This window comes from Novosphingobium mathurense (assembly GCF_900168325.1).
GTDB classification, from domain to species: domain Bacteria; phylum Pseudomonadota; class Alphaproteobacteria; order Sphingomonadales; family Sphingomonadaceae; genus Novosphingobium; species Novosphingobium mathurense.
In genome coordinates this window covers 619,819-674,477 of record NZ_FVZE01000002.1, presented here as the reverse complement: position 1 = coordinate 674,477, position 54,659 = coordinate 619,819, and the positions used below count along the sequence as shown (strand labels likewise).

Annotated in this window: 58 protein-coding genes and 1 tRNA gene (1 of these 59 running past the window's edge); 26 read left to right on the top strand and 33 right to left on the bottom strand. The window is 64.4% G+C overall.

Translation table 11 applies throughout. The annotated features are described in order from the left end of the window. Nucleotides 1-133 precede the first annotated feature (133 nt). Entirely contained in the window at nucleotides 134-946 is an 813-nt protein-coding gene (locus B5483_RS10050) for a ThuA domain-containing protein (protein ID WP_079730376.1), read from the top strand. A 7-nt stretch (nucleotides 947-953) separates the two neighbouring features. Here the strand turns inward: B5483_RS10050 and B5483_RS10045 are convergent, their stop codons facing one another. The 3 genes from B5483_RS10045 to B5483_RS10035 form a co-directional block, all read right to left on the bottom strand. Then, the gene (locus tag B5483_RS10045; RefSeq protein WP_079730210.1) at nucleotides 954-1,721 is read right to left on the bottom strand and encodes an SDR family oxidoreductase; all 768 of its coding nucleotides are present in this window, start codon (nucleotides 1,719-1,721) and stop codon (nucleotides 954-956) included. Beyond that, nucleotides 1,721-2,077, bottom strand: coding sequence for a putative quinol monooxygenase (locus B5483_RS10040; protein ID WP_079730209.1), 357 nt, complete (start codon nucleotides 2,075-2,077; stop codon nucleotides 1,721-1,723). Before B5483_RS10040 ends, B5483_RS10045 begins: the two co-directional genes overlap by 1 nt. Nucleotides 2,078-2,205: 128 nt before the next feature. Further along, a complete protein-coding gene (locus tag B5483_RS10035) occupies nucleotides 2,206-2,931 on the bottom strand; it encodes a Crp/Fnr family transcriptional regulator (protein WP_054946031.1) in 726 nt (241 codons plus the stop codon). 64 nt (nucleotides 2,932-2,995) lie between these two features. On the opposite strand from B5483_RS10035, the gene B5483_RS10030 reads away from it, so the two are divergent. The 4 genes from B5483_RS10030 to B5483_RS10015 all read left to right on the top strand — a co-directional run bounded on the left by B5483_RS10030 (nucleotide 2,996) and on the right by B5483_RS10015 (nucleotide 7,628). Beyond that, nucleotides 2,996-3,769, top strand: a complete 774-nt coding sequence (locus B5483_RS10030) for a biliverdin-producing heme oxygenase (RefSeq protein ID WP_079730375.1) — start codon at nucleotides 2,996-2,998, stop codon at nucleotides 3,767-3,769. Further along, nucleotides 3,762-6,356: an HWE histidine kinase domain-containing protein gene (locus tag B5483_RS10025; protein WP_079730208.1), complete on the top strand. Its 2,595-nt coding sequence runs from the start codon at nucleotides 3,762-3,764 to the stop codon at nucleotides 6,354-6,356. Before B5483_RS10030 ends, B5483_RS10025 begins: the two co-directional genes overlap by 8 nt. Nucleotides 6,357-6,510: 154 nt before the next feature. Further along, entirely contained in the window at nucleotides 6,511-6,993 is a 483-nt protein-coding gene (locus tag B5483_RS10020; RefSeq protein WP_079730207.1) for a hemerythrin domain-containing protein, read from the top strand. Nucleotides 6,994-7,151: 158 nt separating this feature from the next. Further along, nucleotides 7,152-7,628 (top strand): pyridoxamine 5'-phosphate oxidase family protein, encoded by a 477-nt coding sequence (locus tag B5483_RS10015; RefSeq protein WP_231634621.1) that lies wholly within the window; start codon nucleotides 7,152-7,154, stop codon nucleotides 7,626-7,628. Between the two features lie 127 nt (nucleotides 7,629-7,755). On the opposite strand, the gene B5483_RS10010 is transcribed toward B5483_RS10015, so the two are convergent. The 3 genes from B5483_RS10010 to B5483_RS10000 are packed head-to-tail and all read right to left on the bottom strand — an operon-like array spanning nucleotide 7,756 to nucleotide 9,143. Then, nucleotides 7,756-8,034, bottom strand: a complete 279-nt coding sequence (locus B5483_RS10010; RefSeq protein WP_079730206.1) for a hypothetical protein — start codon at nucleotides 8,032-8,034, stop codon at nucleotides 7,756-7,758. 25 nt (nucleotides 8,035-8,059) lie between these two features. Then, nucleotides 8,060-8,518, bottom strand: a complete 459-nt coding sequence (locus B5483_RS10005; protein WP_079730205.1) for a response regulator — start codon at nucleotides 8,516-8,518, stop codon at nucleotides 8,060-8,062. Beyond that, the gene (locus B5483_RS10000) at nucleotides 8,493-9,143 is read right to left on the bottom strand and encodes a sigma-70 family RNA polymerase sigma factor (protein WP_054945974.1); all 651 of its coding nucleotides are present in this window, start codon (nucleotides 9,141-9,143) and stop codon (nucleotides 8,493-8,495) included. The genes B5483_RS10005 and B5483_RS10000 overlap by 26 nt, the downstream gene beginning before the upstream one ends. 474 nt (nucleotides 9,144-9,617) lie before the next feature. Here B5483_RS10000 and B5483_RS09995 point away from each other — a divergent pair, with 474 nt between their 5' ends. Continuing rightward, a complete protein-coding gene (locus B5483_RS09995) occupies nucleotides 9,618-10,412 on the top strand; it encodes a response regulator (RefSeq protein WP_079730204.1) in 795 nt (264 codons plus the stop codon). Between the two features lie 102 nt (nucleotides 10,413-10,514). Here the strand turns inward: B5483_RS09995 and B5483_RS09990 are convergent, their stop codons facing one another. Beyond that, complete coding sequence (locus B5483_RS09990) at nucleotides 10,515-12,179, bottom strand: CHASE domain-containing protein (RefSeq protein WP_079730203.1); 1,665 nt, start codon at nucleotides 12,177-12,179, stop codon at nucleotides 10,515-10,517. A 247-nt stretch (nucleotides 12,180-12,426) separates the two neighbouring features. Between B5483_RS09990 and B5483_RS22825 the strand changes: the two genes are divergently transcribed. Continuing rightward, nucleotides 12,427-12,612, top strand: coding sequence for a NepR family anti-sigma factor (locus B5483_RS22825; protein WP_139383950.1), 186 nt, complete (start codon nucleotides 12,427-12,429; stop codon nucleotides 12,610-12,612). Beyond that, the gene (locus B5483_RS09985; protein ID WP_054945971.1) at nucleotides 12,605-13,153 is read left to right on the top strand and encodes a sigma-70 family RNA polymerase sigma factor; all 549 of its coding nucleotides are present in this window, start codon (nucleotides 12,605-12,607) and stop codon (nucleotides 13,151-13,153) included. The genes B5483_RS22825 and B5483_RS09985 overlap by 8 nt, the downstream gene beginning before the upstream one ends. Before the next feature lie 127 nt (nucleotides 13,154-13,280). Here B5483_RS09985 and B5483_RS09980 read toward each other — a convergent pair whose 3' ends face one another. After that, entirely contained in the window at nucleotides 13,281-13,883 is a 603-nt protein-coding gene (locus B5483_RS09980; protein WP_054945970.1) for a superoxide dismutase, read from the bottom strand. Nucleotides 13,884-14,126: 243 nt separating this feature from the next. Next, nucleotides 14,127-14,396, bottom strand: coding sequence for a GlsB/YeaQ/YmgE family stress response membrane protein (locus tag B5483_RS09975; protein WP_007013501.1), 270 nt, complete (start codon nucleotides 14,394-14,396; stop codon nucleotides 14,127-14,129). A 193-nt stretch (nucleotides 14,397-14,589) separates the two neighbouring features. Here B5483_RS09975 and B5483_RS09970 point away from each other — a divergent pair, with 193 nt between their 5' ends. Beyond that, the gene (locus tag B5483_RS09970; RefSeq protein ID WP_079730374.1) at nucleotides 14,590-15,366 is read left to right on the top strand and encodes an energy transducer TonB; all 777 of its coding nucleotides are present in this window, start codon (nucleotides 14,590-14,592) and stop codon (nucleotides 15,364-15,366) included. Between the two features lie 159 nt (nucleotides 15,367-15,525). Then, the gene (locus tag B5483_RS09965) at nucleotides 15,526-15,948 is read left to right on the top strand and encodes a DoxX family protein (protein ID WP_079730202.1); all 423 of its coding nucleotides are present in this window, start codon (nucleotides 15,526-15,528) and stop codon (nucleotides 15,946-15,948) included. A gap of 124 nt (nucleotides 15,949-16,072) precedes the next feature. Here the strand turns inward: B5483_RS09965 and B5483_RS09960 are convergent. Continuing rightward, nucleotides 16,073-16,159 (bottom strand) — tRNA-Leu (locus tag B5483_RS09960). Nucleotides 16,160-16,408: 249 nt separating this feature from the next. Between B5483_RS09960 and B5483_RS09955 the strand changes: the two genes are divergently transcribed. Further along, the gene (locus tag B5483_RS09955) at nucleotides 16,409-17,371 is read left to right on the top strand and encodes a complex I NDUFA9 subunit family protein (RefSeq protein WP_176167995.1); all 963 of its coding nucleotides are present in this window, start codon (nucleotides 16,409-16,411) and stop codon (nucleotides 17,369-17,371) included. Nucleotides 17,372-17,453: 82 nt separating this feature from the next. Here B5483_RS09955 and B5483_RS09950 read toward each other — a convergent pair whose 3' ends face one another. The 4 genes from B5483_RS09950 to B5483_RS09935 all read right to left on the bottom strand — a co-directional run bounded on the left by B5483_RS09950 (nucleotide 17,454) and on the right by B5483_RS09935 (nucleotide 20,660). Beyond that, on the bottom strand, nucleotides 17,454-18,125 hold the full coding sequence (locus tag B5483_RS09950) for a glutathione S-transferase family protein (RefSeq protein WP_054946022.1): 672 nt from the start codon (nucleotides 18,123-18,125) through the stop codon (nucleotides 17,454-17,456). A gap of 98 nt (nucleotides 18,126-18,223) precedes the next feature. Beyond that, entirely contained in the window at nucleotides 18,224-19,000 is a 777-nt protein-coding gene (locus tag B5483_RS09945; protein WP_245828916.1) for a hypothetical protein, read from the bottom strand. A gap of 189 nt (nucleotides 19,001-19,189) precedes the next feature. Continuing rightward, complete coding sequence (locus B5483_RS09940) at nucleotides 19,190-19,738, bottom strand: pseudouridine synthase (protein WP_079730373.1); 549 nt, start codon at nucleotides 19,736-19,738, stop codon at nucleotides 19,190-19,192. Between the two features lie 4 nt (nucleotides 19,739-19,742). Then, nucleotides 19,743-20,660 carry a DMT family transporter gene (locus tag B5483_RS09935; protein ID WP_054945950.1) on the bottom strand — a complete coding sequence of 306 codons (918 nt, stop codon included), beginning with the start codon at nucleotides 20,658-20,660 and terminating at the stop codon, nucleotides 19,743-19,745. A 120-nt stretch (nucleotides 20,661-20,780) separates the two neighbouring features. On the opposite strand from B5483_RS09935, the gene B5483_RS09930 reads away from it, so the two are divergent. Continuing rightward, nucleotides 20,781-22,112: a DUF2254 domain-containing protein gene (locus B5483_RS09930; RefSeq protein WP_079730201.1), complete on the top strand. Its 1,332-nt coding sequence runs from the start codon at nucleotides 20,781-20,783 to the stop codon at nucleotides 22,110-22,112. On the opposite strand, the gene B5483_RS09925 is transcribed toward B5483_RS09930, so the two are convergent. Then, a complete protein-coding gene (locus B5483_RS09925; protein ID WP_079730200.1) occupies nucleotides 22,109-23,086 on the bottom strand; it encodes a TerC family protein in 978 nt (325 codons plus the stop codon). The genes B5483_RS09930 and B5483_RS09925 overlap by 4 nt on opposite strands. Nucleotides 23,087-23,159: 73 nt before the next feature. Then, on the bottom strand, nucleotides 23,160-23,342 hold the full coding sequence (locus B5483_RS09920) for a hypothetical protein (protein ID WP_054945948.1): 183 nt from the start codon (nucleotides 23,340-23,342) through the stop codon (nucleotides 23,160-23,162). A 356-nt stretch (nucleotides 23,343-23,698) separates the two neighbouring features. On the opposite strand from B5483_RS09920, the gene B5483_RS09915 reads away from it, so the two are divergent. The 3 genes from B5483_RS09915 (at nucleotide 23,699) to B5483_RS09905 (ending at nucleotide 25,418) form a co-directional block, all read left to right on the top strand. After that, complete coding sequence (locus B5483_RS09915) at nucleotides 23,699-24,649, top strand: hypothetical protein (RefSeq protein WP_079730199.1); 951 nt, start codon at nucleotides 23,699-23,701, stop codon at nucleotides 24,647-24,649. A 51-nt stretch (nucleotides 24,650-24,700) separates the two neighbouring features. After that, nucleotides 24,701-25,054, top strand: a complete 354-nt coding sequence (locus B5483_RS09910; RefSeq protein ID WP_054945946.1) for a hypothetical protein — start codon at nucleotides 24,701-24,703, stop codon at nucleotides 25,052-25,054. A gap of 61 nt (nucleotides 25,055-25,115) precedes the next feature. Beyond that, nucleotides 25,116-25,418, top strand: a complete 303-nt coding sequence (locus B5483_RS09905; protein ID WP_054945945.1) for a hypothetical protein — start codon at nucleotides 25,116-25,118, stop codon at nucleotides 25,416-25,418. 145 nt (nucleotides 25,419-25,563) lie between these two features. Here the strand turns inward: B5483_RS09905 and ribA are convergent, their stop codons facing one another. The 8 genes from ribA to B5483_RS09865 all read right to left on the bottom strand — a co-directional run bounded on the left by ribA (nucleotide 25,564) and on the right by B5483_RS09865 (nucleotide 34,595). Then, on the bottom strand, nucleotides 25,564-26,643 hold the full coding sequence (gene ribA / locus B5483_RS09900; protein ID WP_054946019.1) for a GTP cyclohydrolase II: 1,080 nt from the start codon (nucleotides 26,641-26,643) through the stop codon (nucleotides 25,564-25,566). Further along, on the bottom strand, nucleotides 26,640-27,431 hold the full coding sequence (gene xth / locus B5483_RS09895; protein WP_054945944.1) for an exodeoxyribonuclease III: 792 nt from the start codon (nucleotides 27,429-27,431) through the stop codon (nucleotides 26,640-26,642). Before xth ends, ribA begins: the two co-directional genes overlap by 4 nt. A 294-nt stretch (nucleotides 27,432-27,725) precedes the next feature. Beyond that, complete coding sequence (locus tag B5483_RS09890; protein ID WP_079730198.1) at nucleotides 27,726-28,367, bottom strand: LolA family protein; 642 nt, start codon at nucleotides 28,365-28,367, stop codon at nucleotides 27,726-27,728. A 57-nt stretch (nucleotides 28,368-28,424) separates the two neighbouring features. Further along, the gene (gene rpmG / locus B5483_RS09885; RefSeq protein ID WP_054945942.1) at nucleotides 28,425-28,592 is read right to left on the bottom strand and encodes a 50S ribosomal protein L33; all 168 of its coding nucleotides are present in this window, start codon (nucleotides 28,590-28,592) and stop codon (nucleotides 28,425-28,427) included. Nucleotides 28,593-28,738: 146 nt separating this feature from the next. After that, on the bottom strand, nucleotides 28,739-29,533 hold the full coding sequence (gene ppk2 / locus B5483_RS09880) for a polyphosphate kinase 2 (RefSeq protein ID WP_079730197.1): 795 nt from the start codon (nucleotides 29,531-29,533) through the stop codon (nucleotides 28,739-28,741). Nucleotides 29,534-29,575: 42 nt separating this feature from the next. Beyond that, nucleotides 29,576-30,382: an undecaprenyl-diphosphate phosphatase gene (locus tag B5483_RS09875; RefSeq protein WP_079730196.1), complete on the bottom strand. Its 807-nt coding sequence runs from the start codon at nucleotides 30,380-30,382 to the stop codon at nucleotides 29,576-29,578. A 141-nt stretch (nucleotides 30,383-30,523) separates the two neighbouring features. Then, a complete protein-coding gene (locus B5483_RS09870; protein WP_079730195.1) occupies nucleotides 30,524-32,650 on the bottom strand; it encodes a M13 family metallopeptidase in 2,127 nt (708 codons plus the stop codon). Nucleotides 32,651-32,750: 100 nt separating this feature from the next. After that, on the bottom strand, nucleotides 32,751-34,595 hold the full coding sequence (locus B5483_RS09865) for an ABC transporter transmembrane domain-containing protein (RefSeq protein ID WP_054945939.1): 1,845 nt from the start codon (nucleotides 34,593-34,595) through the stop codon (nucleotides 32,751-32,753). A 193-nt stretch (nucleotides 34,596-34,788) separates the two neighbouring features. Here B5483_RS09865 and B5483_RS09860 point away from each other — a divergent pair, with 193 nt between their 5' ends. From B5483_RS09860 to B5483_RS09845, 4 genes are all read left to right on the top strand, one after another. After that, nucleotides 34,789-36,033 carry a polyhydroxyalkanoate depolymerase gene (locus B5483_RS09860; RefSeq protein ID WP_079730194.1) on the top strand — a complete coding sequence of 415 codons (1,245 nt, stop codon included), beginning with the start codon at nucleotides 34,789-34,791 and terminating at the stop codon, nucleotides 36,031-36,033. Nucleotides 36,034-36,148: 115 nt separating this feature from the next. Continuing rightward, complete coding sequence (locus B5483_RS09855) at nucleotides 36,149-36,823, top strand: murein L,D-transpeptidase catalytic domain-containing protein (RefSeq protein WP_079730193.1); 675 nt, start codon at nucleotides 36,149-36,151, stop codon at nucleotides 36,821-36,823. Nucleotides 36,824-36,936: 113 nt separating this feature from the next. Further along, entirely contained in the window at nucleotides 36,937-37,911 is a 975-nt protein-coding gene (locus B5483_RS09850; protein WP_079730192.1) for an XdhC family protein, read from the top strand. Further along, nucleotides 37,908-38,480: a nucleotidyltransferase family protein gene (locus B5483_RS09845; protein ID WP_079730191.1), complete on the top strand. Its 573-nt coding sequence runs from the start codon at nucleotides 37,908-37,910 to the stop codon at nucleotides 38,478-38,480. The genes B5483_RS09850 and B5483_RS09845 overlap by 4 nt, the downstream gene beginning before the upstream one ends. 6 nt (nucleotides 38,481-38,486) lie before the next feature. On the opposite strand, the gene B5483_RS09840 is transcribed toward B5483_RS09845, so the two are convergent. After that, nucleotides 38,487-38,996, bottom strand: coding sequence for a YqgE/AlgH family protein (locus B5483_RS09840; RefSeq protein WP_231634627.1), 510 nt, complete (start codon nucleotides 38,994-38,996; stop codon nucleotides 38,487-38,489). A 310-nt stretch (nucleotides 38,997-39,306) separates the two neighbouring features. Here B5483_RS09840 and B5483_RS09835 point away from each other — a divergent pair, with 310 nt between their 5' ends. The 4 genes from B5483_RS09835 (at nucleotide 39,307) to B5483_RS09820 (ending at nucleotide 43,094) form a co-directional block, all read left to right on the top strand. Then, nucleotides 39,307-41,352, top strand: a complete 2,046-nt coding sequence (locus B5483_RS09835) for a TonB-dependent receptor plug domain-containing protein (RefSeq protein ID WP_079730190.1) — start codon at nucleotides 39,307-39,309, stop codon at nucleotides 41,350-41,352. A gap of 63 nt (nucleotides 41,353-41,415) precedes the next feature. Beyond that, nucleotides 41,416-42,003: a (2Fe-2S)-binding protein gene (locus tag B5483_RS09830; RefSeq protein ID WP_079730189.1), complete on the top strand. Its 588-nt coding sequence runs from the start codon at nucleotides 41,416-41,418 to the stop codon at nucleotides 42,001-42,003. Between the two features lie 13 nt (nucleotides 42,004-42,016). Continuing rightward, nucleotides 42,017-42,361, top strand: a complete 345-nt coding sequence (gene arsC, locus B5483_RS09825; protein WP_054945931.1) for an arsenate reductase (glutaredoxin) — start codon at nucleotides 42,017-42,019, stop codon at nucleotides 42,359-42,361. Nucleotides 42,362-42,455: 94 nt separating this feature from the next. Then, the gene (locus B5483_RS09820; protein WP_079730372.1) at nucleotides 42,456-43,094 is read left to right on the top strand and encodes a class I SAM-dependent methyltransferase; all 639 of its coding nucleotides are present in this window, start codon (nucleotides 42,456-42,458) and stop codon (nucleotides 43,092-43,094) included. Between the two features lie 140 nt (nucleotides 43,095-43,234). On the opposite strand, the gene B5483_RS09815 is transcribed toward B5483_RS09820, so the two are convergent. Beyond that, complete coding sequence (locus B5483_RS09815; protein ID WP_079730188.1) at nucleotides 43,235-44,050, bottom strand: DUF7847 domain-containing protein; 816 nt, start codon at nucleotides 44,048-44,050, stop codon at nucleotides 43,235-43,237. Between the two features lie 80 nt (nucleotides 44,051-44,130). Here B5483_RS09815 and lipB point away from each other — a divergent pair, with 80 nt between their 5' ends. Both lipB and B5483_RS09805 read left to right on the top strand, forming a co-directional pair. Further along, entirely contained in the window at nucleotides 44,131-44,829 is a 699-nt protein-coding gene (gene lipB, locus B5483_RS09810) for a lipoyl(octanoyl) transferase LipB (protein ID WP_079730187.1), read from the top strand. Continuing rightward, complete coding sequence (locus B5483_RS09805; protein WP_079730186.1) at nucleotides 44,826-45,152, top strand: hypothetical protein; 327 nt, start codon at nucleotides 44,826-44,828, stop codon at nucleotides 45,150-45,152. The genes lipB and B5483_RS09805 overlap by 4 nt, the downstream gene beginning before the upstream one ends. Here B5483_RS09805 and B5483_RS09800 read toward each other — a convergent pair. Together B5483_RS09800 and B5483_RS09795 are read right to left on the bottom strand one after the other, a co-directional pair. After that, the gene (locus B5483_RS09800) at nucleotides 45,149-46,087 is read right to left on the bottom strand and encodes an HpcH/HpaI aldolase/citrate lyase family protein (protein WP_245828913.1); all 939 of its coding nucleotides are present in this window, start codon (nucleotides 46,085-46,087) and stop codon (nucleotides 45,149-45,151) included. The genes B5483_RS09805 and B5483_RS09800 overlap by 4 nt on opposite strands. Nucleotides 46,088-46,198: 111 nt before the next feature. Beyond that, nucleotides 46,199-47,365, bottom strand: coding sequence for a hypothetical protein (locus B5483_RS09795; RefSeq protein ID WP_054946016.1), 1,167 nt, complete (start codon nucleotides 47,363-47,365; stop codon nucleotides 46,199-46,201). Nucleotides 47,366-47,526: 161 nt separating this feature from the next. On the opposite strand from B5483_RS09795, the gene B5483_RS09790 reads away from it, so the two are divergent. Continuing rightward, the gene (locus B5483_RS09790; protein WP_079730185.1) at nucleotides 47,527-48,621 is read left to right on the top strand and encodes a fatty acid desaturase family protein; all 1,095 of its coding nucleotides are present in this window, start codon (nucleotides 47,527-47,529) and stop codon (nucleotides 48,619-48,621) included. A gap of 52 nt (nucleotides 48,622-48,673) precedes the next feature. Here B5483_RS09790 and lptG read toward each other — a convergent pair whose 3' ends face one another. The 5 genes from lptG to B5483_RS09765 form a co-directional block, all read right to left on the bottom strand. Beyond that, nucleotides 48,674-49,771: an LPS export ABC transporter permease LptG gene (lptG, locus tag B5483_RS09785; protein WP_054945925.1), complete on the bottom strand. Its 1,098-nt coding sequence runs from the start codon at nucleotides 49,769-49,771 to the stop codon at nucleotides 48,674-48,676. Nucleotide 49,772: 1 nt separating this feature from the next. After that, entirely contained in the window at nucleotides 49,773-50,999 is a 1,227-nt protein-coding gene (lptF, locus tag B5483_RS09780; protein WP_054945924.1) for an LPS export ABC transporter permease LptF, read from the bottom strand. A gap of 245 nt (nucleotides 51,000-51,244) precedes the next feature. Further along, nucleotides 51,245-51,631, bottom strand: a complete 387-nt coding sequence (gene clpS, locus B5483_RS09775; protein WP_176167994.1) for an ATP-dependent Clp protease adapter ClpS — start codon at nucleotides 51,629-51,631, stop codon at nucleotides 51,245-51,247. A gap of 122 nt (nucleotides 51,632-51,753) precedes the next feature. Then, complete coding sequence (locus B5483_RS09770; protein ID WP_231634616.1) at nucleotides 51,754-52,764, bottom strand: phasin family protein; 1,011 nt, start codon at nucleotides 52,762-52,764, stop codon at nucleotides 51,754-51,756. 386 nt (nucleotides 52,765-53,150) lie between these two features. Then, nucleotides 53,151-54,659, bottom strand: the 3' portion of a protein-coding gene (locus B5483_RS09765) for a PHA/PHB synthase family protein (protein ID WP_079730184.1). The gene runs 354 nt beyond the window's last position; the window shows 1,509 of its 1,863 coding nt (coding positions 355-1,863); the start codon falls outside the window, past its right edge; its stop codon occupies nucleotides 53,151-53,153.

The following is a 54,659-nucleotide window of genomic DNA, read 5'->3' as shown; positions in this document are numbered from 1 at the left end:
AGACCAGTCCCCTGGGCGGCGCTCGGTCGCTTGCGACTTTTGCCAGTGTGGCCGGGTGGCCGGCAGCGCTAGGACATGGGTCTTGCATATCCACGCGGGACAGCGCGGACCGCACCGGAAGGAGAGAGTGCCGATGCCGACAATCCGCTATTCCGCACCGCTGCAGGTCCTCGTCGCCGTGCGTGGGCACCCCTTCGACCGCACGGCCTTCGATGCGATCTTTCAGGAAATGGAGGGGATCGCGGCGACCATGGTCGACCAGCCTGCCGCCGCGCAACTGATGAACCCGCAAGGCATGGCGCCCTACGACGCCCTTGTGCTGTACGACATGCCGGGCATGGACTTCGACGCGCCGAGCGAGGCCCCGGCCATCATCGACCCCGGCCAGGCATTCCGCGATGGGTTTCGCGCCCTGCTCGACGAAGGCAAAGGCATCGTCGCGCTGCACCATTCGCTGGCCGGTTGGCCTGCCTTTCCCGACTATGCCGAAGCGCTGGGCGGAACCTTCCTCTACCGCTCGCGCGAGGTTCGCGGGCAGCTTCGCCCCGATTCCGGCTATCGGCATGGTGTCGAGTACACGGCGCATGTTGCCGCGCCCGCGCATCCGGTGATGGCCGGGATCCCCGCCAGCTTCGCGATGAAGGACGAACTCTACCTTGCCGAAGTCTTCACCGATTCCGTGACCCCGCTGCTGCGCGCCGAGCACCGGTTCGAACGCGACGGCTTCCACTCGGCGACCGCCGCAATGGAGGGACGCATGTTCGACAATCAGGGCTGGGAGCACGAGCCGGGCAGCGATCTCATCGGCTGGACACTGAAGTCAGGCAACAGCCCGGTCGTCTATCTCCAGCCGGGCGACGACCGGACGACTTACGACAATCCGGTCTATCGCCGCCTTGTGGAGAACGCGATCCGCTGGGTCGCCTCGCCACAGGCGCGGGCCTGAGCCTGCCTTACATCGCCGGGTGCGTGGCGGTAAGGCCGCCATCGGCGACGAACATGCTCCCGGTGCAATAGCTGCTCTCGTCCGAAGCGAGGAACAGGGCGAGGTTTGCGATCTCGGCCGGGTCTGCCATGCGCCCCATCGGGGACATCCCGTCGAACACGTCCTTGAGTTCGGGAGCAGCGGCGATGTGGCCGGAAAGGATCGCGGTCAGCGTCGTTCCCGGGTGGAGCGTATTGCAGCGGATCGGCAGCTTCTCCTGCGCGCACCAGGCCGCGATCGAGCGGGTAAGGCCGACCACGGCATGTTTCGACGTCGTATAGGCGGCATCGAAGGCCAGGCCGAGCAGAGAAGTGGTCGAGGCCGTGTTGACGATCGATCCGCAACGCCCTTCCGGCAGGCCGCGCATGGCCGCAATCGCGGCACGGCAACCCAGCATCGGCCCGGTGACGTTGACCGCCATGGTCCTTTCCCATCCTGTCAGGTCGGTCTGGTCGATCGGCTTGTTGAGGACGATCCCGGCGTTGTTGCACAGCACTTCGAGCCGACCGTCGCGGCCCAGAACGCGGTCCATCGCTTCCCCCCAGCCTGCCTCGCTGGCGACATCGAGGCGCACGAACGTGGCTCCGGCTTCGCCGGCGATGCGCTCACCCGCCTCATCGTCGAGGTCGGCGAGCCAGACCCTCGCGCCTTCGGCAACGAACCGGCGAACCATGGCTTCACCGATGCCCGACGCACCCCCGGTGACCAGCGCTACCTTGTCCTGCAATCGGCCCATCAGTCGAGGCTCACGCCGAACAGGGTCGAACGCGGTTCACCGGTTTCGGTATAGACCGGCTCTGTGCCGGCCACCGAATAGAGCTTGATGTCGAATGCGCTGAGCCGGAACGATTCCAGGTGCCTGCGCATCTCGAGATAGGAGCTGTGCTTGAAATGGAGCAGGAGATCGCGTTCGCTTTCCCACTCCTCGTAGACGTGCATCAGTCCATCCTCAAGCGGATCGACCGACCAGTTGTAGGCGATGCAGCCCTGCTCGCTGCGGCTCTCGGCAATCAATTGCGCGCCACCGCGCACGACTTGCGCGCAGACGTCTCCGCCGTCGAAGCGAAGCCATCCGGCCACGATGATACGCATCGAAACTCTCCCTTTCCCGATATGTCCTGCGGGCGCGCAGAAACGCGCCCTCGACAGGAGCGTAGGGCAAGCGGAACGGGAAGGCGCACTGTCAAAAGGCGCAGCTGACCGCGACCGCGGCGCGGCGATCAGTGTTCGGGATAGACGCCGGAGAGGACCTTGCCGAAATGTCCGGAAACCTGCTCGTTGCAGGTGCAGGCGCGCGCGACGAGCGCTTCGCGATCGAGCACCTCGATCCCCCCGCGCCGCGTACGCAGCAGGCCATCGCGCTTGAAGCGCTGGAGCACCCGGCTCGCATAGCTGCGGCCGATCCCCATCATCGAGGCGAGTTGTTCCTGGGTCATCGTTACGTCGTGACTGCCGGTCCGCTCCACCGCCGCCGAAAGCCACTTCGCCGCGCGATGCTCTATGGTGTGGACGGCATTGCAGGCGATCGACTGGAAGACCTGCGCCATCAGGCAATCGGCGTAACGGGCGAAAAGATTCCCAATCGCACCGGATTCCCGCTTGAGCCGGTCGAGAGCCCGCAAGTCCAGGCGCAGAAAGCGTCCGCCGTGCAGGACGTTGGCCCGGGCGTAGGATGGCAGGCTCCCGGCGCTGACGACACCGCCCAGCGCCCCTTCCCGGCCGATCAGCACAGTTTCGACCGCAATGCCGCAATCCAGCTCGACGAAGTAGGAGCACAACGCCGAGCCGAGAGGAAAGTAGCAGAATTCCACATTGTCGCCCGGATCGTAGATAACGTGGCCGGAGTCGAAACTGCATGCTTCGAGATGGGAATCGAGCAGCTCGCGATCCTCGGGTCGCAGGGCGGAAAGCAGGTTGCTGCCCCCATGTGTGATAGTAGCCGTCATCGTCTCCCGTCCGTCGCAGGCACCTTGCAGCAGGCTCGCAAGTGTGAACACCGACGGACAGGCAATGTTCCCGCGCGAAGCGTGCGATAGTGAACAGACGGGGCATGAAGATGCTGTTAGAGAGTTACGCAGGAACATTTCGCAGCCTGACGATTTTAACCACACCGAACGGGTGGGCCCAATCCCTGCGGAGGTCTTCGTCCCGAAAGTCGAGTCCGCTATGCACGCCGCCATGAATAACGTTGAAGTGCCTGATATGCTGGCGGAATTGCGTGCTGCGACCGCGCAGGCCCATGCACAGCTGGACGGTGCTTTCGGCTCGCTGGACCTTTCCGACAAGGACGGGCTGACCCGGTTTCTCAGCGCCCATGCGATAGGTTTGGGGCCCCTCTTCCCGGTCTTCCGCAACTTCGTGGAGAACCAGCTGGGCATGGATTGCCCGGATTACCCGCTGATGCTGAGCGAAGATCTCAGGTCGCTCGGCGACGATCCGGACGAACTGCCGCAGCTGGCGGTCGATCCGGCGCTCCAGGGCCCGTCGGCGCAAGTCGGCGTGGGCTATGTCGTTGCCGGTTCGCGGCTCGGCATGGCGGTCCTGCGCAGGCAGGGTTACTGGGGCGAGCAATCCACTTCGGACACTCCGGGCAGGTACATGGATGACGAGAGTGGCCATGCCGTCTGGAAGACACTGATGCCCTGGCTGAAAGGCCGGACATTCGATCAAGGCGAACGCAAGGCCGTCACGGCCGCCGCGCTCGCCGCCTTTTCATCATTCGCCAGCGCGTTCGCCGTCAGTGCAGGCCGAAAAAAGACCACAGAAACGGGGGCTGATGGCTGACGACACACATCGGGTGGACCTTACCACCTGTGACCTGGAACCCATTCACGTAATCGGCCGAATCCAAAGCTTCGGTTGGCTCCTGTCGTTCTCCAGCGACTGGATCATCAACCATGCCTCGCTCAATTGCGAAGAGCTGTTCGGCAGGCATCCGCGCGATCTCATCGGCCTCATGGCCAAGGACTTCCTGTCCGGCAGCGCGCTGCACGACATCCGCACGCGACTGCAGATCCTGAGCGGCAGCAATACGGTAGAGCGCATCTTCGAAGTCGACCTGCTGGGCGACGGTCGGCTGTTCGACACTGCCATCCACCAGTCCGGACGCTCCTACATCCTCGAGATCGAGCCGCACGAAGGCGGCCGCCGCCGCGACTTCGTCAGCTATGTGCGCCCGATGATCGATCGCCTGCGCAATTCCGCCACGATCGAACAGCTGTGCGCCAGCGCCGCCCGGCACTTGCGCGGGCTGACCGGTTTCGACCGCGTCATGGTCTATCGCTTCGAAGCCGACGGCGCTGGCGAAGTGGTTGCTGAAAGCCTCAACGGCATGGTCGACAGCTTCAAGGGACTGCACTTCCCCGCTTCGGACATTCCCGCCCAGGCCCGGCGCCTCTACGCGCGCAACATGCTGCGGATCATCAGCGACGTCGACGATCAGACGGTGCCGATCCACCCCGCCTGCGGTCCCAACGGCGATCCGCTCGACCTGTCTATGTCGGGCCTGCGCGCAGTCTCGCCCATTCACATCGAGTACTTGCGCAACATGGGCGTAAAGGCGTCCATGTCGGTGTCGATCATGCGCCGGGGCAAGCTGTGGGGCCTGATGGCCTGCCATCACTACTCGCCACTGGTGCTGTCCTACTCGGTGCGCACCGCCAGCGAGCTTTTCGGCGAATTCTTCGCCTATCTGCTCGACCAGAAGGAAACCGACTTCGCGCTGGAAAAGCGCGCCGATTCGATGCGCCTGCATGACGAGATCATGTCGCGCGTGGCTGGCGGCGGGACCCTGCTCGAAGCCTTCGGCGAGTTCACCGAGTCGATCGGCCGGGTCATCGATTTCGATGGCGTCATCGGCTACGTCGACGGCCAGTTCATCGCCTATGGCGATGCGCCCGACAAGGCCGAGTTCACCGAACTGGCCCGTTTCCTCAACACCGCCGGGGCCAGCACGGTCTGGTCGACGGACAACATTACCGCCATCTTCGAGCCTGCCCGTGCATGGGCAGACAAGGCTGCGGGCCTTCTGGCCCTTCCGGTATCGCGCACCCCGCGCGACTACATCGTGCTCTTCCGCAAGGAGCAGCTGCGGCAGGTCAATTGGGCCGGCAATCCGGAGAAGGCGGTCGAGTTCGGCCCCAATGGCGCGCGCCTGACCCCGCGCAAGAGCTTCGAGATATGGAAGGAGGAACGCCGCGGTTATTCCCGTCCCTGGACCTCGGAAGAAACCTCCGCCGCGGAATCGCTGCGCATCACCCTGCTCGAAGTCGTCCTGCGCCTTGCCGACGCCGCCAACATCGAGCGCGAGCAGGCAAGCCAGCAGCAGGATATGCTGATCGCAGAGCTCAACCACCGCGTGCGCAATATCCTCAACCTGATCCGCGGCCTCGTCTCGCAGAGCAAGGAAGGCGCAAGCTCGATCGACGAGTTTGCCGAGATCGTCGGCAGCCGCATCCACGCCCTCGCCCGCGCCCACGACCAGGTGACGATGACCGACTGGTCGCCGTCCTCGATCTACGAACTGATCCGCACCGAGACCGCGGCCTATGCCTCGAACAGTGCCGACCGGGTCGTCATCGACGGCCCCGATGCGCTCATCGCTCCCGGTGCCTTCACTACGCTTGCCCTCGTCGTCCACGAGCTGATGACCAATTCGTGCAAGTACGGGGCACTGTCGGATTCGTCGGGCACCGTGAACATCGTACTCAGCCACGGCGATGACGGTTCGCTCGAGATCGACTGGCGCGAAAGCGGCGGTCCGCCGGTTACCGAGCCGACGCGGCGCGGCTTCGGCTCGACGATCATCGAGCGAACCATTCCCCACGAACTGGGCGGCTCCGCCTCGGTGGCCTATCCCGAAGATGGCCTGCGCGCGATGTTCCTGATTCCCGCCGATCACGTCTCGAATTTCGCAACGCCTTCAGCCGCGCATCGCGAAGTGCAAGGAGAGCCGCCTGCGGCCACCGACATGGCAGGACATCTCATGACCGGCACGGCCCTGATCGTCGAAGACAACGTCATCATCGCCATGGAAGCCGAGGACGTGCTTCGCTCTTTCGGCTTTACCGACTGCCGGATCGCCGGTTCGGTATCGGCTGCGCTCGAGACGATCGAGGACGTGAAGATCGCTTTCGCCATGCTCGATATCAACCTGGGCAAGGACACCAGTGAGCCCGTCGCCGATGCGCTGCAGGACCGCGGCGTGCCTTTCATCTTCGCTTCCGGCTACGGCGAACGCTCGCTGCAGACCGGCGCGTTCAGGGGCGTCCCGGTGGTCACCAAGCCTTACGGCGAGCGCGAAGTCCGCTCTGCGATCGCACGGCTGCTGCAGGGCCGCACGGCCAGCAGGGAAGAGGCCGGAAGGAACTGATCGGGGGCAATCGGCGAAGTGCAGCGTTTTCGCGTCCGCTGCCCGCCGCCCCCGCTTCACAAAGGAACATCTCCGGGGCTTCGGTCGTTTTCAGTTCAGGCAAGCGCAGAAATGCTGCGCCAAACACGCACCAAACAGATGCAAGGACTGATCCATGGCAGACGCACGCATATTCCTGGACCTCAAGGCCGACCACGACCGTCATCGCAAGATGCTCGAACAGCTGGGCGAAACGCAGGGCGATTCCGAGGAACGCCGCGACCTGTTCGAGAAGCTGCGCCTGGAACTGCAGGCCCATGCCGCCGCCGAGGAGGAATCGCTCTACGCGACGATGCTGGCCGATCCCGACTTGCGCGACGAAGCCCGTCACTCGGTTTCCGAACACAAGGAAATCGATGACTTCCTTGCCGAACTCGTGGACACAGACATGAGTTCGGGCGCCTGGCTGACCAAGTTCAAGGACATGCGCCACCGCTACCTCCATCATATCGACGAGGAAGAGGAGGACATGTTCCCCGCGGCGGCCAAGGGCCTGTCCGCAGAAGAAGAAAAGAAGATCGCGGCCATCTTCGAGAAGCGCAAGCCGAAGGAACTGGAGATGGCCGCCAAGGAAGGTCCCGGCGACGAGCGCGAATAAACGCTCGATGCCGTATCGCATGCCTGCTGCACGCGTCCATTAATGCAGGCCAGAAAAGGGCTCTCCCGCTGCCAGCCGCGTCGGGAGGGCCCTTTGCGCGATGCGGGAACGCAAGCGGCCCCGACGCGTTGAATCGACATAATCCGAGGAGAGGTGACATGGAAAAGCAGATGGATCGGGAAATCCGCAAGACGTTCTGGAACGCCTTCCATTCGAGCCCCGTGGTCATGATGCGGCTGAACGAGGCCGCCGGGCACGCCGAGCCGATGACGGCGCAGCTGGACAAGGAAGCCCATCACGCAATCTGGTTCTTCGCCAAGCGCGGCAACCGCATTGCCCGGGGCGGCAAGGCCATGGGGCAGGTCGCGACGCTGCGCCACGATGTCTTCGCTTCGCTTTCCGGCACGCTCGTGGAGGAAACGGACGCGGCCGTGCGCACCAAGCACTGGAGCCACGCGACCGAAGCCTGGTTCCCCAACGGCAAGGACGACCCCAACGTCGTCATGCTGCGCTTCGATATCGATGACGCGGAAGTCTGGACGGCGCATATCGGCGTCAAGGGCGCATTCAACCTGCTCACCGGCCGCCCCATCGATCCGGCGACGGCCGGCGATCACGTAGTTGGCGCGGTCTGAACAGGCACACCGCCATCAAGGGGCGCGCGGGAACATGCGCTTCCCGCGCCCCTTGCTTTGGGTCCGACGAGACCGCCCCCATCTCCGCGAGCCACCGATCACGCCAAGGGCCAGCCGCTGCGAAACCTCAGTTATCTGCCCGCTCGGCGCGACCGGTCCGACCGGAGAGCAGGTAGCGCCAGACCCCGATACAGTTGATCACGAAGAGGACGAGGTTCTGGGTGCCGATCCCGGCCGCATCGCCATCGAGGAAGCCCCATGCGATCAGCGTGATCGAACTCGTCACAAAGATCACGAAGCCCGCTCCGGTCCATTTGCGGCCAAGATTGAGCGAAACGATGAGCGCCGCCAACGTACCCGCGGCGGCGCCATAGTATTGCAGGACCTGAAGCCAGAATTCGCTCATCCCCGCCCCTTTCCGGCAGGCCGGATCAGACCTGACGCAAGGGTTCGAGTTCGCGCGGCCGCCCGGTTTCCGGGCATCCGGCCAGTGCATAGGTGATGGCTGCCAGGATGCTCTGCCGCGAGAAAGGCTTCTGGACGACACCTACGGCGGTGGCGGCCGGCATGTCGATCTGTGCAGGGTTGGCAGTGACATAGATGACTCGGGCACCGTAGCGTCCGGCCAGGTCGCGGGCGATCGCCGGCCCGGTCAAACCGTCACGCAAGTTGAGGTCGACCAGCGCAATGTCCGGCGCCTCACCCAACTTTGCGAGCGACGCGGTATCGGGAACTGTCCCAAGCACCGCGTACCCACCGTCGGCGAGAATGTCTTCCAACTGCAAGGCGAGCAGGAATTCATCCTCGACGATCAGGATCTTGGCACAATCTGATATCTTGGCGCCCACGGTCTGGCATTCCTCTTCAGGCAGCGAGACTTTCAACGTCATCCGCGTTCGCGATCTTGACCAGTTCTTCGAAGAACGCGTCGATGGCATTGCCCTTCAGCACGAAATCGTGACGCGCATCCGGAAGCTGGCCGGATTCGATGACATTGGCGAGCATGGCGCGAGCCCGGCAGATGCGGCTCTTCACCGTACCCAGGGCGATGTCGCAGATCCCGGCGATTTCCTCGTAGGAAAGGTTGCCGGCAGCAACCAGGATCAGTGCTTCGCGATAGGTTTCGGGAATGGCAGTCAAGGCGCGCAGGACATCGGCCAGTTCGATGGAGCTTTCCTGCGTAGCCGGGGCGCGAAGGATGCGTTCGGCCGCCACTTCGTCATATTCGCCATGGAAACGAGCGCGACGCGCTTCGCTGTAGAAATGATTGCGCAGGATCGTGAAGATCCAGGCCTTGAAATTCGTACCCGCGGCATAGCGGTCACGGGCCGCCCATGCCCGCAGCATCGCTTCCTGCGCCAGATCGTCGGCCCGGTCACGGCATCCGCACAGACCGCGTGCGAAGGCACGCAGGTGCGGCGCAACTTCGGCCAGGGCACGTTTGAAATCACGGTCGTTGAGTGCCGTGGCAGTCTCTTGCTCGGGAATGTTCCCTGCCTGGGCTGCTTCTGACATTACTTGACCCTCCATCGTTGTCGCTCAGCAAACCAACGTCAGCCGGAGCGCGAAAGTTCCCGGGAATGGACTGCGAGGCATGCAAGTGACGAGATTTCCTCCGGCAAGTAACTGAAGAAAAATCATATTGATGCCGTTAGCCGCGCTTGCAAAAAAGTAAGGCGCGAAAAATTTTTCGCGCCTTGCCGGGAACAACCATGCTTTGAAAACTTTGAGGCCTCCGTTCACGCTGTGGTGAACGAAGGCCTCCGGGATCGGGTCACCACCGGGTTGCGGGGGGAGGTGGGGAGCCAGTGGTGATACTGCGCAAACGTGGAGAAACGGAAAGAGTTCCCGAAAACGACTCAAATCGAAAAAAATTTTCCGGTTGCCCTTGTCGGCCTGCCCCGTCAGACCTTTGAACCAGTCAAGAAGGCGTCAAAGATCTATTCTTGCACCACACGGGAAAGAGTTTCCCATTGCCGAGGTATGCGAATGTCCGTCTCAGACCAGATTGCCACCAACCTTCCCTACCTGCGCCGCTATGCACGTGCGCTGACCGGGTCGCAGCAGTCAGGCGACACTTACGTACGCGCGACGCTGGAAGCCGCACTGGCCGACAATGCCCTGCGCGACGAAATCGCGGCAAGCCGCGCTGCCCTCTATGGTGCCTTCACCCGCATCTGGTCGACCGGACACGTCGAGGACCAGGGGTTTGGCGGCAGCGGGGAACGCCACGAGCTGGCGGCCCACACCCGCCTCGCCCGCATCGCGCCGACGCACCGCCAGGCGCTGCTGCTGACGACGGTCGAGGATTTCTCGCGCGATGATACTGCCAGCATCCTGGGCGTCACACCCGTCGACGTGGACGTCCTCGTCGACCAGGCGATTGCCGAAATCGATGCCGAAAGCGCCACCGAAGTCCTGATCATCGAAGACGAACCGCTCATCTCGATGCAACTCGAGGGTCTCGTGTCCGAACTGGGCCACAAGGTTGTCGGAACCGCAGCCACCCATTCCCAGGCCGTCGATATCTTCGAACGTCATCCGGCCGGTCTCGTCCTCGCCGACATCCAGCTCGCGGACGGCAGCTCGGGCATCGAAGCGGTCGAGGATCTGCTCAAGTTCGCCGATGTGCCGGTGATCTTCATTACCGCCTACCCCGAACGCCTGCTGACCGGCGAAAGGCCCGAACCGACCTATCTGGTCACCAAGCCTTTCCAGGAAGCGACCGTGCGCGCTGCGATCAGCCAGGCCCTCTTCTTCGGTTCAAGCAAGCCGCTGGCCTGACGCCCGCCGCCAAAACGTAAGGACGACAAGAACAACCCCTCCTCATCGCAGGAGGGGTTTTCTTTTGCATGGAGTGCGTTGAACGGCGCCGCCCGCCTCGGATCAGCCCTGCTGCTGGGAGCGCAGGGCGAATTCGCGTGACGCACGCACCGGAACCTTGAGCGTGCATTCGACGCCGCCCGGGTTGAACTTGAGATCCACTTGGGACTTGAGCTCGTGGGCCACGATCTTCTCGATCAGGTCGCGACCGAAGCCACGCTTGGTCGGCGCTTCGACCGGGGGACCGCCCTCCTCGCGCCAGAACAGCTCCACGAGCTGGGGCGAGATCAGCTTCCAGTCGATGTGGATGCGCCCGTTCGGCGTGCTCAGTGCGCCGTACTTGGCCGCGTTGGTCGCCAGTTCGTGGATCGCCAGCCCCAGCGACATGGCATCGTTCGGGGCCAGCTTGATGTCCGGCCCGGCCAATTCGACGTGGTTCTCGTTGCCTTCCATGTAGGGGGCGAGTTCGGAGCGCACGATGTCCTCCAGCGCGGCGTTGCTCCAGTCCGAACGGGAAAGCAGGTCATGCGTGGCCGAAAGCGCGCGTATCCGCGCCGTCAGGCTCTCGGTGAAATCGTCGATGTCGCTCGAGCGGCGGCGAGTGAGCGCCGCAATCGACAATACGTTTGCCAGCGTGTTCTTCACCCGGTGGTTGAGCTCGCGCGTCAGGGAATCGCGGATCGATGCCTGGCTGGTCAGCCATTCGAGCACCCGGCGGTCCTCTGCCGCGCGCTTGGTGATGAAGCGGCCGATCGCCATGACCATCAGCGAAGCCAATGCACCGAAAAACAGGGTTATGCGTGACAGCGGCGAGAGCAGGCCCGCCTGCTTGTCGCTGACCTGCACCACCCACGAATGGCTGCCGACATCGATGCGCCGTTCCATCGTCGGCCCGCTCGTACCTTCGGCCCGCCTGTCGGCCAGCAGGGTTTCCGGTGCCACATGGTCATCGTAGATCGCCACTTCGATGCGATCGTTGCGGTAAAGTTCGCTGGCGGAAGACAGAAAGGTATCGGCCCGGAACGGACTGTAGACGAAGCCTTTCACGCCGCGGCCTTGCCGCTGCTTGATGATAACCGGCATGTAGATCAGGAAGCCCGCGGCATCGGGATCGCCCTTGTCCTGCACGAGATGGACCTTGCCCGAGGCCACCGGCTTACCCAGCTTTATCGCCTTCTCCATCGCGGCCCTGCGAACCGGATCGGAGAACATGTCGAAGGCGATCGCAGTACGGTTCACGCGCGACATCGGTTCGAGGTAGACGATAGGGGTGGAATACTCCTGCCCCGGTTGCGGACGCGGGCGGACCATGAAGTCCAGCCGTCCCTTGTCCTGCTGGGCGACCTCGAGATAAGCCAGGTTGTCGACCGGGACGAGCGGCGCCCAGCCCATGCCCAGCGAGCCATAAAGGCTGCCGTTGCCCTGCAGGTCCTCGGCAAATTCCTTGAACTGTTCGGGGTCAACCTGATCCTGCGACGCGAAAAGCGCGGCTCCGGCGCGCAGCAGCGCCATGTTCTCGGTTACGCGGCGCTGCAGGGCCGACGATATCTCCGTCAGGTTGCGGTCGAGTTCGACCTGCCGGGTCAGCCGATCGGCCCGTTCTATCGCCATGACGGACACGGCAGTGGTGATGCTGGCAATCAGGAACAGCAGGAAAGGCCAGCCACGCGGAAACTTGTGAAACCACGCCTGCTTCTTCACCCTGTCCAGCAAAGCCTGGTCAATCACCCCGCAATTCCCGGCCCTTTGAAAACGCGTCAACGCGACCCGACGCGCTATCCCGCAACACTAATTCGACTCTGTCTCATTCGGGGGAACCACACGCGCCGTCAATGGTTCCACTGGTGACGAAGTAAATTGCGCAGACTTCGGCGCCATTTGGTGTCGGTCCGGGACAGGCCGATCGCGACAGCGACCTCGGCCTTGACCGGCCCCGCACAATTCCGCCAAAAGTCACAGTGTAAAGGAGTTAGTGTTGAATCAGCCCAAAGGTAAAGGCGAACCGGGAGCAATTCCCGCGATGCCGCCGGCTTCCGGACGGGGGGATGAACCCGGATGGGCCGGTGGGCTGAGGAAGCTTTATAACTCCGTGGTGGACGAACCGCTTCCGGACAGCTTCAAGGATCTCCTCAAGAAGCTCGACGGCGGCGGCGATGCCTGACCGGACAGAGCACACCGCCGCCGACGAAGCGTTCCGCCTGGAATTGCTTTCCGTCCTTCCCCACCTTCGCGCTTTCGCCCGCGGCCTTTCCGGGCGGCCGGACTTTGCCGACGACCTTGTGCAGGAAGCGGCGATCAAGGCATGGACGGCCCGCGAACGCTATACGCCCGGCACGAACATGCGCGCCTGGACCTTCGCGATCCTGCGCAATCACTACCTCTCGGAACTGCGCCGCTCCAAACGAAGCACCGACCTCGACGAAGGGGCGGCAGAGCGCATGCTGGTGATGGATGCCGACCAGGAAGCCCCCCTGCATCTTTCGGACATGGAAGACGCCCTGCAGAAGCTTGCCCCCGAACGGCGCGAAGCCGTACTGCTGATCGGTGCCTCGGGCTTCAGCTACGAAGAAGCTGCCGAGATTGCGGGCTGCCCGATCGGCACGATGAAAAGTCGCGTCGCGCGCGCGCGCGCGGATCTGGCACGCATGCTCGATGGCGAGCCGGAGATGACGGCCGAACCCCGGGCCCGTCGATCCGGCTGATCGCCGGGCGATGCCCGCCCCGTCGCTTGCAGACAAAAAGAAAGCCACCCCCGGCGAGGGTGGCTTTCTTCTTTTCGTGCTGGCATCGCGCCTGCCGCACAGGGCGCAGCAGGTGCGATGACCGGCCTCAGGCCGGGTAGGCCCAGGCCGTGCCGCGATCGAAGTTGTCCGACGCGAACTTCCAGTTGATGAGGTTCTCAAGCACCGCCTTCACGTAAGCCGGGCGCTTGTTCATCTGGTCGATGTAGTAGGCGTGCTCCCACACGTCGATGGTGAGCAGCGGGTTCACGTCCGAGGTGATCGCGGTCGCAGCGTCATGGGTCGAGATGACCTTGAGCTTGCCGCCGTCGACGACCAGCCATGCCCAGCCCGAAGCGAAGTGGTTGACCGCTTCGTTGGTCAGCGCCTCGAGCAGTGCGTCCATCGAACCGAAGTCGTTCTTGATGGCGGCAGCGAGGCTTTCGCTTGGTTCGGTCTTCTCGGGGCTCAGCGAGTGCCAGTAGAAGCCATGGTTGTAGACCTGGGCGGCATTGTTGAAGAGCGGGCCCGAAGCCGACTTGGTGATCTCTTCAACCGACTTGCCGGCATTGTCGGTGCCCTCGATGGCGGCATTGAGCTTGTCGACGTAAGTCTTGTGGTGGGCGCCATGATGAATCTCGAGAGTCTTGGCTGAGATGTGCGGCTCGAGCGCATCCTGTGCGTAAGGCAGCGGCATGAGGGCAATGGTCATGGCAATTTTTCCTGTTCCGGTTTTCGATTGCTTGGTGAAGACATCCACGCGGACAGAGGCCGGGGACGCCGATGGAATCGCAGGGTTATGTCTGGTCTCAAGCCCTGTAATTCAAGCAGGAAATGGTGACATTTTCACTTTTCCGCCGAACTTTTCGGACTTTGCGTGCCGATGGCCGGACAAACGCGCCGGCGCGCCCCGGGCCGATCCCGGAGCGCGCCGCTCTTCGTAAAGGACTGCTTCTTAGCGGACCGAACCGCGACGGAAGAGGTTGACGATCGCCAGGAGAACGACCGCACCCAGGAACGAAACAAAGAGTGAAAGAAGATCGAACGAGCCACTGGTGATCGGCGCTCCGCCGATCAACGGCGTAATGATGAAGCCGGCGATCAGCGAACCGATAATACCGACGACAATATTGAGCAGAATGCCCTGCTGCGCATCGGTGCGCATGAGAATGCTTGCCAGCCAGCCAATTACACCGCCGACAAGTAGAATAAGGATCAAGGTCATTTTTCCGTCTCCGATAATTGCCTGATTGACTTGTTCAACGGACCGAGAAGCGCTTGGTTCCTGACAGTCAACAACGGTTCATCGCATCGACAACTTGAAGGGCGCGACTGTCATGGTTGCCGTACCGGAAAACGAAACTCTTTGGGGGGCTGCCTCGTTCCCCCAGGTAAAGGAGCAGATCAGGAAGGCTTCCATGCACGCGCCGCGACGAGAGCGAACGGTCGCCGCACTGGCCTCTGCCGCGATCGTGGCCGGAGGGTTGGCAGCGCTCGTGACCGGCCTTGCCATCAGGCTGCCCCTGCCCTCCTTGCCTGCCGCGCTACAAACCGTACTTCCGACCCGTGAACTGCCAGAGCGGCCCAGGCCCGCGAAAATGCCCAGCCCCTCGCCCACGCCTGTCCCCACGCCTGTCCCCACCCCTGCACAGATGGCCGAGGGCTCAGCTTCACCGCCCGATCACGGCGGGAAGGCCAGCCCCATGGTGTCCGCGCAATCGCGCCGGCCACCTCTTGCAGAGCCGCTCCCGACCGTTACCGCGACCCAGCCCGACAGCGGCAACACCGCAAACACGGGTGCATCGAATAGCAGCGGCCCCGGCCAAGGCGCGGGCGGCAGCGGCACGGGATCGGGGAGCGGAACCGCGGGAGAGGGATATGGCAGCGGCGACGGCTATCGTCGTCCGGCACAGCTTCCCCGGCAGATCAGCGGCAAGCTCCACTTCGCCGACCTCCCGCGAGACCTCAGGAAATCGCGCGAGGGGGCCGAGCTGACCTTGCGCTACCGCATCGGCGTGGATGGCCGCGCCAGCCAGTGCCGCATTCTCCTATCGAGCGGACGACCCGAACTCGACGACCACACCTGCCGCACCATCACCGAACGCTTCCGGTTCAGGCCCGCACGGGACAAGATGGGCAACCCCGTGCCTTTCGTCATGACCGAGATCCACGGCTGGTCCGACGTCTCCGACTGAACCGCGCCCGGTTCGAATAGTCTTGGTGGCTGCCACGATATTCGAAAAAGCCGAACATCTGGATCGGTTTTATCCCAATTCTTCGGACATCCGTTTCGCCATAAATACGGACTCACAACGAGCCACAGGGGCTCGCTACGAAAATCTCGGAGAATTCCCATGGCTGCACATGCAATCGAAACCGCTACCCGCCCCGCTTCCTCCAGCACCGATGTCCTCGCCCTCGTCGGCCGCATCGCCATCGCCGTCATCTTCATCCTGGCCGGCATTTCGAAGATCACCGATCCTGCCGGCACGATCGGCTACATCGCCTCGGTCGGCCTGCCCTTCCCGACGCTTGGCCTGGTCGGCGCGATCCTTGTCGAAGTCGTCGGCAGCATCGCCCTGATCGTCGGCTACCGCACCCGCGCCGTGGCGCTACTCCTGGCCGTCTTCTCGATCGTGACCGCGCTGATCTTCCACAACCAGCTGGGCGACCAGATGCAGTTCCTGAACTTCTTCAAGAACATCGCCATCGCCGGCGGCCTCCTCAACGTCGCTGCCCTGGGCGGCGGCCGCCTGAGCCTCGACGCCCGCAAGTAAGACAAGCCCGAATTCGGGTTCCAGAAGGCGCCGGTCCAAGTGGCCGGCGCCTTTTTTCATGCCCACGCGAAAGCGAAGAGCGGGCCGAAGCCCGCTCACGCTACTCAATGATTTCTCAGGGAAATGGTGCCCAGAAGAGGACTCGAACCTCCACGCCCTTGCGAGCGCCGCCACCTGAAGACGGTGCGTCTACCAATTCCGCCATCTGGGCACGGGCGGGGTGCCGCATTGCGATCCCCGCTAGGTAGGAGCGCGCCACTACGGGCTGGCCGGGAGCTTGTCAACGCCCTTCGCTCAGGAAATGTGATTTGTTTTTCACTTCCTGCGCGAATGGCCGGACAAACAAGAGCGTTTGGCCGGTTGCTCCGGCGTGGGGCTTATGCCAATGGCAAAAATCATGCGTAGCGACGCGGGCTCTCCCAGTTTCCCGCGCGGTATTCGAAGGACGAAAAACCTGACCATGAGCCAACGCCCCACCGATTCTCTTGCCGGTAAGATCGTGACCGTCCTTGGCGGCAGCGGATTTGTCGGCCGTCACCTCGCCCAGGAACTGCTGAGCCGCGGAGCGCGCCTGCGCATTGCCAGCCGCAATCCGCAAAAGGCCTATGCGATCAAGCCGCTCGGCAACCTCGGCCAGGTGCAGTTCGCCCGCGTCGATGTAACCAAGCCCGATTCGCTGGCTGCCGTGCTGGCCGGCTCGGATGCGGTGGTGAATCTCGTCGGCGCCTTCTCCGGCAATCTCGATGCACTGCAGGGCAAGGGCGCCGGCGCAATCGCCGCTGCAGCCAAAGCCGCCGGCGCATCGGCATTCGTCCACATCTCGGCCATCGGCGGCAATGCCGATTCGGACGTCGACTATGCCCGCACCAAGGCCGAAGGCGAGGAAGCGGTCCGCGCGGAATTCCCCGGCGCGACGATCCTGCGTCCCTCGCTGCTGTTCGGCCCGGACGACAACTTCGTGATGATGTTCGGCCGCCTGATCGGCGCCTTCCCTGCCCTGCCCGTGTTCGGACCGGAAGCGAAGCTGCAACCACTGTTCGTGGACGACGCGGCCGAAGCCATCGCCAATGCCCTGGGCGACCCCGGCGCGCATGGCGGCAAGACTTACGAGATCGCCGGTCCCGAAGTCATCACCATGCTGGAACTCAACCAGCGCATCGCCAAGGCGGAAGGCCGCTCGCGCAGCTTCATCGCCCTGCCCGATTCGGTTTCCGAGCTGATCGCCTCTGCCACCGGCTGGCTGCCGGGCGCGCCGATCACCAGCGACCAGTTCAAGCTGCTCAAGGCCGGAAGCGTCGCCAGCGGCGACCTGCCGGGCATCGCCGAACTCGGCGTATCCCCGCGCCCGCTCGGCCTGTTCCTGGACCGCTGGGCCACCCAGTTCCGCAAGCACGGACGCTTCGGCGCCAAATCGGCTGCGTGATTGTCGAATAAGCCTGTCCCGGATGTGACTGGCTAGCGGCGCGGGCGAATGCCTGCGCCGCACTGGCCGTCAGGCCAGAGAATCACGCATCCACTTCGGCGTAGTGGCTTGGGGGCTGAATCACTTCCATGCGCTCGCTGAGCAGCGGGCGGAAGCTCGGGCGCGACTTCATCACGAGATACCAGCCGCGCGACTGCTCGTGGCTCGACCAGTCGATGCCGCCGAGATAATCGGCGACGGAAATCTGCGCGGCAGCGGTCAGGTCGGCCAGCGTCATCGTCGAACCGGCAAGCCAGGGCCGGTGATCGATCAGGAAATCGATGTAGTCGAGATAGTCGTGCGCCAGCTTCATCGCCTCTCGCAGCATCTTGGCATCGGGCGACTGGCGCAGCACCAGGCGTTTCTTCATCCGCTCGTGCAACAGCGGACCGGAGACGTCGTTGAAGAAGCACTCGTCGAACATTGCGATCAGGCGCCGGATTTCCGCGCGCTGCTGCGCTGTGCCGCTGATGAGCGGATTACGGTCGACCGTCTCTTCGAAGTACTCGCAGATGGCGCGGCTGTCGGAGAGCACGATGTTGCGATCGGTTTCCTTGACCACCGGCGTGCGGCCAGCCGGGTTCATCGCGAAGAGGCGGTCTTCATTCTCCCAGGGGCGGGCTGACTGCAGTTCGTAGGCAATGCCTTTTTCCGCCATGAGCAGCCTCACCTTGCGGCTGAAGGGGCAGAGCGGAAACTGGAAGATGTGCCACATGGTCATCCCGAATGCCAAAGCAGCCGGGCAGCGTCCACCCGGCTTCGAATCGCCGAGACATGAACGCGTGGATAACTGCGCGACCGGGCCGATGTCGGCTATCCGGTGGCCTTGCCCCCGTTGCTCAGGATGATCTTGCGGGCGAGATCCTTCTGCCCCTCGGCGATGCGCGTATCGATCGAGACGAAGATCTTGCCCTGCCGGATCTGTCGCTCGATGTAGTTCGCTTCCCGGCCGTCGACATCGTGGTCGGTCAGCATGCGCGCCATGGCTCCGCCGGTCGCGCCGATGATCGCGCTGACGGCTGCGACCGACGAGAGCGAACTTGCGGCAATGGCACCGGCCGCGGCGACCAGCCCGACTCCCGGAATTGTGAGGATGGCAACGCCCAGCATCGCGCCCGCGAGACCGCCGCCGGCAGCAGCCGCGGCCACGCTGCGCTTCGAATGCCCCTGCACCCGGCTGCCCGGTTCATCTTCGAATTCACCCGCGCGCCACAGCAGGGAAATGGAATCTGCCGGAATTCCCGCATCCCGCAGATCGGCGACGACCCGCTCGGCATCGCGGCGGCGGTCGAAAAGTGCTGCGACAAGATGGCGCTTGGCCACCCCCAACTCGGCCCGCGCGCGGGCGAATGCCTGAGCGAATTCATCGCGATCCTGACTGGAGGCGAAAGTGGCCCGCAGGCCCGAGGAATGATGCAGCCGCGCAACGCTGGGCGAGACTTCGTCATGCGACAATGTCCGCAGGAGCATCTCGATACTCGAGCGCTGCATCTTCTGATCGGTGCCGCGATTGATCCATTCCAGTAGCAGAGGCTTGGGATGATCGGCTCTGAGATAGTTGAGAACGGCCAGTTCTTCGGCCTTGATCACGAACGCTGGGTCGAGATCAATTTTAACATCCTGTCCCATTCGATACGCATTACAATATCCTGCAGGTCAATTACCACAGTGCAATATCCACTGTCCCCGTCTTGGACAGCGAGAAATGAACAGGTAAATCCAACTTGAGCGCATGCGAGTTGCGACCGGATCGCAACTTTTGCGATACTTCGCAAAAATTCAGGCCGTTACTTCCCGCCACTGCCCCGAAGCAAGACCATCGAGCGTCCAGTCGCCGATCTGCCAGCGCACCAGCCGCAAGGTGGGATGTCCGACAGTCGCCGTCATCCGCCGCACCTGGCGATTGCGACCTTCGCGAATCGTCAGGCGCAGCCAGCGATCGGGTACCGTCTTGCGAAACCGCACGGGCGGATTGCGCGGCCAGAGGTCGGGCTCGTCGATCAGTTCGACTTGCGCCGGCCGGGTCATGCCGTCCTTGAGCGTCACGCCCTTGCGCAGACGCTCGAGGCTTGCCTCGTCCGGCTCACCCTCGACCTGCACAAGGTAGGTCTTGGCCAGCTTGAACTTCGGATCGGCAATGCGCGCCTGCAGGCGGCCATCTTCGGTCAGCAGCAGCAGCCCTTCGCTGTCGCGGTCCAGCCGCCCCGCCGGATAGACGCCGGGCACGTCGATGAAATCGGACAATGTTGCGCGCGGCGTGGGCGACCGCAGGTCGGTGAACTGCGAGAGGACATCGAAGGGCTTGTTGAAGAGGATCAGGCGCGCCACGGCATCAGGCCCTTTCGGTTGCAGGGCGGTCACCCGCCTTGGCCATGGCAAGGGCCCCGGCAAGAAGGACCATGCCGATCACGTCGACCGGCGTCAGCAATTCCCCGAAGGCGAGCCAGCCGATCGTGGCGGAAATCGCGGGCTGGGTCAGCAGCGCAAGGCCGATCACCAGCGGCGGGAAGTGGCGCAGCGAATAGACGAGGAAGCCCTGCCCGATAAGCTGACTGGTAAAGGCGAGCGCGATCAGGGGCGTCCAGTTGCCCGGCACGATCTGCTCGCCCAGCAGCCACGCGATCAGCAGCATCAGCGGCACGCTGGCGAACATCGAATTGAACAGCAGCGAATATTGCCCCAGCCGCCCGCGCACCGAATTGAGCATCAGGATGTAGACGGCATAGAAGAAGCCCGCGAGCAGGCAGAACAGGTCGCCCACGAAGTTCGCGTGGCTGATCTCCAGCGAGCCGCCCATCAGCAGTCCGGCGCCGGTCAACGCCGAGGTGATCGCCGCCAGTTCCAGCAGGCGCGGACGCCGCCGGGCCGCGATCAGGCCCCAGGCCATCAGGATCACGCTGCCGCCGTTGCCGAACAGCGAGGCATTGCCCAGCTTGGTCCTTACGATGCCGACGTGCCACGCGGCCAGGTCCAGCGCGAAGGCCACGCCCGCCCCCAGCACGATCAACAGGGCCATGCCACCCACCCGGCGCTGCACGGCCGGTTCACGCAGGCTGAGCAGAAACACGAAGGGCATGGCAATCATCAGCCGCCAGTACCCTGCCGCGACCGGCCCCGTATCGGCAAGCCGGACCAGCCACGGCCCCAGCGCCAGCCCACAATTGGCAAGCAGCAGTGCCGCGACGTGCCGCGCCGTCCAGTCGTGACCGGGACGGTGCTGTGGCATGGGAGATGTATCGGTGGTGGCCATCGTCGCGCCCTAGCGGTGCACAGGCCCCGCCGTACATGGCAAAAATTGCATCCGTCCATGCGCCTGCACAGGGAACAGGCAGCGCGCTCACGCTCTATTGCCTGCGGAGGGTTCTTCACGATGCTCGCAACGCTGCGCTCAAACTGGCTGTCGGTCCGGGCAAGCTACTGGTTCTACCCCGCCCTTTTCGCACTGGGCGGGCTGCTGCTGGCACTCGTCCTCGTCCACCTCGACCGCATTGGCGCGAGTCGCTGGCTCAGCGAGACGAACTGGATCATTCCGGCTCGCCCCGAAGGCGCCAACAATATCCTGACGGTCCTGTCCGGCTCTATGATCGGCGTTGCCTCCACCGTCTTCTCGATCACGATCGCGGCGGTCGCCTATGCCAGCGGCACATACGGCCCACGCCTGCTGACCAATTTCATGGAAGACAAGGGCAACCAGCTCAGCCTCGCCACGTTCATCGGCACGTTCGACTATGCTATCACCGTGCTGCGCGCCGTGCGCTCGCAGGACGAGGCTGCCGTCGGCGCAGTACCGCCCGCAGCGATGTCGAGTGCCGGCTTCGTGCCGCAGCTCTCGCTGCTGGTCGCTTTCGCGATGATGATCGTGGCGGTGGCGGTCCTGGTCTATTTCCTCCACCACATCCCCGCGAGCATCCGCATCAACACCGTGCTGCAGAACATCGGCGAGCGGCTGCTGCGCGAGATCGACGGGCGCTTTGAGGAATGCGGCGACAGGGATCCGCCGGTACGCCCCCTGCCCTCGGGTACCCCGGTTCCGGCAAGCGAAAGCGGATACGTGCGCCTGATCGAGTTCACGACGCTGGTGGAACTGGCCCGCAAACATGAACTGCTCCTCGCCCTCAAGGTGCGGCCCGGGGACTTCGTCTATCCCGGCGTCCCGCTGGTGCTGGCAGGTGAACGGCAGTTGCCCGATCACCTGGCCCGCTCGGTGCGCGAGGCATTCGCCATCGGCGGCTCGCGCACGTCCGAGCAGGACCTCGAGTTCTCGATCGACGAACTGGTGGAAATCGCCCTGCGCGCGCTTTCACCCGGCATCAACGATCCCTTCACCGCCATCACCGCGATTCACTGGCTCGGCGCCGCCACGGCCGAAATCGGGCGACGGCGCCTGGACATGGAGAAATGGAACCGGGGCGATCCGGATTGCCCGGTCTTCCCGCCGACGAGCGACTTCGCCCATTTCCTCCAGCGCGGCTTTGTGGCCGCGCGCAATGCCGTTGCCAGCAATCGCCTGACGGCCCTTGTCGCGCTGGACGCCCTGGCGACAGCCGCGCGGCAGGTGCTGGGTTCCCACCGGCGCAGGCTGCTGGTCCGCGAGGCCGGCATGCTTGCCGACCTCGCAATCACCATGCTTCCCGATCCGGACGCCGACGAGATCCGCCGCCGTCACGCGGCGATCCTCGCCGAACTGGACGAGGCCGCCTAGGCCGTCTGTTCCTCGCCCCGGGTCTTCCACAAGGACCAGACCACACCGCCCGCGATCAACGCCACCGTGACGCCCAGACTGATGAGCGGCGGGAATTTGGCGCCGCCCAGCAGGAAGTCGGACACGAAGATCTTGCCGCCGATGAACACCAGCACGGCCGCCAGCGCATATTGCAGGTAGTGGAAGCGGTGCACCATCGCCGCCAGCGCGAAGTAGAGCGCGCGCAGGCCCAGAATAGCCATGATGTTCGAGGTATAGACGATAAAGGTGTCGGTCGTGATCGAGAAGATCGCCGGCACCGAGTCCACCGCGAAGACGAGGTCGGCAAGGTTGATGACCACAAGGGCCAGGAACAGCGGCGTCGCGGCCCATGCCACCTTGCCTGCCGCATCGGGCACCTTCACGAAGAAGTGCTCCGCGTGGTGCTCCTTAGTCACGCGCATGTGCGTGGAGATCCACCGTACCACCCGGTTCTTGCCGATGTCCGGCTCATGCTCTCCGGTGAAGAACATCTTCACACCGGTGAACACCAGGAAGGCGGCGAAGATGTACATGACCCAATAGGCAGAGGCGAGGATCGCCGCACCGCCCGCGATCATCAGGCCGCGCAGGACGATCACCGCAAGGATACCCCACAGGAGCGCGCGGTACTGGTATTTGGGCGCAATCGAAAAGAAGCCGAAGACGAGCGAAATGACGAAGACGTTATCGATCGAGAGGGCCTTCTCGATGAAGTAGCCGGTATAATACTCCATGCCTGCGGACGGCCCCTTCTGGAACCAGACCCAGCCGCCGAAGGCCATGGCGATGGCAATGTAGAAGACCGACAGCCTTAAAGACTCGGCAATGCCCATTTCCCGGTCTTCCTTGTGCAGGAAGCCGAGGTCGAAAGCGGTGAGCAGCAGAACGATGGCCACGAAGGCCAGCCAGAACCAGGCCGGCGTTCCCAGCCAGCTTGCAAAAAGGAATTCCATGAAAATGCGCCTGTCCTCTTGAGGAAAAAGGTGCGCCGGCGCGTGAATGGGGGGCTACGCGCCGGCGCTGGGATTACAGGCTCAATCGCCCGGCAATGGGGGGCAAATGCCGGCTGAGCCTGTCCCTTATCCGCGTCTTCATTCTCTTGAGGAGCGCGATCTCGTGCGGATCGGCAAACCGCCGCCCTTGTGCGAGGCGCAGCAGGGCATCGAGGCGCTGTTGGCGCTCCAGCAGGCGGAAAATGCGTTCGGTCATGTCATATCCCTATCGAACAGGTTGTAGGTTCGATCGGATGAGCCAATGCAAGGTTCCGAAGAGCCGGACCGTTGGGGATTCCTCAATCAGCGTTCCGGATCCTGCATCGGTTTCACCCGATGCGGTCCGACATCACGTGGCGCCTGTCCGGCAGAAACGATTGCGTTCCACACCAGCATGCGCCGCGCCAGAGGGGCCCGGCCCGCAGACCCCTTATTAAGACCGAATCGCTCAACTTTCAACATCAATCGGAGCAACTGCGGATAGCTGGCCAAGGATATGCCACGCCATTGCCCGTCCGACTGCGGCTTTCGGCGGTTTGCGCGATCTTAACCGGCGCGCCCTAGCAAGTGGCCATGCGCATGATCGCCCGACTCGCCGCCGCCGCGTCCGCCCTCGCCGCTTTGGCATTGCCCGCCGGTCCCTCGCTGGGGCAGACGGCGCCCTATAGCGTGGCCGAAACGGGCCGCAGCTACACCCGCCTGCAGGACGCGGTGGACGCCATCGGCAACGGCAAGGGCACCATCCTGTTCGCTTCGATGCGCTTTTCCGATTGCGCGGTGCAGACCCAGGGCGAGATCACCTACAAGGCGAAAGTGCCCGGTCAGTCCGTCCTCGATGGCGTTGCCTGCGAGGACAAGGCCGCGCTCGTTCTGCGCGGGCGCAGCGCCGCCGTCGAAGGCATGGTTTTCGCCAATATCCGCGTTGCCGACAAGAATGGCTCCGGCATCCGCCTCGAAGGCGGCAATCTCTCGGTAACGCAGAGCTGGTTCCGCGACAGCGAGCAAGGGCTGCTGGCCGGCGAAAATCCCCAAGGCACGATCGTCATCGACAAGTCCACCTTCACGCGCCTGGGCACGTGCGAAGGCGGCGGCGGTTGCGCCCATTCGATCTATGTCGGCAACTACGGCGCGCTCATCGTCACCCGCAGCCGCTTCGAGGCAGGGGCGGGCGGACATTACGCCAAGAGCCGCGCCCAGCGCGTTGCAATCCTCGATTGCAGCTTCGACGATTCGCGCGGGCGCGGGACCAACTACATGGTCGACCTGCCCGACGGCGCGACCGGCAAGATCGCCGACAACTGGTTCGTGCAGGGTCGCGACAAGGAAAACTATTCCGCCTTCATTGCGGTTGCAGCCGAACATCGCAATCACAGCTCGGAAGGGCTGGAGATCGAAGGCAACAATGCCCGATTCGCCCCGGGAATCGAGCGCAACAGCGCTTTCGTTGCCGACTGGTCCGGGGACAACCTGCGGCTGAGCGGGAATGTCCTGGGCCCCGGCCTCAAGCGTTACGAACGCCGCTGACCGACCAACCTCGGGGTTGCCAGCGCGCGTCATGAGCCTTAGCCGATAGCCATGACTTCGGGTCCGAGTCTCTTCCTGCGCATGCGCCTCTGGGCGGTGCTGCTGCTTGCCGCCATCGGCATGCAGGCGGCCGAACCCATTCGCGCGCCGCTCGAACGGGTCTCCGGATCGGCCTTCAGCGCCGCGACTCTCGACGTGGCGCTGGTCACTGCGCGCAAATCGGAAGCGGCGGCAACACAGGAACTGCCGGCACCGCCGATCACGCGCCTTGCGCCTGCCATGGCCATGCGCCCGGTGGCGGTCGCCGCCGGTCCGCGCCTGCGCCTGCTTCCCGAGGCCCGCGGTCCCCCGCCGCGCCAGCATCCTGCCCGACTACCTGATCTGCGCGGACCACCCGCCGCCTGAACTCGCACGCACCGGCGCCTGTCATGGCGCCTGACGCCAACGATTTCAGGAATGCTTCCACATGTCATTCGAAGATACCGGCGCGATCCGCGCTGACGAGCGTGCGCGCATCGTCAGCCTGCTGACGCGCTACCCCGATCTACCGGCCCCCGAGTTCGATGAACTCAAGACCTGGTTCGAGCGCGCCGCGACGCCGCTCGATCTCGGCCTGATCGCCGGCAACCCCGATGTTGCCGAGCAATACCGGGCCTTCCGCGAATCCCAGATCGACCGCTTCACCCAGCGCGACATCTGGAAGGCCGGAGCCTTTGCGGCGGCGATCTTCGCCGTGTTCGGCGGGATATACCTGCTGATGCCGCACTGACCCGGCAGGCCGGGGCGCGGGGCTTCCCCCCCAACCCCCAACCTCGCGTCCCGGCCGACCTTTCGACCTGGTCACTTCGTCTGCTGAGACGCGGAATGGCTCGTCACGCCGCAATCGCGGCGCGCGCGCCATACGGAACGCGCTGTCAGAGAATATGCCCGGTACGGTCGCGCTTGGTCTGTAGATAGCGTTCGTTGTGCGGGTTGGGCGGAAGCCGGTGCGGCACGCGCTCGGCCACCGATACGCCCACGGCCTCCAGCGCCTCGACCTTGGCCGGGTTGTTCGTCATCAGCCGGATCTCGTGAACGCCGAGCAGGTCGAGCATGCGCGCGGCGACCGGGAAGTCCCGCGCCTCCGTTGGCAGGCCCAGCCGATTGTTGGCATCGACCGTGTCGAAGCCCTGGTCCTGCAGGCGATAGGCGCGCAGCTTGTTGATCAGACCGATCCCGCGCCCTTCCTGGCGCATGTAGAGCAGCACACCCCAGCCCCCGGCCCGCGCTTCCTCGGCCATGGCCCGAAGCGCGGCGTCCAGCTGCGGACCGCAATCGCACTTGAGGCTGCCGAGGATGTCGCCGGTCAGGCACTCGGAATGCAGCCGCACCAGCGGGGCGCGATCGCCGTCCTGTTCGCCGATCACCAGCGCGACATGCTCACGCAAGTCGTCGTAGGAACGGAACGCGACGATCTCCGCATCCTCGCAGGCCGCGACAGGCAAACGCGCACGCGAGGCGACGGCAAGGCGCGCGGTGTCCTTCCATGCATCCAGATCGGCAGGCGAAACGTCCTGCACATCTCCGTCCATCGTCGGCGCCACGAGGAAGGCCGGAAGAATTCCGGCCAGGCGCGCGAGTTCCATGGCAGCGCGCGCGACTTCCATGTCATCGATGTGCTCGGCGGCGAAAGGCCCCTTCATCGGATGGACGAGGTCGAGCGCCGGGTCGGAGACCGCACGGGCCGTTTCGAGATCGAAAGGCTCGGCCGCGCGGATCATCACCGGAGCCTCGGGCACGGCTGCCTCGCGCTGGTTGGCCAGCTTGAGCGTGACGGCGCGTGCCGCCGAGATCAGCATGCGCGGCGCGGCGACGTCGGGGCCGAAACCGGTTTCGGCCGGCAGCAGCACCGGCCCGCCGCCGACCCTGATCGGCCAGCCGTGCCGCAATGCATCGAGCGCCAGCGCAACGCGGCGCGGCCCGCTCGCCGGGGTCGAGGCACCCGCCTCGCTCAGAGGTCGAACTCCGTGACCAGCGGCACGTGGTCGCTGGGCTGTTCCCACTTGCGCGTTTCCTCGACGAAACGGTGCGCCGTGGCCTGCCCGGCAAGGTCCGGCGAGGCCCACATGTGATCGAGGCGGCGGCCCTGGTCCTTGTTGCGCCAGTAGCTGCGGTAGGACCACCAGGAATAGTTGCGCTCCGGCGCCGGGATAAACTTGCGGCCAAGGTCGACCCAGCCATGCGCATCCCGGAAGCGGCCCAGCGTCTCCACCTCGATCGGGGTGTGGCTGACGACCTTGAGCAGCGCCTTGTGGTCGTAGACGTCGCATTCGAGCGGGGCGATGTTGAAGTCGCCCACGATCAGCGTCGGGCGATCGATCTTGTCCGCCCAAGCCGTCATGCGGGCGAGGAAGTCCAGCTTCTGGCCGAACTTGGGATTGACCTCGCGGTCGGCCACGTCGCCGCCCGCCGGAATGTAGACGTTTTCGAGGATCAGGCCCTTGCCCTGCCCCTGCAGTTCCACGCCGACGTGGCGGGCCTCGCCGTTGTCCTGCCAGTCGTGGCGGCTGTATTCCGCGAACGGCACGCGGCTGACCGTGGCAACGCCATGGTAGCCCTTCTGACCGTGGATCGCGCGATGGGTATAGCCCAGTCGCTCGAACATCTCGTGCGGGAAGAGGTGCTCGGCAACCTTGATCTCCTGCAGGCACAGGACATCGGGCGACTGTTCAGTCAGGAAGCGCTCGACCTGATCGATGCGAAGGCGGACAGAATTGATGTTCCAGGTGGCAATCTTGAGCATGTCAGGGGCTTTAGGTGCGCGCCGAGCGAATTGCCAGTGCCGCTTGCGATCCTCGCTGCAGTTCCAAAGGAAAACCCTCGACCCGGGGGCAGGGGGTCGAGGGTTCCATAAGCGTTCGTCACGCTAAGCCAGAAGCGCTCTTAAGGAGGCGCGGGCAACAGGGGGGAAACCCGCCTCGAGCCGCTCTGACAAGATCAATCTAGGATCGATTGGCTTGCTGCCAAGTGAACAGAATTAAGGAAAGTGTCGCAGTTTGTCGCAGGTGCCACACAATCAGCGACGAACCGGGGATTCCTATCGACGAGTGCGACGGCGCGGATCGTTCCAGCGGAAGTCGTTATCCGTCACCGGCACGCCGTAGCGCTGGTTCTTGAGCTGGATCGTCGTGCGCTTGTTCTGCGAATCGAGCGCGACCCAGTAGGTCAGTTCCAGACCGCCCGGCGCCGACGGCTTGCGGGTGAAGATCAGGGTAATCACGCCGTACTCGGGGTGCTTGCTGTCGCGCACCTCGACGCTGACCACGTTGGGGTTGCCGGTGGGCCTGACCGTGCCGAACTTCGCCACGTCGCGGTTGGGATCGAGCAGCGCGCCGAGCGGACTGTTGCTGATCGGCCAGCGCTGGACCTGGTTGACGTCGTAGTCGATCATCGTGAGCGCCTTGCCGTCGCTCACGATCAGCATGTTGACGCTCTTTTCGTACTGGAAACGGATACGGCCCGGACGCTTGAGCGTCAGGGTGCCGGTCACCGACTGGCCCGTGCGATCGGTCTGCACGAAATCCGCGCGCATCGTCGAGATGCCGCGCAGGGCGGTCACCGCCTCGTTCAGCTGGGCGCTTTCGGCGTTCGTGGCGGCAAGCGCCACTTCACCGGGAACGAGGGCTGGAACGGCAAGCGCGGCCAAAGCGGCCGCGCCAACACAGGATCGAAAGGTCATTCGCATTCGTTTCATGGCTATGTCCCTAGGTACACAGCCTTGAACCGACCGTGAACCTTACTTGATCTTGGCTTCCTTGAACTCGACGTGCTTGCGCACGACGGGGTCGTACTTGCGAAAGCTCATCTTCTCGGTCGTGTTCCGCGGATTCTTCTTGGTGACGTAGAAAAATCCAGTGTCGGCGGTGGAAACCAGCCGGATCTTGACAGTTGCGGGCTTCGCCATGGCGTTTTCCTGTAATCTCTGCGTTTCAGCCGCCCTGGCGGCCGGCATGTCCGTTGAAAACAATCGAGGACGGTCAGCAAGGACCGCCCCTCAAGGCTGCGGCCCATGCTTCAGCGTCGGCGCAAAGTCAAGTCGCCCGAGGCCTTTCAGTCCTCCGGAAAGGGCCGGATCGGCTCAAGAACGTCGAATTTCTCTTTCAGCGGCTTGTGATCGAGCGGTTCCATCTCCAGCGGCGCCGGATCGACGCGGGTATCCGGCAGCCGATCGAGCAAGTCGCGAATCAGGGTGAGTCGACCCCGGTGCTGGTCATTGAAGTCCACCAGCGTCCAGGGTGCATGGCGCGTATGGGTCGCCTTGAGCATCTGCGCCCGCGCCTTCGTATAGTCCTCGTACTTGAGCCGGGCGGCCAGATCGACGGGCGAAAGCTTCCAGCGCTTTAGCGGATCCTCGAGACGTTCGAACAGGCGCTCCTCCTGCTGCTCCTGATCGCAGGCCAGCCAGTACTTGAACAGGAGGATGCCGTCCTCGACCAGCATCCTTTCGAAGTCGGGGGCATCGCGCAGGAAAGCCTGGACCTGCGGCTCGGTCGCATAGCCCATGACTTTCTCCACCCCGGCGCGGTTGTACCAGCTGCGGTCGAACAGGACGATTTCGCCCCGGGCCGGCAAGTGCGGGACGTAGCGCTGGAAATACCACTGGCCCTGCTCTCGCTCACTGGGCGCGGACAGGGCGATAACGTGGACCTGCCGGGGATTGAGCTTGGCGGCGATGGCGTTGATCGCCCCGCCCTTCCCTGCCGTATCCCGGCCTTCGAACAGGACCAGGATGCGCGCGCCGGTAGCGGCGGCCCAGCGGGCCATGCCGACCAGTTCCTCTTCCATGGGCTCGAGCAGCTTGTCGTAGGCCTTGCGGCCCAGCTTGTCCTTCTGCTTCTTGCCCATGTCAGATCATTCCCGTTCCAGCATGGCCTGTGGCGATGCGGCCTATGTCAGCAGGTAAAGTGCCAGAGAACCGGCGGCGATGCGATACCACGCGAACGGCGAGAAACCCGAGCGGCTGACGAAAGCCATGAACGCCTTGATCACCACCAGCGCGACCACGAAGGACACGACGAAGCCCACCGCGATCTCGCCCCAGCCGACAGGACCGGCACCTGCCATGAGCTGCTCGCGCGCGCCCAGCAGTTCCAGCGTGGTGGCGCCCATCATCGTGGGCACCGCAAGGAAGAAGCTGAACTCGGCAGCGGTGCGGCGCTCCACACCCATCGCCAGTGCGCCCATGATCGTCGCGCCCGAACGGCTGACACCGGGCACCATGGCCAGGCACTGGGCGAGGCCAATGCCCATGCAGGTCTTCATCGAAAGCTCGGACACGCCGGTCAGCGGCCCCTGCCTGGCCACCTTCTCGATGACGAGAATGGCGATGCCGCCGACGATCAGCGCCCAGCCTACGACGCTCGGCTGACCCAGCAGCCCCTCGATCCAGTCCTTGAGCAGCAGCCCGAGCACCGCCGAGGGCAGGAAGGCCAGCAGGACGTTGCGCACGAAGCGGATCGACACGGGCTCAAGCTTGAGCAGGCCCATGCCCACGGCCCAGAACGTGCGCCAGAACTGCACGATCACGGCCAGGATCGCGCCCAGCTGGATGACGATGTTGAAGGTCGCCCATTGGGCGGCATCGTATCCGAACAGTTCGGTAGCAAGGATGAGATGGCCGGTCGACGAGACCGGCAGAAACTCGGTGAGTCCCTCGACGATGCCAAGGAGAATTGCGGTAAGGGTCAGGTCCATCGCGGCGCAACCAAGCCGCAGCGCCCGGGCAAGTCAAGGCGGCACCCGCTGCAATGCAAAATAGTCAGGTCGAAAAACGGGATGACCTGCTGATCCCCCGCGCAAAAATGCCCGGGACAGGACCTGCCCCGGGCACCGAAATCACCAGATCCGCACGCGTTGGTCGGGCGGGAGGTAGAGCTTGTCGCCCGGCTTGACGTCGAAGGCCTTGTACCATTCGTCGAAATTCCGGACGATGCCGTTGATCCGATAATGCGGCGGCGAGTGCGGGTCGGTCATCAGGTACTGGCGCGCCTGCTCCTCGCGCACCTTCGAACGCCACACCTGCGCCCAGGCCATGAAGAAGCGCTGGTCGCCGGTATAGCCGTCGATCACCGGAGCTTCCTTGCCGTTCAGCGAAAGCCTGTAGGCGCGGTAGGCAAGGCTGAGGCCGCCCAGATCGCCGATGTTCTCGCCCATTGTCAGCTTGCCGTTCACGCAGGTCTTGCCGTCGTCGTAGGGACAGAAGGCATTGTACTGCGCTTCGAGCTTGTCCTGCAGCTTCTGGAAATTGGCCTTGTCCGCAGCCGTCCACCAGTCGCGCAGGTTGCCCGTGCCGTCCGACTTGGCACCCTGGTCGTCGAAGCCATGGCCCATCTCGTGGCCGATCACGCCGCCGATCGCGCCGTAATTGACCGCAGGGTCGGCCGAGAGATTGAAGAACGGCGGCTGCAGGATCGCGGCCGGGAAGACGATCTCGTTGAAGGGCGGATTGTAGTAGGCGTTGACCGTCTCGGGCAGCATGAACCATTCGGCGCGATCGACCGCCTTGCCGATACGGTTCATGTCGTAGTTGTTCTGCCACTTGCCCGCGGCCATCATGTTACCCAGCGGATCGTTCCCCGTGAAAGTCAGGCCCTCGTATTCCTTGAAGGTAGCGGGCGCACCGATCTTGGGCGTGAAGGCATCGAGCTTGGCCTCGGCTTCCTTGCGGGTCGCCGCGCCCATCCACGACAGGTCGCTCAGGTTGAGCGCCATCGCCTTGCGCAGATTGGCGACGAGATCCTCCATCGCCGCCTTGTTCTCGGGCGGATAGTACTTTTCGGCGTAGATCTTGCCGAGCAGTTCGCCGGCCATCCCCTCGACGGCGCTGATGCCGCGTTTCCAGCGGGGACGCTGTTCGGGCTGGCCGGTCAGCGTCTTGCCGTAGAAGTCGAAAGTCGCATCGTCGATGTCGCTGGGCAGGACCGAAGCGTGGTCGCGCAGGAAGTGCGCCGCCAGCCAGGCCTGCCAGACCGCGACGGGCACTTCGTCGACCAGCTTGATCGCGGCCGGGAGCCCGCCTCCGAAGAGGGTCTGGGCCTTGGCCGCGTCGATCTTGGCTTCCTTGAGCTCCTCGGCCGTCGGCGGAATCTCCGAAGCGATGACGTAGCTCGCCTTGCCCGCGCCCACGGTATCCATGAAGGTCCGCACGAGGCCGGCGGAGCCGAACGCCTCGAAATCGCTCATCGACAGCTTGTTGTAGGTGAGGTCGCGGTTGCGCGCGGCGGCGCGGTCCCAGTCGGCCTGGGCGATGCGCATTTCCAGCGACATGACCGCCTTGGCCGCCGAAGCCGGATCGGCGTAGCCCGCCTTGCCAAGCACGAAAGTCAGGTAATCGAGATACTTGGCCCGGATTTCCTGCGACCGCGCATCGTCCTTGAGGTAATAGTCGCGGTCAGGCAGGCCAAGGCCGGTGATGGCGGCCTGCAGCGCGTAGACATCGCTCTGTTTGGGGTCGGCATCGACATAGACGCCCAGCGGCGATGCATAGCCCGGCGAGGCGAAGAGCTTCATCAGGTCGGTCGGCGTCTTCGCCGCGAAGATCGCATCGAGATAGGGACGCGCCGGCTTGAGCCCGGCCGCGTTGATCGCGTCGGTATCCATGAACGCCGAATAGGCGGCCGCGACTCGCGCGGCGTCGGTTCCCGGCGCCGGCTTGGATGCCAGAAGATCATCCATGATGCCGTGAAGGCGCTGGGTTGAGAGTTCCCGCAATTCGTCGAACGAACCCCAGCGGGTGCGGTCGGAAGGCAGTTCGGTGGTCTCGATCCATTTGCCGTTCACGAACGTGTCGAAGTCGTCGCCCGGCTTGACGTCCTTTTCCATCCACTGGGTCTGGACCCCGAAATCGCCCCAATCGGCGGTTGCCGGATTGTCGGCCGCAATCAGCGGGGAGGCGGAAAGACTGAATACGAAAGCTGAAATGGCGGCGCTCGACGCAAGCGCCCTGCCGAGAATTCGAGGCATGCCTGATCCTTTTTCGGATTGTTCGACACGAGACTGAACGAGTCCGGATGACCCGCCAATGAAGCGCAACATAATTTCCTTGTTGCGCAATTCCAGTCTTTTAGGCGTCCTGCGGCGAGCGTTGGTCGGGGCGCATGTCGAATTGCAGCGATGCCAACCGCGCGTAAAGCCCGCCCGCAGCCGAGAGCGTGTCGTGCGTGCCCTGCTCGACGATGCGCCCGTCATCCATGACGATGATGCGGTCGGCCTGCCTTACCGTCGCAAGGCGGTGCGCGATCACGAGCGTCGTGCGGCTCTTCATCAGGCGGTCGAGCGCGTCCTGCACCAGTCGCTCGCTTTCGGCGTCGAGCGCGCTGGTCGCCTCGTCGAGCAGGAGGATCGGCGCCTCGCGCAGCAGCGCGCGGGCAATCGCGATGCGCTGGCGCTGGCCACCGGACAGGCGGGCGCCGTCTTCACCGAGGAAGGTGTCGAGGCCCTGTGGAAGGTCCTTCAGGAACTGCTCGGCATTGGCGGCGCGCGCGGCCTGCCAGATCGCCTCGTCGTCCGCAGTCCAATTGCCGTAACGCAGGTTGTCGCGTGCGCTGGCGGCAAACAGTACGCCCTCCTGCGGCACGAGCGCGATGCGCTGGCGGATTTCGGCGGGATCGGCCGATGTCAGCGGCACGCCGTCGATCTTGATGGACCCGCTCTGCGGATCGTAGAATCGCTCGGCCAGCTGGAACAGGGTCGACTTGCCCGCCCCCGAAGGGCCGACGATCGCCACGGTTTCGCCGGGATCGACGGTCAGGCTGAAATCCTTGAGCGCCGCCAGTTCGGGGCGGGTGGGATAGCGGAACGTCACGCTCTCGAAGGCGAGCTTGCCGCGCGCCGGACTGGGCATCGCCTGCGGCCGCGCCGGAGGCGAGATCGCCGGACGCTCGCCCAGCAGTTCGGCCAGGCGGCTGGCCGCGCCCGCACCGCGCACGAGATCGCCATAGACTTCGGTCAGCGATCCGAAGGCGCCCGCTACGATGCCTGCCGTAACCACGAATGCCGCGATCGTGCCACCGGTGATCGTGCCTTCCGCAACGCCGACCGCGCCGCGCCACATGATGACGGTGATCGAACCGAAGATGAGGAACATGATGACCGCGGTCATGATCGCGCGGATGGTGATGCGCCGCTTGCCGGTCTCGAAAGTGCGCTCGACCGCCTCGCCGAAGCGGCCCATCTCGCGGCCTTCCTGATTGAAGGCCTGCACCACGCGCAGGGCGCCGAAGACTTCCGAGGTCATCGCGCCGATGTCGGCCACGCGGTCCTGGCTGGTGCGCGAGACCGCCCGCAGCCTCCTGCCGAATGTCGCAATCGGCAAGATCACGAGCGGAATCGCGACGATCAGGCCGATCGTGAGCGTCGGGGCCAGGGCAAAGAGGTAGGCCACGCCGCCGATCGCCATGATCGCGTTACGCAAGGCGACCGAGACGGTCGTTCCGACGATCTGCTCGATGATCGCGGTGTCCGCGGTCATGCGCGAGGCGATTTCCTTGGGACTGTTTTCCTCGAAGAAACTGGGCGAAAGCGACAGCAGGTGGCGCTGGACGCGCAGGCGAATGTCGGCAACGACTCGCTCACCCAGCCAGGAAACGCTGTAGAAACGGATCGCCGTGGCAACGGCCAGAACGGCAACGATGCACAGCAGGGCGATGAACCACTTGCGGATCGCCGTCGGGTCTGCGCCTTCGGCGAAGCCCTGGTCGATTATCTGGCGGAACCCGTAAGGAATCGCGAGGGTAGAGGTCGCCGTGGTGATCAGCGCACAACCGGCAATCGCCATGCGTCCGGGATAGTGGAACAGCTCGCGCCAAACCATGCGCAGCGGCCCCAGACTCTTGCGACGCGGCGATTCCTCGCCTGTCGTCGAGGCTTCACTCTGCGGCGTTAGGGTCTGGCCCGGATTGGCGTCCATGCGCGGCCCCTTACCGCGTTGAGACGCTAAGGGAAAGGCCCGAGTCCCGGGCAAGGCTGCAGGTGCCCACAGGGTCGTACAATTGCTATGCAAAAGACTGAAAATGGAAATGCCGCATTGCACAACAATCGATTCATCCCCAGAATGAAGGGAATCGTCAGGACGGCTGCGTGCGGCGGCCAGGAGATGAACCTTGCTTTACAACATGTATGAATTGCAGCGCACCATGCTTGGTGGCGCAGCGGCTTGGGCTTCGGTCGGTGCCGAAATGCTCACGAACCCGAGCCTTCCCATCGGGTATTCCGGTTTCGGACCGATCATGGCTTCGGCGCTCGAAGTCTTCGCCCACGCGGCATCCCCGCGCGGCAAGCCCGAATTCGACATCGAGACCGTGTCGATCGGCGATGCCACCTACCCCGTCACCGAGGCGATCGTGCTCCACCGCCCCTTCGGCAACCTGCTGCGCTTCGATCACCCAGGCCTGCCCGAAAACGCGCCCAGGCTGCTGATCGTCGCTCCGATGAGCGGCCACTACGCAACTCTCCTGCGCGGGACTGTCGCCCGCATGCTGGAAACGTGCGAGGTCTACATCACCGATTGGGCCGACGCGAAGCTGGTGCCGGCCTCCGCCGGCCGCTTCGATCTCGACGACTACATCGACTACCTTGTCGATTTCCTCCACCACATCGGCCCGGGCACGCACATGCTGGCCGTGTGCCAACCGTCGGTTCCGGCATACGCTGCAGCAGCCATCATGGGCGCCAAGAAGGACCCCTGCCGTCCCGCGACGCTGACGATGATGGGCGGCCCGATCGACACCCGCGAGGCGCCCACCAGCGTCAACGACGTCGCGATGCAGCAGCCGCTTTCATGGTTCGAACACAATGTCATTGCCGAAGTCCCGCTGACCTATCCGGGCAGCGGCCGCCGCGTCTATCCGGGCTTCCTGCAGCTTACCGGCTTCATGGCGATGAACCTGGGCAGCCACATGATGAGCCATTACGGCATGTTCAAGCACCTCGTCGAAGGCGACGGGGAAAGCGCGGCTGCCACCAAGGCCTTCTATGACGAGTACCGCTCGGTCTGCGACATGACCGCAGACTTCTACCTGCAGACGGTCGAGCACGTGTTCCAGAGGCATTCGCTGCCCAAGGGCGAATTCGTCCACCGCGGCGAGCGGATCGACCTGGGCGGCATCCGCGATACCGCGCTGCTCGCAGTCGAAGGCGAGAATGACGACATTTCCGGCATCGGCCAGACCAGGGCCGCCCTGCACCTTGCAACGCACCTGCCGGAAGAGCGCAAGAAGTACTACCTCGCCGAAGACGTGGGCCACTACGGCATCTTCAACGGCAGCAAGTGGCGCAACCGGATTGCGCCGGTCCTGGAAGACTGGATCAGGCAGCACCAGAAAACCGCGCTCAAGGTGGTCGCCTGATGCGGCCCGCAGGCACCTCCGGCCCGTGAACCGGCGCGCCGGCCTGCCCCGACCGCAGGCCGGCAAGCTGCGGACCTGACTGGAAGTTGCTGCGGGAAAGCGCTATATTGATCCGATGGATTGGAATGTCGGACGGCGAACGGTTCTCAAGGGTGCAATTGCGGCGGGCGCCGGAATTGTCTTGCCCGGTCGCGCACTCGCGGTCGACGCTTCCGCCTCCAGCCTGAATCCCTACGAACGCAAGATCATGGACGTCGCTGCCCGCCAAGCGGAGCGCGTCGGCAACAAGGTCTGGCGTACCGATCTGGTCGGGGTTGCCGATTTCGCCCAGCCCTCGTGGAAACCGCGCCTGCATTTCGCCAATATCGAGACCGGAACCGTCCGCAGCTTCCTGCTCGCACACGGCAGGGGGTCCGATCCGGAGCACAGCGGCTGGCTGCAGCGCTTTTCCAACACGCCGGGCTCCGAAGCCACCTCGCGCGGGGCCTTCCTCACCTGCGAATGGTACAAGGGCAAGTACGGCACCTCGATCCGCCTCGTCGGGCTGGACGAGGACAATTCGATGGCCCTTCAGCGCGCCATCGTCATGCATCCGGCCTGGTACGTCGACCAGACGATGATCGAAAAGTGGGGCAAGCTCGGCCGCAGCGAAGGCTGTTTCGCCATGAGCAATTCGAACTTCAACGAAGCGCTCTGGCACCTTTCGGGCGGACGCCTGCTCTACGCCGACCGGATCGGCGAAGACGAAACCTGGGCGGCTTCCCCGCAAATTTCCGAGCCTGAAGGTTAATCCCTGCAACGCGGGAGCAACCTGCCTCCCCGGCGCGCATCCCGGCACCTGCATTGCAATGCGCTTCGCCGGACCGTACGTCCGCGCCACTGACCGGAGCAGACCACAGATCGATGGACGGGCATATCGATAACGCTGACTGGCCGCTTTTCGGGTGGGTCGACGATGTGCGTCCCGCTCTGGCGGAGGCAGCGACTGCCGGTCGCCCTGCCGTGCAGGCCACCCTGTACCGCGTCGAAGGCAGCGCCCCGCGCGGTCCCGGCGCGCAGATGGTATTCGACGGTTCTGCCGCGAGCGGCTATTTCTCGGGAGACTGCATCGAAGGCGACGTCGCCAGCCACGCCGCGCGCGTTCTGGCCGACGGCGAGCCGCGACACCTGCACTACGGCGCCGGCAGCCCGTGGATCGACATTCGCCTGCGCTGCGGTGGCGCGCTTCACATCTTGCTCGAGCGCATCCAGCCAGACGACAAAGCCCTGCGCGAACTGCTGCGCCATGCGGCCGAACGTCGGCCCTGCCAGTGGCACAGCGACGGGACGGTGCGCCGTGTCTCGGCGCAGCCCGGGGCGCTGCTGAGCCTGACGGACCGGCCCTTCTCGCTTTCCCGCCGCTACGATCCGCCCCGCAGGCTGATCGTTTCCGGGGGCGATCCCGGCGCCTTGGCGGCGGCGCAGCTCGGCGCCCTTGCCCAGTTCGAAACCTACCTTGTGCGTCCGGACGGCCCTTCCTCCCCGCCACCGTTTCCGGTCTCCGGATACCTGCGGGAAATGCCGACCCAGGTACTCGAGCGCCTCGGCGTCGATCGCTGGACGGCATACCTTGGTGCCACGCACGAGGATCACCACGATCTGGGCGGATGCCTCGCGGCCCTGCGCGGCAAGGCAGGCTATGTCGGCATGATCGGTGCGAAGTCGCGCGCGGCCGGACGCATGGCCGCTCTCGAAGCTGCCGGAGCGACGCCGCAGGAACTGGACGCCCTGCACCTATCGCCGGGCATCACCGGCCTCGGCAAGTCGCCGTGGGAAGTCGCCACCGGCATCATCGCCGAGATCATGCAGGCCCTCAATCCGGCCAAAGAGCGCGCATGACGCGCGTCGCGCTGGTCCTCGCGGCCGGATCGGCGACGCGCTTCGGCAGCGACAAGCTCTCCGCGACGTTGAATGGCGAACCGCTGCTGTTCCATGCCATCCGTGCCGCGCGCGCCGCGCCGGTCAGCCGCGTCATCGTCGTCGCCCGCCCCGGCCTCGAAATCGGGGACTGGCAAGGTTCGCCATCCGTTGACGTCGTGCGCATCGCCAGCGAGGCCCTTTCGCAGTCCTTGCAGGCAGGCATCGCTGCCGCCGCGGGAGCCGAGGGGGCCTACGTCTTCCTTGGCGACATGCCGCACATCCCGCACCATATCGCCAGCCATCTCGCCCGCGCGATCGGCGATGGCTTTGCCGCCATGCCATGCGAGGGCGGTCACCCCGGCCATCCTGTGCTGCTATCCGCCCGCGCCTATCCGGCGATTGCCGGGCTCACGGGCGATCAGGGCGCGGGCAGACTGCTGCGTCAGCGCTCGGACGTTGTCTTCGTCGATTGCACGGATCCGGCGATCCACGCCGATGTCGACGTGCCAGCAGACCTGGCGCAGTTGAGAGGAAACCAGCCGGGCTAAGCGGCGTCAGGCCTGCCCGGTGGCATTGGACAGCAGCGCGGGATCGATGCCCTCGGCTTGCCAGGTCGCGTTCCAGCGATCTTCCACGGGCGTATCGAACAGCACTTCGGGATGCGGATCGGCCGCGTACCAGCCGTGATGGCGCATTTCCCCTTCCAGCTGCCCGGCGCCCCAGCCTGCATAGCCAAGCGCCATCAGCCAGCGGCTCGGCCCGCGCCCTTCGGCAATGGCGCGCAGCACTTCCATCGAGGCGGAGAGGGCACAGAGCGGCTGCACCGCGATCGTATCTGATCCGCCCCAGTCGGTGGAATGGAGCACGAAACCGCGCCCCGGCTCGACCGGTCCGCCGTTGCAGACTGCACGGTCGGGCGCATCGCCGGGATCGATGCCGAGTTCGCCAAGGACATCATGGAACGTCACGCCTTCGCGGACCTGACCGATGCCGATGCCCAACGCCCCATTCTCGTCATGCACGCACATTACGTTGACCGAGCGCTCAAAACGGGGATCGAACATGCCCGGCATGGCCAGCAGGATCCGGCCGGAAAGATATTGTTCTTCAGTCACTCGGCAATTCTACGCCCTTGGGCAGGCCCGGCAAGCGAGATCGGCATCCGCCGCGCTCGATCCGGCGCAAACCTGACTGAAGAACCAAGGAAAACGGAGGTTTTGAAGCGCCGGCCCCCTCCCCCCGAAGGGGACCGGCGCGCCCGTCTCGGAAATAAACCAAGCGGGTCACGAGGGGTAACTAACCGAAAGTTGCAGCGAGTTCCACTGTCGTCGTCAATAACTTGCAAGTATCTCGGTTATGACTATCCAAGCGCGCATGGCCCATGATCGAATTCGTTATCTTGCAAGCACTTCGCTCGTCATCGCAGCTGCGATTGTTTCCACCGTTCCGGCTCATGCCGAGAATGCGGGCGACACGCCCTCCTCACCGATCGTCGTGACCGGGCGCGGGCTGGAGGAAAGCCCTGCGACACCGGCATACGATGTGGAACGGATCGATCGCGACCAGATCGTGACCAGCGCATCGGGCCGGATCGAGGACGTGCTGTCCTCCATCGCCGGGTTCCAGCAGTTCCGCCGCTCCGACAGCCGTTCGTCCAACCCTTCGGCGCAAGGCGTCACCCTGCGCGCGCTCGGCGGCAATGCGTCGAGCCGCACGCTCGTCCTGCTCGATGGCGTACCGGTCGCCAATCCTTTCTTCGGCTACATCCCCCTCAGCGCCCTAACGCCCGACCGGCTCGCCTCGATCCGCGTGACCCGCGGCGGCGGCGCGGGCGCCTTCGGCACCGGCGCGGTATCGGGCACGATCGAACTGACCAGCGCCGGGCCGCGCGACATGGGACCGCTGCAGGCTCTCGCCCTCGTCAACGATCGCGGTGAAACGCAGACATCGGCAACGCTTGCGCCCAATCTCGGGGCCGGCTTCCTCGTTGCCAGCGTCCAGTGGGACCGTGGCCAGGGCTTCTGGACGACGCCCGGGTCGCAGCGCGTCGATGCCTCGTCGCGGGCTGCCTATGACAGCTGGTCGGCCAGCCTGCGCGGCGTCGCTCCGCTCAACGACACCGTCGAACTGCAGGCCTCGGCCATGGCCTATGACGACCGGCGTACCCTGCGCTTCAAGGGCGCGGATTCGACTTCGTCCGGCCAACAGGCCTCGCTGCGTCTCGTCGGCCGGGGCGATTGGCAGTTCGACGTTCTGGGTTATGTCCAGGCGCAGGACTTCTCGAACGTCGTGATCAGCTCGACGCGTTTCGTGAAGGCGCTGGACCAGGCCAAGACGCCGACGACCACCGTCGGCGGCAAGTTCGAGCTGCGTCCCCCGGTCGGCGACGCGCATGTCCTGCGCATGGGTGCCGACATCCGCCTGACCCAAGGGCGACTGCTGGAAATGCCCTACAGCACTTTCACCGGCGCGCGCACCGCGATCCGCCGGGCCGGTGGCGACCAGTCCGACGTCGGCTTCTACGTCGAGGACGACTGGACGCTCGGCAATCTCGTCCTGACTGCGGGCGGGCGCGCGGACCGCTGGACGATCCGCAACGGTTTCTATCGCGAAATCACGCCCGGCGGCGCGGTCAACGAGGATACCGCCTTCGCCGACCGTTCGGGCTGGACCGGCAATGTGCGCGGCGGCTTCGTGTGGCACCCAAGCAACACCGTATCCTTGCGCGCAGCCGCCTACACCGGCATGCGCATGCCCACGCTGAACGAACTTTACCGTCCCTTCGTGGTCTTCCCGGTGGTCACGCAGGCCAATGCCGCGCTGAAGCTCGAAAAGCTGCGCGGTTACGAAGTGGGCGTCGACACCCGCCCGTTCGAGGCCCTGACCCTCTCGCTGACGGCTTTCGACAACAAGCTCAAGAATGCGATTGCCAACGTCACCCTCTCCGATGACGGCAACTTGCGCCAGCGCCAGAACGTCGACGCGATCCGCGCGCGCGGTCTGGAGGCAAGCGCCGCGCTCGACCTCGGACAAGTCCAGTTCGACGGCTCGCTGAGCTGGACCGATTCCGAAGTGCAAGCGAGCGGCATCCAGGCCGATCTCGACGGCATGCGTCCTTCGCAGGTTCCCAAGCTTGCGGCCAGCGGCACCATCGCCTGGCTGCCCAAGCCGGGCTGGCGCATCGCGGCGACGGTGCGCCACGTCGGTCGCCAGTTCGAGGACGACCAGCAAACGCAGGCGCTACCTGCCTTCACCACGCTCGATGCCTATATGAAAGTTCCCGTCATGCCGCTGGTTTCCGTGGTGCTCCGGGGCGAAAATCTGACCGACGAGACGATCATCACCCGCGATCAGGCAGGCTCCATCGACCTCGGCACGCCGCGCACCGTTTGGGCAGGCCTGCGCGTCGGTTTCCGGTAGGCTTTCACAAGAGGCTTGCGTCAGGCTCTGGCTCTTCGCGCATCCAGCGCATAAGGAAGCCCGATGTCGCGCATGACCGTCAACGACCGGCCGGTCGCATTCGAGATGGATCCGCAGACGCCCCTGCTGTGGGCGCTGCGCGACGCTGCCAATCTTACCGGCACGAAGTACGGCTGCGGCGTCGGCGATTGCGGGGCCTGCACGGTTCTGGTCGACGGTTCCCCGCTGCGATCGTGCCTGATCACCATTGCCGAATGCGAAGGCCGTTTCGTCAAGACCATCGAAGGGCTTTCGGACGACCGCTCGCACCCGGTGCAACAGGCCCTCGTCGCCGAGCAGGCGATCCAGTGCGGGTTCTGTACGCCGGGCATCGTCATCAATGCCGCGGCGCTGCTGGCGCGCAATCCCGACCCGGACGAGGCGGAAATCAAGCAGGCGATCCCCAACCTGTGCCGCTGCGGCGTCTATCCGCGCCTCGTGCGCGCGGTGCAACGCGCCGGCCGGGTCATGCGCCGCGAAGAGACCATCAGCGCGGCGCCGGCTCCGGGCATCACCGCCGAAGACGCGGCGCGGGCCGTCCCCGCGCTGGCGCCCGAACCCGCTGCCTCTGCCGGCACCACCGGCACCGCTACCGACATCCCCGAGGAATAATCAGGAGAAAGCCATGAAGGCGACCATCTGGCATAACCCCAAGTGCGGCACTTCGCGCAAGACCCTCGCCGTGCTCGAGGAAACTCCGGGCGTCGAGGTCGAGGTGATCGAGTACCTCAAGAATCCGCCGAGCGCCGCCAAGCTCGCGCAGCTTTACAAGGATGCCGGGATCACGCCGCAGGAAGGCCTGCGCGTGCGCGGCACCGACGCTGCCGAACGCGGGCTGCCCGATGCCGATGCGCAGACCGTGCTCGATGCCATGGCTGCCGAACCGATCCTGATCGAGCGGCCCCTCGTCGAAACCGACAAGGGCGTCAGGCTGTGCCGTCCGCAAGACAAGGTCCACGAAATTCTCTGAACCTACAGGGTCGTTAACTTGCAAAGGCGGCTGGAATCTGCCACCGCCTTTGCTGCACAAAAATGACGTCAACAATGCGAGAGCTTCCGCCAGCATGACCAGCACAGAGCTTGCCCGTGAGGCACTGCCCCAGAAGTTGAAGCGGAAAATCAAGCGGTCGTTCGGGCCATGGGGCGTCTTCATCGAAGGGTTTCTGCGTAATCCGGTGATGGTCGGTTCGATCGTCCCGTCGTCGCGCTTTACCATCAATCGCATGCTCAAGCCGGTCGACTGGGCGAACTGCAAGCTCTTCGTCGAGTATGGCCCGGGCGTCGGCACCTTCTGCCAGCCGGTCCTAGATCGCCTGCCGCGCGACGGCATGCTGATCGTGATCGACACCAACCCGCTCTTCATCGAATACCTGCGCAAGAACATCAGCGACAGCCGCTTCAAGGCGGTGCTGGGTTCGGCTGCGGACGTCGAGGAAATCGTCAAGGCACACGGCTTCGAAAAGGCGGACTACGTCCTGTCCGGCCTGCCCTTCTCGACCCTGCCGGACGGCGTCGGCCCGGCCATCGCCGCGGCGACCTATCGCGTGATCCGCAAGGGCGGCGCGTTCCTGGTTTACCAGTTTACCCCGCGTGCGCGCGATTTCATGGCCCGACACTTCAAGCGCATCGACAACGGCATGGAAGCGATCAACGTGCCGCCGTGCTTCCTCTACTGGGGCTGGAAGGACGAAGACGAGGGCTGAGGCCCTCGCCCTTCCATTTCACTGAATATCTGGAACTGCGCGCCCTCTTGCAGGGTGTCTTGCCTTGCGACTGCTCCGGCGGATCGCGCAGAGACCCCTTCCGTCGAGGCCCCGGCAACGGGGCCCCGCGATGACCAGCCTCAGATGAACGGCTCGCTGTCCGCTTCCGGCGAGTTTCCGGCCAACTGGCGGTGGCTCGCAGCTATGATCGCCACGAGATAGAGCGCCATCAGCGCACTCAGGGCGGAACCGACCAGCGCCTCGACGATCAGCGCGACATGGTCGGGCGCCAACAGCGCCAGGGGTATGCCGATCACGACGTTGACCATGATCAGCAGGACGATGAACGCGACAATGAACAGGCCGTAGAATGTCAGCAGTCGCGTGGTGTTGCCGGCGGTCAGCTTCCAGGAGCGCAGCAGCGCCGCAATCGGATTGCTGGTCTGCTCCACGGCGACGATGGCTGCGGTAAGCGAGAGCCGCACCGCCACGAAGACGGTGATCGCAGCCACGATGGCAACGCCCACGAACATCCCGGCCATTCCTGCAAGAGCGCCCAGCAGGCCGATCACGGCCAGCGCCACGAGCGCGAGACCAAAGCCGCTCAGCAATTGCGCAAGCAGGTAGGGCACGACACCGCGCAGGCCGCCCTTGATCGCTTCGCCCACCGTGGGCCGCCGACTGCCGTCGAGAAGCCGCAGCAGCGCCACTGTGCCAAGCGCCTGGATGAAGGCCATCGGAATCAGCATGGGCATGATCGAGCTGTAGTAGGTCGTGACCATCTCGACCATCTGCTGCTCGCTCATCCCCGCAGCCGGTTCGGGCTGCGGGAAGAAGATCGCGAAGGCAAGCTGCGGCAGCATGAAGAACACGCCGGCCAGCGCAAGGACCACCTCGCGATTGGCCGAAACCGCACCCGATGCCTGCTTCCAGGCAAGATTGCTGTCGAAATTCATGTTCTACTCCGCATGCCGTCGCACAGGCGCCAGCCTAAAGACACTTGATAACCGCAGGGAATGCCGCCACGCAACGCGGCATGACAAGCCCAGACACCCTTCCCGGTGATATCGAGCTGCGGGTGAGCCGCGAACCGGTGCCCTACCGCGCCGCGCTGGAGGAAATGCAGCTGCGCAATGCGGCGATCGCCGCCGGCGAAGCGCGCGAGCTGATCTGGCTGCTGGAACATCCGCCGGTCTATACCGCGGGGACCAGCGCAGCCTCCGCCGAACTGCTCGACCCGCGCTTCGAAGTCGTCGAGGCCGGGCGCGGCGGGCGCTACACCTACCACGGACCCGGCCAGCGCGTCGGCTATGTCCTGCTCGACCTGAAGAAGCGCGCCCGCGATGCGCGCGGTTTCGTCCATGCCGTCGAAGGCTGGGTCATCGACACCCTGCGCGACTTCGGCGTCGAGGGCTTCCGCAGCGAAGGCCGCATCGGCATCTGGACGCAGGACGTCGATGGACGCGAGGCGAAGATCGGCGCGATCGGCGTACGCATCCGCAAATGGGTGACGATGCACGGGTTTGCCGTGAACATCCGCCCCGACTTGTCGCATTTCACCGGCATCGTGCCTTGCGGTATCGAGGAATTCGGCGTTACCAGCCTTGCACGGCTTGGTCATGACGTCGATTTCGACACATGGGACAAGGCGCTGATCGCACGGGCCGATTCGTTCCTGGCCGCGCTTGAACGTCCCTGCCCGCCCGCCGCCGGCAAACCGGAGACCCATGAATGATGCACCGGCATTTGAAGTTCTGGACAGCCCTCTCGATCGCTGGCGCTGCGGCGTTGAGCCTCGGCGGCTGCAAGGACGATGCCTCTGCCCCGAAGGAAGCCGCAGGCGACAAGCTGCTGCCCCGCTCGGTGACCGACGACATGCTGCCCTACGACACCGTGCGCTCGCAGTCGCCACTGGCCAATCCGGAAGCGACGGCAAGCGGCGATAGCAACGCAAAGCCGACCACGTCGGACGCCACCGCGGCGGCCGACGAGGCTCAGGCCGCGGCACAGGAAGCGACCGCGGCCGAAGCGGCGGAGCCCGCCGGGCAGGCCGACTAGGCCGGACGCAGCAAGGCCGAAAGGCGCTGCCCCTCGCAACCCGCGTCACTCTCGTCTGCCGCATCGATGAGTTGCCGCGCTATCGCCAGGTGCGTGCGGTCGATCATGCAGCCCTGAAACGGCAATGAAGCCTGATCGGGGTTGGCCGAAAAGAGAGCCAGGATCTCGCGGGCCCGCGACAGCTCCTCCCCGCTCGGGGTAAAGGCGGCGTTGATCGTTGCCACCTGCCCGGGATGAATCGCGAACATTCCCGCGAACCCTTCGGCGCGCGCCTGCCGCGCCGCGGCTGCCAGCCCGCGTTCGTCCTCGAACCGCTCGTAAGGCGCATCGACAGCCACGGTCCTGCTCGCATGCGCCGTAAGGACCGTCTGCGCCCGCACGAGGCGCGCCGCATCGCTCCACCTGCCCTCGTCGCCGTGCAGGTGCCTGCAGCCCATGGCGACACCGAGGCCCCCAGCGTTCCAGGTCAGTCCGAACAGCCGCTGGTGCGGCGCATCGAGATATTGCCCCATGCCGAACAGGCCGCGCGGGCTATCGCCGGCAACGGGCATGATCTGCACCGAGTTGGCGGCGATTCCATTGGCCTGCTCCAATTCGTAGATTTCACTGGCAAGCTGCCGGACCGCGTCCGGGCCCGTCGCTCCGGGCAGGATGATGCCGTCAGGGGCGCCGGGCATGATCGCCAGCAGGTCATCGCGCGACAGCCCCGAATCGAGCGCATTGATGCGCACCCAGCGCCCCATGCGGCGGTGTTCGAGAAGATTGCGGCGGTGAACCGATAGCCACTCGCACGCCATGGCGCGTGCTTCGCGCCTTGCCGCGTCGGGCACTGTATCGGCAAGATCGACGACGACCACGTCTGCCCCCGTGCCCATGGCGAGACCCAGACGCTTCTCGCTGCTGCCCGGGACAACGAGCCAGGACCTGTACTTCATCTTCAACGACCCGCCTTCCGCGATCGCGGCATGCCCCAGAGGCACGCCTCGCCGCATCAGGGTAGTCCGGCCCCCGTTAAGAAAATCTGGAAGCCGGCCGAAACGCTGAGGTCAAAGTGCCTTTTCGTAGATCGCGTATTCGCGGTTCACCTTGCTGTCGATGGCATCGGCGATGGCGACCATCCCCTGGTTGTCCTCGAGAATCCAGCCGATCTCGCCTCGCTGCGAATCGAACTTCTGGGTTGCCGAACGCCGGATGTACTCAATCATCATGAAAGCCAGCTGGCTGGCCAGGCGCGAGGACTGCAGCTTTTTGCGCACGCCCATCAGCGGGACGCGCATGTCGGCCTGCTTGGGCTTGCGCAGCCACAGGGCCAGCTTGAGCCAGCCGAGGAGCGATGGACGACCGTTCTTGCCGTTGATCCGCTTCTGCGCCTGATTGAGGTCGGGCAGCGTCATCATGAAGGCCACCGGCTCGCCTTCGTACTCGGCGATGCGGATCAGGCTGGGATGGACCAGCGGCTTCAGCTTCTTGCCGGTATGGGCAATTTCCCGCTCGGTGAACGGCACGAAGCCCCAGTTGTCCGACCACGCATCGTTGAGGATGTCGCAGATGATCGCGGCTTCCTCGTCGAAGCGCTTGAGATCGACTTCGCGCACGCGGATCTTGGCGTTCTTCTCGCCCGAGGCGACGATGCGCTGGACCAGCGGCGGGAACTGCCTGGTTACGTCCAGATCGTAGGTGTAGAGCGTCTTGGCCAGCGCATAGCCCGCCCCCTCGATCCATGGCTGATAGGCGGCATTGTGGTGCGCCATCATCACCATCGGCGGGTGATCGAAGCCGCGGACCTGCAGGCCGGGCTCTTCCCATACGGACAGGTTCATCGGCGCCAGCACGCGGGTCATGCCCTGCTGGCGCAGCCAGTTCTCGGCAGTTTCGATAAGAGCGCGGGCGACTTCCTCGTCCTCGGCCTCGATCGCGCCCCAGTTGCCGGTACCCGGGCCCATGCCCTGCTCCAGCGGCAGCGTCAGCGCCAGTTCATCGATGTGCGCCGATATGCGCCCGACGTTGCGGCCATCGCGCTTTGCCAGGAACAGCTGGCAACGGGCATGGTCGAAGAAGGGGTTCTTCCCCGGAGTGAACTTCTCAAGCTCTTCCATGCGCAGATTGGGCACCCAATTTTGATCTGGCGCATTGAGGCGGTAGGCGACGTCGACGAAGGCCTTGATCTCGGCCTTGCCGGAAACGGGTGTGATGACTAGTTGGGCGTTCGCCACGATCCTGCCTTTGTTGTGTGCGAGAAGGATTATCGATACGCGACCTGCGTGCGGCACCGGCAAATTGTCAAGTCGGGCATGGCAGGAGATCGCGGCAACCCCGGCTCGAATCACGGAATTTCCCGGAATCGACCCACAGGAATGCTTTTTGGATTGATTGCATGATTGCCCAGGACGTGATCGACGCCCCCGCTGCCGCCCCGGCGCAACAGCAGAGCGGGACCATCAAGAAGTCGGCGATTCCCGACGACAAGGAGATGCTGCGCGCAGCCGTAGAGCTGACCCGCGACATTTCCGCCGCGCTTCCGCGCATCTACTGGTCGGACATGCTGGTCTCCGCTACGCTTGGCTACGCCGCACTGGCAGGTGCCATCCTGATCGCCAATCCGTGGCTGGCAACGCTCAGCGGCATCGTCTCCGCGCTCGCGCTCTACCGGGCGCTGCTGTTCATCCATGAGCTGACCCATATCCACAAGGATGCCCTGCCCGGCTTCCGCTTCGGCTGGAACCTGCTGGTCGGCATTCCGCTGCTCACGCCCTCGCTGATGTACGAAGGCGTGCACACCCTGCACCATGCGCGCACGCGCTATGGCACGGTGGACGATCCGGAATACCTGCCGCTGGCCCTGATGAAACCCTGGAGCCTGCCGGTCTTCGCCCTCACCGCGATCCTGCTGCCTTTCGCCCTGTTGCTCCGCTCGGCCGTGCTGGTGCCGCTCGGCGCGGTAGTCCCGCCGCTGCGCCGCCTCGTCTGGGCCCGCTTTTCGGCACTGGCGATCAACCCCGAATTCCGCCGTCGACTGCCGGAAGGCGCTTTCAGGCGCATGGTTTTCTGGCAGGAACTGGGCTGCTCGGTCTGGGCGATCGCCCTGCTCGCCAGCACCCTCGTGCTGGGATGGCGTCCGCTGCTGATCGCGCTTTGCATCGTATCGCTGACTGCCTTCCTCAACCAGGTCCGCACCCTTGTCGCGCACCTGTGGGAAAATGACGGCGATGCCATGACCGTTACCGCGCAATATCTCGATTCGGTCAACGTGCCGCCGCCCGCGGTCCTGGCACCGCTATGGGCCCCGGTGGGCCTGCGCTACCACGCGCTGCATCACCTGCTGCCGAGCATGCCCTATCACTCGCTGGGCGAAGCGCACCGCCGCCTGACCAAGCACCTCGGGCTCGACACGACCTACACCCAGGCAAGCTATCCCGGCCTGATGCCGCTGATGTCGCGCCTCGTCGGCAGCACGATGCGGCCCCGGTAAAATCAAGCGAAAGCCCTTCCCGGCGATCCGAAAGGGTTGCCGGGAGCGGTACTTATTCCTCGGTCCGGATAAGGACCGTTTCCCCGATCAGCGCGAACAGCAGGAATGGCGCCCAGGCCGCGATCAGCGGCGGGTAGCCGCCGAAGTTGCCCATCGCGAGTGCGGCGTTGTCGAAGACGAAATAGGCGAATCCCAGCGCCATGCCGATCACGGCGCGGATGAGAAGCTGGCCTGAACGGGCAAGGCCGAATGCCGCGACTGCGCCCAGCAAGGGCATGAGCGTCGAGGAAAACGGACCGGAGATCTTGTGCCACCAGGCAGCTTCCAGCTCGCTCGTCCGGCGACCGGCATCGCGCAAGGCATAGATCGACGATGCCAGCTCGACGATGTCCTGGGAATTCGCGTCCACTTTCGACATCGTGATCTTTTCGGGCGTGATGCCCGGTGCGACGGTGGCAGTGGCAAGCGTGGTCGTCTTCGTTCCGGCGACGTCGAAACGGACCGGCTTGTCCAGCTTCCAGCCCGGATTGAGGTAAGTCGCATTCTGGGCGCGCAACTGCTCGACGACCATGCCATTGGCATCCCGCCGGTAGAAGGTCACGCCGTGCAGGACCATGCCATTGCCCGTCCCCTCCAGCGACTGCGCCAGCAGGAGGTCCCGCCCGTCGGCAAGGTAGAGGTTGCTTTTCACCCCGGCTTTCTTCGGAATCGGCCCATAGTCCACCGCCTGCCAGGCATCGAGCGTGGCGCTGGCCCGGGTCACGACGCGTTCGTTGAAGCCGAAGCTGAGCACCGAGACGACAAGTGCCGTCAGCATCAGCGGCGCCAGGATCTGGTGCGCGGACAGGCCCGCCGCCTTCATCGAGATGACCTCGCTGTTCTGGTTCAGCGTTGCCAGGGTGATGATCGTCGCCAGCAGCACCGAATAGGGCAGGAACCGCGCGATCAGCTGGGGAATGCGCAAGCTGACGTAATAGAACAGCTGCGCCTCGCCATTGCCCGAATAGGCCAGGATGTCGCCGCTCTCGCCGAGCAGGTCGAGCACCTGCAGCACCAGCACGAGCATCAACAGCACCGCGACGATGCGGGTGACGAAGAGCCGCGCGAGGTAGAGCGTCAGCGAGCGCGAGGGAAAGAATTCAAGCTGCATGTCAGGACGGATCCGCTGGAGCCGGGAGGAGCGGGCCGCGACGGTTGCGGCGCAGCAGCGACTTCAGGCGCTTGCCGACGGTCTCGGCGCCCTTCTCGAGCCAGCCGATCGCCTGTCCGCCCGGTACATAGGCGACGCGGTAGTACATGAGCAGGATCAGTACCGCGAGCACCAGGAACGGCCCCCACAGGCCGATGATCGGATTGATCCGCCCCAGCGCGGCAACGTCCGCCGCGTACTGGTTCACCTTGTGATAGGCCACGACCATGACGATCGAAACGAACAGGCCGAGCGAAGAGCTCGAGCGCTTGGGCGGGATAGCAAGCGCCACCGCGAGCAGCGGCAGCAGCAGCATCATGATGACTTCGACCAGGCGGTAGTTGAAGTTCGCCTGGCTCGCCACGCGTTCCTGCTTGGGCCTCTCGTCGCTCCAGCCCAGCTTCATCAGTTCGGGCAGGAGGTACTCGCGGTCCTCGCCGCCGCGTTTGCGGAACTTCTCGATCTGCGGGAGGTCGATCGGCAGGTCGTGGCGCGTGAAGCTGAGGACGCGCGGGCTGCTGCCCGGCATGTCCTGAATGATCTGGCCCTGCTCCAGGCGCAGGATGACCGTGTCGGGCGCACCCTCCAGTGAAAGGAACTGGCCCTCGCGCGCGGAGATGGACAGGACCTGCCCCTTCTCGTTGGCAACGCGCGCGAAGATGCCGATGAGACGGCGCCCGTCGTCGCGGCTCTCGTCGATGCGCAGTGCGATACGGTCCTTGAGCGCGGTGAACTCGCCCACCTTGATCGAGGCGCCCAGCGCGCCGGACTTCAGCTCGTAGTTGAGCTGCTCGTAGTAGTAGCGCGACAGCGGCTGCAGGTAGCCGACAATGGCCAGGTTCAGACCGGCCAGGGCGATCGTGATCAGGTAGGGCACGCGCAGTAACCGCGTATAGCTCAGCCCCACGGCGCGCATAACGTCCAGTTCGCTTGACGTGGCGAGCTTGCGAAAGGCGAGCAGGATGCCGAGCATCAGGCCCAGCGGGATCGCCAGGCTGGCATATTCCGGCAGCAGGTTGGCCAGCATCTTGAACACGACGCCGACCGGGCCGCCCTGCGTCGCCACGAAGTCGAACAGGCGCAGCATCTTGTCGAGCACGAGCAACGACGCCGCCAGCAGGAAGATGCCGAGCATGGGCATCAGCACGAGGCGGAAGATGTAGCGATCGATGGCGCTGAAGAATTTCACGTGTTCGTCGTCACATTACCGTCCTTCCTCTGGCCCTTAACGGCTAGCCGCGGCGGGCGAAAGGCATTTGTCGGCCTAACCCCCGATAAGCTGGGCCTTTGACGGGGCAGTGCGACCCAATGGCAACGTCTGCTGTCCCGAGCGCAGGATTGCGCCGGACGCAGCACATCGATGCCCCTTGCCGCATGGACTATTGAACTTTCGGAAAGTGCTGGCGGTTCCCCGCCGATCGCCTGGCTGCGCGCTCAGGCCTTTTCGAGCGTGCACTGCAGGGGGTGCTGGTTCTGCCGGGCGAAATCCATCACCTGGTTCACCTTGGTCTCGGCGATCTCGTACGGGAAGATTCCGCAGACGCCGACGCCCTTCTGGTGCACGTGGAGCATGACGCGGGTCGCCTGCTCGAGATCCATCTGGAAGAAGCGCTTGAGGACCATCACCACGAATTCCATCGGGGTATAGTCGTCATTGAGCATCAACACCTTGAACTGGCTCGGCTTCTTGGGCTTGGCACGGGTCTTGGTGGCGATGCCGACCTGTTCGTCGCCACCCGGGTTGCGGGTAGAGTCATCATTGTCCCCGCAGCGCAGGGGCCAGGGACGAGAGAGATCTGAATCGGCTAGGTCGGGATGCATGGCGGGTAGAATATCGTAACGGAGCACTGAACTACAAGATGCCCCGGCCAGATAGTACGATTTTCACGCTTGGCCGACCGGGTGCGCCATTGTCACCCGATCGGCCATAATGCGTGCAAACCTTAGAGCGAGGTCTGACGGACCTTCTCCATGGCCATGCTGACGCGGCCCGAGATCGGGGCCATCACGTCGCTCATGAGCTTGAGCATGGCTTCGCTGTTCTTCGAGCTGTACGCCACGGCGCTGTCGAAGTTCTTGCGCATCATGTCGCCCTGGATCTTGAAGAAGTCGGTCGGCGACTTTGCAGCGGCGAGCTCCTTGATGTCGCCCGACATGGTTTCGAAGGTCGAACGACCTTCCGAAACGATCTCCGAGCCGAGACCCTGAATGCCTTCGGCGAAGATCTTGCCGGATTCCATGACGGCTTCGACGTTGCCCTTGGTGAATTCGTTCACTTCACCCATGACGGTGGTGCTCTTTTCGAAAGCAGCCTTGGCCTTGGCCTGAGCCTCGGTCATTGCCTGCTGAATTCCTGCGAAGTTCGCGCTCATGTCCATTGATTTTTCCTCGAGCAAGAAGTTGGTGAATAGTCCTGCGAATACGGGTGACTTGGCATTGACGGTCTTGGGTGCCGCCTTGGTTTCAGATGCCGCGGGCTTGGCCGAAGCAGGCTTCACCTTTGCGACTTCCAGCGCCGGCTTGGCCGGAACGGCCTTTGCCGGAGCAACGGGTGCCGACTTCGGTTCGACAACCGGAGCAGGCTTCGACTCCGCGGCGGCAGCCTTGGGCTTCGCCGCAGTCGTGGGCTTGGCGACTGCCTTGGGGGCAGCTTTCGCCTTGGGAGCCTTGACCACAGTCTTCTCGGGCGCTGCAGCCTTCGTTTCCACAACCGGAGCCGCTTCGGGCTTGGCTTCCGTAGCCGCGGATCGTTCGGTCTTGGATGCTTCGGTCGGGGTCACTGCAAGCTCATCCTTTTTCGATGCTGGTTCCACTGGGGCGGCTTTGGCGGCCGTCGACTTGGCTACCGGCTTGGCCGGGGACTTGGGCGAAGGCTTGTCCGTTGCAGACGCTGCAGCGGCCTCGTAAGCCTTTTCAGCAATCGCCTTGCCCTTCTCGTCTTCGGTGCCGGCCATGAGCGTCAATCCTGCTTCCCGCATCAGCGGTCGGGTCAAACTTTGACCCGATTCGGTAGTCAGCGATTCGAGAATTCCATTTGTTGCGTTGCACAATATGATCTCGCAGCCGCGAAGTCAATATCGAAATTGTGCAGTGCAGCATTCATTGTGCAATGCAGCATACGCGCCGAAATTCCGCATCCGGCGCGGGAGGGCAGTCCTCTCTCTCCAATACTGCGCCGCGGCGCGCTGCCACTGCGATCCTACCGAATCCAGCCTGGGTTTGGTATCCGCAAATTCCGAAAGGTTTCGTGACAGTTGCGCAGGATCGCCGATTAAAATTTGGCAGCCGCTGCCGGCCCACAAATCATCGGCCCCGCCGCTCGCGGCGCTGAAGGTCTGCCTCAGCGTGTCATCACATAACGACCGGGCGCATCCTCGATGACCTTGTCGCCACGACCGCCCGGGCGGCGCTTGCCGCGCGCAGTGACTTCGTCGCTGCCGAACGCGCGAATCCACTCAATCCAGTGCGGCCACCAACTGCCCGGGTGTTCCTTGGCCCCGGCAACGAATTCCTCGAGCGTGTCGGGCGATCCGTCATGGGTCCAGTACTGGTATTTGCCCGAGGACGGCGGGTTCACCACACCTGCGATATGCCCGGACCCGGCGAGCACGAAAGTCTGCGGCCCGGAGAGGTAATGGGTGAACTTCCAGACGCTGGTCGGCGGCGCGATGTGATCCTCGCGCCCGGCCTGGACATAGGCTGGCGTCGTGATGCGGTGCAGGTCGATCGGCACCCCGCAGGCGCTCAGTGAATCGGCCACGACGAGACGGTTGTCGCGATAGAGGTCACGCAAGTAGTCACGATGCCAGCGCGCCGGCAGGTTGGTGACGTCGCCGTTCCAGTGCAGCAGGTCGAAGGCGGGATAGTCTTCGCCCTTGAGGTAGTTCTTCTCGACATAGTTCCAGATCAGGTCGTTGCCGCGAAGGATGTTGAAGGTGGCCGCGAGATAGCGTCCGTCCACGTACCCTTCCGGCGAAAGCTGGCCGATCGTCTCGATCTGCTGGTCGTCGACAAAGACCTTGAGATCGCCCGCCCCTTCGAAATCGACCTGTGCGGTAAAGAAGGTCGCGCTGGCGACCTTGTCGGCCTCGCCCTTGCGCGCCAGCACGGCCAGCGTCGCGGCCAGCGTCGTCCCGGCAACGCAATAGCCGATGGTGTGCACCGCCGGGACCTTTAGCCTGTCGCGCACATAGTCGATCGCCTCGATCTGGGCCTGGATGTAGTCATCCCACACCAGGTCCGCCATCGAAGCGTCGGCAGACTTCCATGAGACCATGAAGACGGTCAGCCCCTGCTCGACCGCCCAGCGCACGAAGCTCTTCTTGGCGTTGAGGTCGAGGATGTAGAAGCGATTGATCCACGGCGGGAAGATCACCAGCGGCGTCGCCAGCACCTTGTCGGTGGTCGGCGTGTACTGAATGATCTGGAACAGCTCGGTCTCGTGGACGACCTTGCCCGGCGTCACCGCGATGTTCTCACCCAGCTTGAACGCGGCCGGATTGGTGTGGGTCATCTGGCCCTTGCGCAAGTCGCCGAGCATGTTCTCGAACCCGCGGATCAGGCTCTCGCCGCCGGTTTCGTTGGCCCTGGCCAGCGCCACCGGATTGGTAAGCGGAAAGTTTGCCGGGCTCAGCGCGTCGACCATGGTCTTCGCCGCGAACATCAGCTGCGCCTTGCGACCCGGCTCGATGTCGTCGACCGCCTCGGCGTGCTTCATCACCTGCGAGGACAGCAAGAGGTAGAGCTGGTGCAGCACCGCAAAGATCGGCTTGCTGCGCCACTCCGGATCGGCGAAACGACGATCGCGCAGCGGCATCCGGGGATCGTCCTTCGCTTCTTCGAAGGCGCG

Bases quoted from the DNA above. Each gene is read 5' to 3' on its own strand.
- B5483_RS09935 (WP_054945950.1), bottom strand. From the start codon at position 20,660: ATGGCCACCACCGATACATCTCCCATGCCACAGCACCGTCCCGGTCAC.
- B5483_RS09820 (WP_079730372.1), top strand. From the start codon at position 42,456: ATGACCAGCACAGAGCTTGCCCGTGAGGCACTGCCCCAGAAGTTGAAG.
- B5483_RS09930 (WP_079730201.1), top strand. From the start codon at position 20,781: ATGCTCGCAACGCTGCGCTCAAACTGGCTGTCGGTCCGGGCAAGCTAC.
- B5483_RS09985 (WP_054945971.1), top strand. From the start codon at position 12,605: ATGCCTGACCGGACAGAGCACACCGCCGCCGACGAAGCGTTCCGCCTG.
- B5483_RS10040 (WP_079730209.1), bottom strand. From the start codon at position 2,077: ATGCGTATCATCGTGGCCGGATGGCTTCGCTTCGACGGCGGAGACGTC.
- B5483_RS10030 (WP_079730375.1), top strand. From the start codon at position 2,996: ATGTTCCCGCGCGAAGCGTGCGATAGTGAACAGACGGGGCATGAAGAT.
- B5483_RS09815 (WP_079730188.1), bottom strand. From the start codon at position 44,050: ATGAATTTCGACAGCAATCTTGCCTGGAAGCAGGCATCGGGTGCGGTT.
- B5483_RS09805 (WP_079730186.1), top strand. From the start codon at position 44,826: ATGATGCACCGGCATTTGAAGTTCTGGACAGCCCTCTCGATCGCTGGC.
- B5483_RS09925 (WP_079730200.1), bottom strand. From the start codon at position 23,086: ATGGAATTCCTTTTTGCAAGCTGGCTGGGAACGCCGGCCTGGTTCTGG.
- ppk2 (WP_079730197.1), bottom strand. From the start codon at position 29,533: ATGGGCAAGAAGCAGAAGGACAAGCTGGGCCGCAAGGCCTACGACAAG.
- B5483_RS10050 (WP_079730376.1), top strand. From the start codon at position 134: ATGCCGACAATCCGCTATTCCGCACCGCTGCAGGTCCTCGTCGCCGTG.
- B5483_RS09835 (WP_079730190.1), top strand. From the start codon at position 39,307: ATGGCCCATGATCGAATTCGTTATCTTGCAAGCACTTCGCTCGTCATC.
- rpmG (WP_054945942.1), bottom strand. From the start codon at position 28,592: ATGGCGAAGCCCGCAACTGTCAAGATCCGGCTGGTTTCCACCGCCGAC.
- B5483_RS10025 (WP_079730208.1), top strand. From the start codon at position 3,762: ATGGCTGACGACACACATCGGGTGGACCTTACCACCTGTGACCTGGAA.
- B5483_RS10010 (WP_079730206.1), bottom strand. From the start codon at position 8,034: ATGAGCGAATTCTGGCTTCAGGTCCTGCAATACTATGGCGCCGCCGCG.
- B5483_RS09950 (WP_054946022.1), bottom strand. From the start codon at position 18,125: ATGTGGCACATCTTCCAGTTTCCGCTCTGCCCCTTCAGCCGCAAGGTG.
- B5483_RS09770 (WP_231634616.1), bottom strand. From the start codon at position 52,764: ATGGCCGGCACCGAAGACGAGAAGGGCAAGGCGATTGCTGAAAAGGCT.
- B5483_RS09995 (WP_079730204.1), top strand. From the start codon at position 9,618: ATGTCCGTCTCAGACCAGATTGCCACCAACCTTCCCTACCTGCGCCGC.
- B5483_RS09870 (WP_079730195.1), bottom strand. From the start codon at position 32,650: ATGCCTCGAATTCTCGGCAGGGCGCTTGCGTCGAGCGCCGCCATTTCA.
- B5483_RS09840 (WP_231634627.1), bottom strand. From the start codon at position 38,996: ATGTTCGATCCCCGTTTTGAGCGCTCGGTCAACGTAATGTGCGTGCAT.
- B5483_RS09980 (WP_054945970.1), bottom strand. From the start codon at position 13,883: ATGACCATTGCCCTCATGCCGCTGCCTTACGCACAGGATGCGCTCGAG.
- B5483_RS09910 (WP_054945946.1), top strand. From the start codon at position 24,701: ATGACTTCGGGTCCGAGTCTCTTCCTGCGCATGCGCCTCTGGGCGGTG.
- B5483_RS09845 (WP_079730191.1), top strand. From the start codon at position 37,908: ATGACGCGCGTCGCGCTGGTCCTCGCGGCCGGATCGGCGACGCGCTTC.
- B5483_RS09955 (WP_176167995.1), top strand. From the start codon at position 16,409: ATGAGCCAACGCCCCACCGATTCTCTTGCCGGTAAGATCGTGACCGTC.
- B5483_RS09915 (WP_079730199.1), top strand. From the start codon at position 23,699: ATGCGCATGATCGCCCGACTCGCCGCCGCCGCGTCCGCCCTCGCCGCT.
- B5483_RS10015 (WP_231634621.1), top strand. From the start codon at position 7,152: ATGGAAAAGCAGATGGATCGGGAAATCCGCAAGACGTTCTGGAACGCC.
- B5483_RS09790 (WP_079730185.1), top strand. From the start codon at position 47,527: ATGATTGCCCAGGACGTGATCGACGCCCCCGCTGCCGCCCCGGCGCAA.
- B5483_RS09905 (WP_054945945.1), top strand. From the start codon at position 25,116: ATGTCATTCGAAGATACCGGCGCGATCCGCGCTGACGAGCGTGCGCGC.
- B5483_RS09855 (WP_079730193.1), top strand. From the start codon at position 36,149: ATGGATTGGAATGTCGGACGGCGAACGGTTCTCAAGGGTGCAATTGCG.
- B5483_RS09865 (WP_054945939.1), bottom strand. From the start codon at position 34,595: ATGGACGCCAATCCGGGCCAGACCCTAACGCCGCAGAGTGAAGCCTCG.
- B5483_RS09920 (WP_054945948.1), bottom strand. From the start codon at position 23,342: ATGACCGAACGCATTTTCCGCCTGCTGGAGCGCCAACAGCGCCTCGAT.
- lipB (WP_079730187.1), top strand. From the start codon at position 44,131: ATGACAAGCCCAGACACCCTTCCCGGTGATATCGAGCTGCGGGTGAGC.
- B5483_RS09830 (WP_079730189.1), top strand. From the start codon at position 41,416: ATGTCGCGCATGACCGTCAACGACCGGCCGGTCGCATTCGAGATGGAT.
- B5483_RS09800 (WP_245828913.1), bottom strand. From the start codon at position 46,087: ATGAAGTACAGGTCCTGGCTCGTTGTCCCGGGCAGCAGCGAGAAGCGT.
- lptG (WP_054945925.1), bottom strand. From the start codon at position 49,771: ATGCAGCTTGAATTCTTTCCCTCGCGCTCGCTGACGCTCTACCTCGCG.
- xth (WP_054945944.1), bottom strand. From the start codon at position 27,431: ATGCTCAAGATTGCCACCTGGAACATCAATTCTGTCCGCCTTCGCATC.
- arsC (WP_054945931.1), top strand. From the start codon at position 42,017: ATGAAGGCGACCATCTGGCATAACCCCAAGTGCGGCACTTCGCGCAAG.
- B5483_RS10000 (WP_054945974.1), bottom strand. From the start codon at position 9,143: ATGTCAGAAGCAGCCCAGGCAGGGAACATTCCCGAGCAAGAGACTGCC.
- B5483_RS10035 (WP_054946031.1), bottom strand. From the start codon at position 2,931: ATGACGGCTACTATCACACATGGGGGCAGCAACCTGCTTTCCGCCCTG.
- B5483_RS10020 (WP_079730207.1), top strand. From the start codon at position 6,511: ATGGCAGACGCACGCATATTCCTGGACCTCAAGGCCGACCACGACCGT.
- B5483_RS09850 (WP_079730192.1), top strand. From the start codon at position 36,937: ATGGACGGGCATATCGATAACGCTGACTGGCCGCTTTTCGGGTGGGTC.
- B5483_RS09965 (WP_079730202.1), top strand. From the start codon at position 15,526: ATGGCTGCACATGCAATCGAAACCGCTACCCGCCCCGCTTCCTCCAGC.
- B5483_RS09890 (WP_079730198.1), bottom strand. From the start codon at position 28,367: ATGACCTTTCGATCCTGTGTTGGCGCGGCCGCTTTGGCCGCGCTTGCC.
- B5483_RS09970 (WP_079730374.1), top strand. From the start codon at position 14,590: ATGCACGCGCCGCGACGAGAGCGAACGGTCGCCGCACTGGCCTCTGCC.
- B5483_RS10005 (WP_079730205.1), bottom strand. From the start codon at position 8,518: ATGACGTTGAAAGTCTCGCTGCCTGAAGAGGAATGCCAGACCGTGGGC.
- clpS (WP_176167994.1), bottom strand. From the start codon at position 51,631: ATGCATCCCGACCTAGCCGATTCAGATCTCTCTCGTCCCTGGCCCCTG.
- B5483_RS10045 (WP_079730210.1), bottom strand. From the start codon at position 1,721: ATGGGCCGATTGCAGGACAAGGTAGCGCTGGTCACCGGGGGTGCGTCG.
- B5483_RS09975 (WP_007013501.1), bottom strand. From the start codon at position 14,396: ATGACCTTGATCCTTATTCTACTTGTCGGCGGTGTAATTGGCTGGCTG.
- B5483_RS09875 (WP_079730196.1), bottom strand. From the start codon at position 30,382: ATGGACCTGACCCTTACCGCAATTCTCCTTGGCATCGTCGAGGGACTC.